The sequence below is a fragment of the Mesorhizobium sp. M0633 genome (genome assembly GCF_040320645.1).
GTDB lineage: Bacteria > Pseudomonadota > Alphaproteobacteria > Rhizobiales > Rhizobiaceae > Mesorhizobium.
Map to the genome: position 1 here is coordinate 53647 of NZ_JAMYQC010000024.1, position 51557 is coordinate 105203.

The 51557-nt window shown below is 64.0% G+C and carries 50 protein-coding genes; 40 read left to right on the forward strand and 10 right to left on the reverse strand.

Features of this window, described 5'->3' with window-relative positions:
• Positions 1–287 precede the first annotated feature (287 nt).
• The 10 genes from mdh to lpdA all read left to right on the forward strand — a co-directional run bounded on the left by mdh (position 288) and on the right by lpdA (position 11512).
• Positions 288–1256: a malate dehydrogenase gene (gene mdh, locus NKI47_RS23130; RefSeq protein WP_023679796.1), complete on the forward strand. Its 969-nt coding sequence runs from the start codon at positions 288–290 to the stop codon at positions 1254–1256.
• 41 nt (positions 1257–1297) lie between these two features.
• Positions 1298–2494, forward strand: a complete 1197-nt coding sequence (gene sucC / locus NKI47_RS23135; RefSeq protein ID WP_023679795.1) for an ADP-forming succinate--CoA ligase subunit beta — start codon at positions 1298–1300, stop codon at positions 2492–2494.
• Entirely contained in the window at positions 2494–2985 is a 492-nt protein-coding gene (locus NKI47_RS23140; RefSeq protein ID WP_352593781.1) for a hypothetical protein, read from the forward strand. Before sucC ends, NKI47_RS23140 begins: the two co-directional genes overlap by 1 nt.
• Before the next feature lie 32 nt (positions 2986–3017).
• Positions 3018–3389, forward strand: a complete 372-nt coding sequence (locus tag NKI47_RS23145) for a cupin domain-containing protein (RefSeq protein ID WP_023679793.1) — start codon at positions 3018–3020, stop codon at positions 3387–3389.
• A gap of 49 nt (positions 3390–3438) precedes the next feature.
• Positions 3439–4350 carry a succinate--CoA ligase subunit alpha gene (gene sucD / locus NKI47_RS23150; RefSeq protein WP_023679792.1) on the forward strand — a complete coding sequence of 304 codons (912 nt, stop codon included), beginning with the start codon at positions 3439–3441 and terminating at the stop codon, positions 4348–4350.
• A 118-nt stretch (positions 4351–4468) separates the two neighbouring features.
• Entirely contained in the window at positions 4469–7456 is a 2988-nt protein-coding gene (locus NKI47_RS23155) for a 2-oxoglutarate dehydrogenase E1 component (protein ID WP_023679791.1), read from the forward strand.
• Positions 7457–7485: 29 nt separating this feature from the next.
• Positions 7486–8784 carry a 2-oxoglutarate dehydrogenase complex dihydrolipoyllysine-residue succinyltransferase gene (gene odhB, locus NKI47_RS23160; protein WP_352593782.1) on the forward strand — a complete coding sequence of 433 codons (1299 nt, stop codon included), beginning with the start codon at positions 7486–7488 and terminating at the stop codon, positions 8782–8784.
• A gap of 41 nt (positions 8785–8825) precedes the next feature.
• On the forward strand, positions 8826–9335 hold the full coding sequence (locus NKI47_RS23165; protein ID WP_031212713.1) for a hypothetical protein: 510 nt from the start codon (positions 8826–8828) through the stop codon (positions 9333–9335).
• Positions 9332–10087: an SDR family oxidoreductase gene (locus NKI47_RS23170; RefSeq protein WP_023679788.1), complete on the forward strand. Its 756-nt coding sequence runs from the start codon at positions 9332–9334 to the stop codon at positions 10085–10087. Before NKI47_RS23165 ends, NKI47_RS23170 begins: the two co-directional genes overlap by 4 nt.
• A gap of 18 nt (positions 10088–10105) precedes the next feature.
• Positions 10106–11512 carry a dihydrolipoyl dehydrogenase gene (gene lpdA / locus NKI47_RS23175; RefSeq protein ID WP_023679787.1) on the forward strand — a complete coding sequence of 469 codons (1407 nt, stop codon included), beginning with the start codon at positions 10106–10108 and terminating at the stop codon, positions 11510–11512.
• A gap of 929 nt (positions 11513–12441) precedes the next feature.
• Here lpdA and NKI47_RS23180 read toward each other — a convergent pair.
• Together NKI47_RS23180 and NKI47_RS23185 are read right to left on the reverse strand one after the other, a co-directional pair.
• A complete protein-coding gene (locus NKI47_RS23180; protein WP_352593783.1) occupies positions 12442–13509 on the reverse strand; it encodes a TraB/GumN family protein in 1068 nt (355 codons plus the stop codon).
• An 85-nt stretch (positions 13510–13594) separates the two neighbouring features.
• Positions 13595–14533: a tyrosine recombinase XerC gene (locus NKI47_RS23185; protein WP_352456326.1), complete on the reverse strand. Its 939-nt coding sequence runs from the start codon at positions 14531–14533 to the stop codon at positions 13595–13597.
• Positions 14534–14648: 115 nt separating this feature from the next.
• Here NKI47_RS23185 and rimM point away from each other — a divergent pair, with 115 nt between their 5' ends.
• Both rimM and trmD read left to right on the forward strand, forming a co-directional pair.
• Positions 14649–15248 carry a ribosome maturation factor RimM gene (rimM, locus tag NKI47_RS23190; RefSeq protein ID WP_352593784.1) on the forward strand — a complete coding sequence of 200 codons (600 nt, stop codon included), beginning with the start codon at positions 14649–14651 and terminating at the stop codon, positions 15246–15248.
• Positions 15245–15943: a tRNA (guanosine(37)-N1)-methyltransferase TrmD gene (trmD, locus tag NKI47_RS23195; RefSeq protein WP_352593785.1), complete on the forward strand. Its 699-nt coding sequence runs from the start codon at positions 15245–15247 to the stop codon at positions 15941–15943. Before rimM ends, trmD begins: the two co-directional genes overlap by 4 nt.
• On the opposite strand, the gene NKI47_RS23200 is transcribed toward trmD, so the two are convergent.
• Positions 15925–16677 (reverse strand): sulfite exporter TauE/SafE family protein, encoded by a 753-nt coding sequence (locus NKI47_RS23200; protein ID WP_352572230.1) that lies wholly within the window; start codon positions 16675–16677, stop codon positions 15925–15927. The genes trmD and NKI47_RS23200 overlap by 19 nt on opposite strands.
• Before the next feature lie 382 nt (positions 16678–17059).
• Here NKI47_RS23200 and rplS point away from each other — a divergent pair, with 382 nt between their 5' ends.
• The 5 genes from rplS (at position 17060) to leuC (ending at position 22082) form a co-directional block, all read left to right on the forward strand.
• The gene (gene rplS, locus NKI47_RS23205) at positions 17060–17599 is read left to right on the forward strand and encodes a 50S ribosomal protein L19 (protein WP_023679779.1); all 540 of its coding nucleotides are present in this window, start codon (positions 17060–17062) and stop codon (positions 17597–17599) included.
• 256 nt (positions 17600–17855) lie between these two features.
• Positions 17856–18653 carry a transporter substrate-binding domain-containing protein gene (locus NKI47_RS23210; protein ID WP_031212709.1) on the forward strand — a complete coding sequence of 266 codons (798 nt, stop codon included), beginning with the start codon at positions 17856–17858 and terminating at the stop codon, positions 18651–18653.
• Between the two features lie 266 nt (positions 18654–18919).
• Positions 18920–19735: an amino acid ABC transporter permease gene (locus tag NKI47_RS23215; protein ID WP_352572232.1), complete on the forward strand. Its 816-nt coding sequence runs from the start codon at positions 18920–18922 to the stop codon at positions 19733–19735.
• A gap of 52 nt (positions 19736–19787) precedes the next feature.
• Positions 19788–20423 carry a class I SAM-dependent DNA methyltransferase gene (locus tag NKI47_RS23220; protein ID WP_352593786.1) on the forward strand — a complete coding sequence of 212 codons (636 nt, stop codon included), beginning with the start codon at positions 19788–19790 and terminating at the stop codon, positions 20421–20423.
• Positions 20424–20672: 249 nt separating this feature from the next.
• Complete coding sequence (gene leuC, locus NKI47_RS23225; RefSeq protein ID WP_023679774.1) at positions 20673–22082, forward strand: 3-isopropylmalate dehydratase large subunit; 1410 nt, start codon at positions 20673–20675, stop codon at positions 22080–22082.
• Positions 22083–22140: 58 nt separating this feature from the next.
• Here leuC and NKI47_RS23230 read toward each other — a convergent pair whose 3' ends face one another.
• Complete coding sequence (locus NKI47_RS23230; RefSeq protein ID WP_023679773.1) at positions 22141–22452, reverse strand: hypothetical protein; 312 nt, start codon at positions 22450–22452, stop codon at positions 22141–22143.
• Positions 22453–22613: 161 nt separating this feature from the next.
• On the opposite strand from NKI47_RS23230, the gene NKI47_RS23235 reads away from it, so the two are divergent.
• Together NKI47_RS23235 and NKI47_RS23240 are read left to right on the forward strand one after the other, a co-directional pair.
• Positions 22614–23810: a GGDEF domain-containing protein gene (locus tag NKI47_RS23235; protein ID WP_023679772.1), complete on the forward strand. Its 1197-nt coding sequence runs from the start codon at positions 22614–22616 to the stop codon at positions 23808–23810.
• A 77-nt stretch (positions 23811–23887) separates the two neighbouring features.
• Positions 23888–25108, forward strand: coding sequence for a GGDEF domain-containing protein (locus NKI47_RS23240; RefSeq protein ID WP_352593787.1), 1221 nt, complete (start codon positions 23888–23890; stop codon positions 25106–25108).
• Here NKI47_RS23240 and NKI47_RS23245 read toward each other — a convergent pair.
• Positions 25092–25451: a hypothetical protein gene (locus NKI47_RS23245; protein ID WP_352450158.1), complete on the reverse strand. Its 360-nt coding sequence runs from the start codon at positions 25449–25451 to the stop codon at positions 25092–25094. The genes NKI47_RS23240 and NKI47_RS23245 overlap by 17 nt on opposite strands.
• A gap of 254 nt (positions 25452–25705) precedes the next feature.
• Between NKI47_RS23245 and NKI47_RS23250 the strand changes: the two genes are divergently transcribed.
• From NKI47_RS23250 to NKI47_RS23280, 7 genes are all read left to right on the forward strand, one after another.
• Positions 25706–26086: a hypothetical protein gene (locus NKI47_RS23250; RefSeq protein WP_352450157.1), complete on the forward strand. Its 381-nt coding sequence runs from the start codon at positions 25706–25708 to the stop codon at positions 26084–26086.
• A 242-nt stretch (positions 26087–26328) separates the two neighbouring features.
• Positions 26329–26748 carry a succinate dehydrogenase, cytochrome b556 subunit gene (sdhC, locus tag NKI47_RS23255; protein ID WP_292663224.1) on the forward strand — a complete coding sequence of 140 codons (420 nt, stop codon included), beginning with the start codon at positions 26329–26331 and terminating at the stop codon, positions 26746–26748.
• Between the two features lies 1 nt (position 26749).
• Entirely contained in the window at positions 26750–27145 is a 396-nt protein-coding gene (gene sdhD / locus NKI47_RS23260) for a succinate dehydrogenase, hydrophobic membrane anchor protein (RefSeq protein WP_292663226.1), read from the forward strand.
• 3 nt (positions 27146–27148) lie between these two features.
• Entirely contained in the window at positions 27149–28987 is a 1839-nt protein-coding gene (gene sdhA, locus NKI47_RS23265; RefSeq protein ID WP_023679766.1) for a succinate dehydrogenase flavoprotein subunit, read from the forward strand.
• 2 nt (positions 28988–28989) lie between these two features.
• Complete coding sequence (locus NKI47_RS23270; protein WP_031212704.1) at positions 28990–29427, forward strand: DUF3052 family protein; 438 nt, start codon at positions 28990–28992, stop codon at positions 29425–29427.
• The gene (locus tag NKI47_RS23275) at positions 29427–30206 is read left to right on the forward strand and encodes a succinate dehydrogenase iron-sulfur subunit (RefSeq protein WP_292663232.1); all 780 of its coding nucleotides are present in this window, start codon (positions 29427–29429) and stop codon (positions 30204–30206) included. The genes NKI47_RS23270 and NKI47_RS23275 overlap by 1 nt, the downstream gene beginning before the upstream one ends.
• 251 nt (positions 30207–30457) lie before the next feature.
• The gene (locus NKI47_RS23280) at positions 30458–31096 is read left to right on the forward strand and encodes a YceH family protein (RefSeq protein WP_352593788.1); all 639 of its coding nucleotides are present in this window, start codon (positions 30458–30460) and stop codon (positions 31094–31096) included.
• 268 nt (positions 31097–31364) lie between these two features.
• Here NKI47_RS23280 and NKI47_RS23285 read toward each other — a convergent pair whose 3' ends face one another.
• Entirely contained in the window at positions 31365–31790 is a 426-nt protein-coding gene (locus NKI47_RS23285) for an OsmC family protein (RefSeq protein WP_031212702.1), read from the reverse strand.
• 102 nt (positions 31791–31892) lie between these two features.
• On the opposite strand from NKI47_RS23285, the gene NKI47_RS23290 reads away from it, so the two are divergent.
• From NKI47_RS23290 to NKI47_RS23300, 3 genes are all read left to right on the forward strand, one after another.
• The gene (locus NKI47_RS23290) at positions 31893–32252 is read left to right on the forward strand and encodes a hypothetical protein (RefSeq protein WP_352593789.1); all 360 of its coding nucleotides are present in this window, start codon (positions 31893–31895) and stop codon (positions 32250–32252) included.
• Positions 32253–32254: 2 nt separating this feature from the next.
• On the forward strand, positions 32255–32611 hold the full coding sequence (locus NKI47_RS23295) for a YciI family protein (protein WP_352593790.1): 357 nt from the start codon (positions 32255–32257) through the stop codon (positions 32609–32611).
• 143 nt (positions 32612–32754) lie between these two features.
• The gene (locus NKI47_RS23300) at positions 32755–33282 is read left to right on the forward strand and encodes a hypothetical protein (protein ID WP_352578116.1); all 528 of its coding nucleotides are present in this window, start codon (positions 32755–32757) and stop codon (positions 33280–33282) included.
• Between the two features lie 31 nt (positions 33283–33313).
• On the opposite strand, the gene NKI47_RS23305 is transcribed toward NKI47_RS23300, so the two are convergent.
• Positions 33314–34558 carry a ubiquinone biosynthesis hydroxylase gene (locus tag NKI47_RS23305; protein ID WP_352593791.1) on the reverse strand — a complete coding sequence of 415 codons (1245 nt, stop codon included), beginning with the start codon at positions 34556–34558 and terminating at the stop codon, positions 33314–33316.
• A gap of 101 nt (positions 34559–34659) precedes the next feature.
• On the opposite strand from NKI47_RS23305, the gene tesB reads away from it, so the two are divergent.
• From tesB to NKI47_RS23335, 6 genes are all read left to right on the forward strand, one after another.
• Entirely contained in the window at positions 34660–35535 is an 876-nt protein-coding gene (gene tesB, locus NKI47_RS23310) for an acyl-CoA thioesterase II (protein WP_031212697.1), read from the forward strand.
• A gap of 219 nt (positions 35536–35754) precedes the next feature.
• Positions 35755–36093 carry a P-II family nitrogen regulator gene (locus NKI47_RS23315; protein WP_023679755.1) on the forward strand — a complete coding sequence of 113 codons (339 nt, stop codon included), beginning with the start codon at positions 35755–35757 and terminating at the stop codon, positions 36091–36093.
• Between the two features lie 49 nt (positions 36094–36142).
• Positions 36143–37465 carry an ammonium transporter gene (locus NKI47_RS23320; protein WP_031212694.1) on the forward strand — a complete coding sequence of 441 codons (1323 nt, stop codon included), beginning with the start codon at positions 36143–36145 and terminating at the stop codon, positions 37463–37465.
• A 340-nt stretch (positions 37466–37805) separates the two neighbouring features.
• Positions 37806–40463 (forward strand): FtsK/SpoIIIE family DNA translocase, encoded by a 2658-nt coding sequence (locus tag NKI47_RS23325; RefSeq protein WP_352593792.1) that lies wholly within the window; start codon positions 37806–37808, stop codon positions 40461–40463.
• Positions 40464–40597: 134 nt separating this feature from the next.
• Positions 40598–41281, forward strand: a complete 684-nt coding sequence (locus NKI47_RS23330; RefSeq protein ID WP_031213172.1) for an outer membrane lipoprotein carrier protein LolA — start codon at positions 40598–40600, stop codon at positions 41279–41281.
• Between the two features lie 166 nt (positions 41282–41447).
• The gene (locus tag NKI47_RS23335) at positions 41448–42254 is read left to right on the forward strand and encodes an exodeoxyribonuclease III (RefSeq protein ID WP_352593793.1); all 807 of its coding nucleotides are present in this window, start codon (positions 41448–41450) and stop codon (positions 42252–42254) included.
• A 20-nt stretch (positions 42255–42274) separates the two neighbouring features.
• Here the strand turns inward: NKI47_RS23335 and NKI47_RS23340 are convergent, their stop codons facing one another.
• The 3 genes from NKI47_RS23340 to NKI47_RS23350 are packed head-to-tail and all read right to left on the reverse strand — an operon-like array spanning position 42275 to position 45454.
• Positions 42275–43126, reverse strand: a complete 852-nt coding sequence (locus tag NKI47_RS23340; RefSeq protein WP_023680489.1) for a TIGR01459 family HAD-type hydrolase — start codon at positions 43124–43126, stop codon at positions 42275–42277.
• Entirely contained in the window at positions 43123–44409 is a 1287-nt protein-coding gene (locus NKI47_RS23345) for an FGGY-family carbohydrate kinase (protein ID WP_031213171.1), read from the reverse strand. Before NKI47_RS23345 ends, NKI47_RS23340 begins: the two co-directional genes overlap by 4 nt.
• Position 44410: 1 nt before the next feature.
• The gene (locus NKI47_RS23350) at positions 44411–45454 is read right to left on the reverse strand and encodes a class II aldolase/adducin family protein (RefSeq protein ID WP_352593794.1); all 1044 of its coding nucleotides are present in this window, start codon (positions 45452–45454) and stop codon (positions 44411–44413) included.
• Between the two features lie 228 nt (positions 45455–45682).
• Between NKI47_RS23350 and NKI47_RS23355 the strand changes: the two genes are divergently transcribed.
• The 5 genes from NKI47_RS23355 (at position 45683) to NKI47_RS23375 (ending at position 51405) form a co-directional block, all read left to right on the forward strand.
• Positions 45683–46465 carry a DeoR/GlpR family DNA-binding transcription regulator gene (locus NKI47_RS23355; RefSeq protein WP_023680486.1) on the forward strand — a complete coding sequence of 261 codons (783 nt, stop codon included), beginning with the start codon at positions 45683–45685 and terminating at the stop codon, positions 46463–46465.
• The gene (locus NKI47_RS23360; protein WP_352593795.1) at positions 46462–47841 is read left to right on the forward strand and encodes an FGGY-family carbohydrate kinase; all 1380 of its coding nucleotides are present in this window, start codon (positions 46462–46464) and stop codon (positions 47839–47841) included. The genes NKI47_RS23355 and NKI47_RS23360 overlap by 4 nt, the downstream gene beginning before the upstream one ends.
• Complete coding sequence (locus tag NKI47_RS23365) at positions 47838–49382, forward strand: sugar ABC transporter ATP-binding protein (protein ID WP_352593796.1); 1545 nt, start codon at positions 47838–47840, stop codon at positions 49380–49382. Before NKI47_RS23360 ends, NKI47_RS23365 begins: the two co-directional genes overlap by 4 nt.
• Positions 49383–49402: 20 nt before the next feature.
• Positions 49403–50380, forward strand: a complete 978-nt coding sequence (locus NKI47_RS23370) for an ABC transporter permease subunit (RefSeq protein ID WP_502896740.1) — start codon at positions 49403–49405, stop codon at positions 50378–50380.
• An 86-nt stretch (positions 50381–50466) separates the two neighbouring features.
• A complete protein-coding gene (locus NKI47_RS23375) occupies positions 50467–51405 on the forward strand; it encodes an ABC transporter substrate-binding protein (RefSeq protein ID WP_352470775.1) in 939 nt (312 codons plus the stop codon).
• The last annotated feature ends 152 nt before the right edge of the window (positions 51406–51557 follow it).

The following is a 51557-nucleotide window of genomic DNA, read 5'->3' on the forward strand; positions in this document are numbered from 1 at the left end:
CCCGCATCACAAGGGCGTCATCGTCAGGAAACAGCCTTCTGATTTCCAGTGCCATTGTGTAGAATTCCTCTAGCCGGCTTCAGAATTTTGACGTTTACGTAATTCCCATTGTTTCTAACCGATTGAAATTACTCACTCCAAAATAATCGTTTGAATTTTTGTGCGGCCGGGGCTATTGCGTGCGGCGAATTTCGCGGTTCCGCAGCATTCCGGCCTCTTCCTCCGACGCCGTCATCAAATCGTCAAGGATTTGGGCGCCGTCATAGTCAAAGGGAAAATATCCTGACATGGCACGCAACAAGATAGCGCTCATCGGCTCGGGCATGATCGGCGGCACCCTCGCCCACATGGTCGGCCTCAAGGATCTCGGCGACGTCGTGCTGTTCGATATCGCCGAAGGCATCCCGCAAGGCAAGGGGCTGGACATCGCGCAGTCGTCGCCAGTCGATGGGTTCGACTCCAGGCTGACCGGCGTCAACGACTATGCCGGCATCGAGGGTGCCGATGTCTGCATCGTCACCGCCGGCGTGCCGCGCAAGCCCGGCATGAGCCGCGACGATCTTCTAGGCATCAATCTGAAGGTGATGGAGCAGGTCGGCGCCGGCCTCAAGAAATACGCGCCGAAAGCCTTCGTCATCTGCATCACCAATCCGCTCGACGCCATGGTCTGGGCGCTGCAGAAGTTTTCCGGCCTGCCCAAGAGCCATGTCGTCGGCATGGCCGGCGTGCTCGACAGTTCGCGCTTCCGTTATTTCCTGGCCGAGGAATTCAAGGTCTCGGTCGAGGACGTCACTGCCTTCGTGCTCGGCGGCCACGGCGATTCCATGGTGCCGATGATCCGCTATTCGACGGTTGCCGGCATCCCGCTGCCCGACCTCATCAAGATGGGCTGGACCTCGAGGGAGCGGCTCGACCAGATCGTGCAGCGCACCCGCGACGGCGGCGCCGAGATCGTCGGCCTGCTCAAGACCGGCTCTGCCTTTTATGCGCCGGCAGCTTCGGCCATTGCCATGGCCGAAGCCTATCTCAAGGACAAGAAGCGGGTGCTGCCCTGTGCTGCCTATCTCTCCGGCCAATATGGCGTCAAGAACACCTATGTCGGCGTTCCCGTGGTGATCGGCGCCGGCGGCGTCGAGCGGATCATCGAGATCGAGCTCGCGAAGAACGAGCAGAAGATGTTCGACAATTCGGTCGCGGCGGTGCAGGGCCTGTGCGACGCCTGCGTCAAGATCGCTCCGCATCTCGCGGCCAAGTAAGCCGGTAACCAAGCCCGCCAAGCAAGCTGGAGACATAGCGCATGAACATCCATGAGTATCAGGGCAAGGCGCTGCTGAAAGGCTTTGGCGCACCCGTGGCCGAGGGCGTGCCGGTGTTCAAGGCGAGCGAGGCGGAAGCTGCCGCCAAGGCGCTGCCCGGCCCACTCTATGTGGTCAAGAGCCAGATCCATGCCGGCGGCCGCGGCAAGGGCAAGTTCAAGGAGCTCGGGCCCGATGCCAAGGGCGGTGTCAGGCTGGCGAAGTCGGTGGCCGAGGTCGTCGCCAACGCCAAGGAGATGCTCGGCCATACGCTGGTCACCAAGCAGACCGGCCCGGCCGGCAAGCAGGTCAACCGGCTCTATATCGAGGACGGCGCCGACATCGAGCGCGAGCTCTATCTGTCGATCCTGGTCGACCGCTCGGTCGGGCGCGTCGCCTTCGTCGTCTCGACCGAGGGCGGCATGGACATCGAGGCGGTCGCCCACGACACGCCGGAAAAGATCATTACCGTCGCCATCGACCCGGAAAAGGGCGTGACGGCCGACGATGTGAAGAAGCTCAACGCCGCACTGAGACTCGACGGCGACGCCGCCAAGGATGGCGCGACGCTGTTTCCGATCCTCTACAAGGCGTTTGTCGAGAAGGACATGAGCCTGCTCGAGGTCAACCCTTTGATCGTCATGAAGAACGGCCGGCTGCGCGTGCTCGACGCAAAAGTGTCGTTCGACAACAATGCGCTGTTCCGTCACCCGGACGTGCTCGAATTGCGCGACACCACCGAAGAGGACGAGAAAGAGATCGAGGCGTCGAAATACGACCTCGCCTATGTCGCGCTCGACGGCAATATCGGCTGCATGGTCAACGGCGCCGGCCTTGCCATGGCAACGATGGACATCATCAAGCTCTATGGCGCCGAGCCCGCCAATTTCCTCGACGTCGGCGGCGGTGCGTCGAAAGAAAAGGTGACGGCGGCGTTCAAGATCATCACCAAGGATCCGGCGGTCAAAGGCATCCTGATCAACATCTTCGGCGGTATCATGAAGTGCGACATCATCGCCGAGGGCGTCATCGCAGCAGTCAAGGAGGTCGGCCTGCAAGTGCCGCTGGTGGTGCGGCTGGAAGGCACCAATGCCGAGCTCGGCAAGAAGATCATCAACGACAGCGGGCTGAACGTGGTGTCGGCCGATGACCTCGATGACGCAGCCAAGAAGATTGTCGCGGCGGTGAAGGGCGACTGATGCATCGGTTGCTGGCCATAGCGCTCTGCGGCATGGCTTTTTGGGCCAGCGCTGCTGCGGCCGCGGATAGTTCGAAGTCGCCCGCCTGGATCGGCAAGAGGGTCAATCTCTTCATGAACTTATGTCCGGCAACGGCGCCCAGCTTCGGCCGGTTCAACGCGGTTGCCCGGCAAAGCGGGTTCAAGGCCGGATCCGACGGGCTGCAAGTCTACAAGGCTACGGAAATCGTTGCCTCAATCAAGAGTTCGAACGGTCGCTGCGACTGCCTGGTCTCCTTCGGCACCAACGATCCGAAGCTGGCCGCCAACATGATCCTGAAAAGGCTTCTGACCAAATATGGCAGCAGTTTCCAAGCCGATGATGACCCCAAGTCCCTTGGTGAATTGAGAACATCTAACGGCAATTTATCGGTGCAGATCGTGACGATCCGGCGCGCCGGGGGCCGATGGATCGGTGCTGTCGTTCACGGAAACCAAAAATGCCCAGCTTGAAAACAGAACTTCAGGGTCAAGGTCGATAGGTGATGCCTCCGCACAAGATAAACCTCGTCGAGGCGGCGGATCAGAAGATCAAGAAGGTCTTCGATCCGCATATCGCCGGCGACGTGAACGACAGCCAGGTCAAGATCGCCAAGTTCGGCGACGTCTTCGACTGGCACGCGCATGACAATGAGGACGAGGCGTTCCTGGTGCTGCGCGGGCGCATCGCCATCGATTTCCGCGACGGCACGGTGGAGCTTTCCAGCGGCGAGTTCATTGTCGTGCCGCGCGCCGTCGAGCACCGGCCGCGCTCGCTAAGCGAGGAGCCGGTGGTGCTGATGTTCGAGCCGGCAACGACGCTCAACACCGGCAATGCCAAAAGCGACCTTACCGTCGCCGAGCTGAAGCGGTTGTGACCATGAGCGCGCGGCCTTCCCCGATCAACGGTTTTTGAAAAGGACCACCATGTCCATTCTCGTCGATAAGAACACCAAGGTGCTGGTGCAGGGCCTGACCGGCAAGACCGGCACGTTCCACACTGAACAGGCGCTGGCCTATCACGGCACGAAAATGGTCGGCGGCATCCACCCCAAGAAGGGCGGCGAAACCTGGACCGGCGCCAAGGGCGAGGCACTGCCGATCTTCGCCACCGTAGCCGAAGGCAAGGCCAGGACCGGCGCCAACGCTTCGGTCGTCTACGTGCCGCCGGCGGGTGCTGCCGAAGCGATCCTGGAAGCGATCGAGGCCGAGATCCCGCTGATCGTCTGCATCACCGAGGGCATACCGGTGATGGACATGATCAAGGTCAAGGCGAGGCTCGACCGTTCGACGTCGCGGCTGATCGGGCCGAACTGCCCCGGCGTGCTGACCCCCGACGAATGCAAGATAGGCATCATGCCCGGCAACATCTTCCGCAAGGGCTCGGTCGGCGTTGTTTCCCGCTCGGGAACGCTTACCTATGAGGCGGTGTTCCAGACCACCAATGTCGGCCTCGGCCAGACCACCGCCGTCGGCATCGGCGGCGATCCGGTCAAAGGCACCGAGTTCATCGACGTGCTGGAGATGTTCCTCGCCGACGACGAGACCAAGTCGATCATCATGATCGGTGAAATCGGCGGTTCGGCCGAGGAAGACGCCGCGCAGTTCCTCAAGGACGAGGCAAAGCGCGGCCGCAGCAAGCCGATGGCCGGCTTCATCGCCGGGCGCACCGCGCCGGCGGGCCGCACCATGGGCCATGCGGGCGCGGTCATCTCCGGCGGCAAGGGCGGCGCGGAAGACAAGATCGCGGCGATGGAATCGGCCGGCATCAAGGTTTCGCCATCGCCGGCCCGGCTGGGTACGACGCTGGTCGAGGCGATCAAGGGAATAGGGGAGTAAGGGAGTACGGGAATAGGGGAGTAAGGAACAAGACGAGGGCATTTGCCCTACTCCCTTACTCCCCTATTCCCTTACTCCCCTCCAACAAAGGAGACGAAGCAAAGGCTTCGACAGTGACATGGCAAGACAAGATCAGGCCAACGACCAGTTTTCGCTTACCTCTTTCCTCTATGGCGGCAATGCAGATTACATCGACGCGCTCTATGCCGCCTATGAGGACGATCCCGCGTCGGTCGATCCCGAATGGCAGGACTTCTTCGCGGCGCTGAAGGACGACGCCGGCGACGTACGCAGGAATGCCAAGGGCGCGTCATGGGCCAAGCCCTCCTGGCCGATGCAGGCTAATGGCGAGCTTGTCTCGGCGCTGGACGGCAATTGGGGCCTCATCGAAAAGCACATCGAAAAGAAGGTCAAGGACAGGGCAGCCGGCAACGGCGCAGCCCTTTCCGACGCCGACGTGCATCAGGCGACGCGCGATTCCGTCCGCGCCATCATGATGATCCGCGCCTTCCGCATGCGCGGCCACCTGCACGCCAATCTCGATCCGCTTGGCATTGCCAAGCCGCTCGAGGATTATAACGAGCTGTCGCCGGAGAATTACGGCTTCACCGAAGCCGACTACGACCGGCCGATCTTCCTCGACAATGTGCTCGGGCTGGAATTCGGCACCATCCGGCAGATGCTCGACATCCTGACCCGGACCTATTGCTCGACGCTCGGTGTCGAATTCATGCATATTTCCGATCCCGAGGAGAAGGCCTGGATCCAGGCGCGCATCGAGGGCACCGACAAGGAGATCTCCTTCACCGCCGCCGGCAAGAAGGCGATCCTGCAGAAGCTGGTCGAGGCGGAAGGCTTCGAGCAATTCATCGACGTCAAGTACAAGGGCACCAAGCGCTTCGGCCTCGATGGCGGCGAGTCGCTGATCCCGGCGCTGGAGCAGATCATCAAGCGCGGCGGCCAGCTCGGCATGAAGGAGATCGTGCTCGGCATGGCGCATCGCGGCCGGCTGAACGTGCTGTCGCAGGTGATGGCCAAGCCGCACCGCGCCATTTTCCACGAGTTCAAGGGCGGCTCGGCCGCGCCCGACGAGGTCGAGGGCTCGGGCGACGTGAAGTACCATCTCGGTGCCTCGTCGGATCGCGAGTTCGACGGCAACAAGGTGCATCTGTCGCTGACCGCCAATCCTTCGCATCTGGAAATCGTCGACCCGGTGGTGATGGGCAAGGCGCGCGCCAAGCAGGACTATCTGTTCGGCCGCAGCCGCGAGGAGATCGTGCCGCTGGAAGAGCGCGCCAAGGTGCTGCCGCTGCTGTTGCATGGCGATGCCGCTTTTGCCGGCCAGGGCGTGATTGCCGAAATCCTCGGCCTGTCGGGCCTGCGCGGTCACCGCGTCGCCGGCACGCTGCATTTCATCATCAACAACCAGATCGGCTTCACCACCAACCCGCGCTTCTCGCGCTCGTCGCCTTATCCGTCGGATGTGGCCAAGATGATCGAGGCGCCGATCTTCCACGTCAACGGCGACGATCCGGAAGCGGTGGTCCATGCCACCAAGGTGGCGATCGAATTCCGCATGAAGTTCCACAAGCCGGTGGTGGTGGACATGTTCTGCTATCGCCGCTTCGGCCATAATGAGGGCGACGAGCCGGCCTTCACCCAGCCGATCATGTATCGCAAGATCCGCAACCAGAAGACGACCATGCAGATCTATGCCGACCGGCTGATCGCGGAAGGCCACATCACCCAGGCCGAGCTCGAAAAGGTGAAGGCCGATTGGCGGGCGCATCTCGAGCAGGAATTCGAGGTCGGCCAGCACTACAAGCCGAACAAGGCGGATTGGCTGGACGGCGCCTGGTCCGGCCTGCGCTCGGCCGACAACCAGGACGAACAGCGGCGCGGCAAGACCGCGGTGCCGGTCAAGACGCTGAAGGAGATCGGCAAGAAGCTAACCGAGGTGCCGAAGGATTTCGAGGCGCACAGGACGATCATCCGCTTCCTCGACAACCGCCGCCAGGCGATCGAGTCGGGCGAAGGCATCGACTGGTCTACGGCCGAGGCGCTGGCCTTCGGCGCCATCCTGCTCGACGGCAATCCGATCCGGCTGTCCGGCCAGGATTCGGAGCGCGGCACGTTCTCGCAACGCCATTCCGTGCTCTACGACCAGCGCGACGAGACACGCTACATACCGCTTAACAATCTGTCGGCGGCGCAGGCCGGCTTCGAGGTCATCAACTCGATGCTGTCGGAAGAGGCCGTGCTCGGCTTCGAATATGGCTACTCGCTGGCCGAGCCGAAGGCGCTGACGCTGTGGGAAGCGCAGTTCGGCGACTTCGCCAACGGCGCCCAGGTGGTCTTCGACCAGTTCATCTCGTCGGGCGAGCGCAAATGGCTCAGAATGTCGGGCCTCGTCTGCCTGCTGCCGCACGGCTATGAAGGCCAGGGGCCGGAGCATTCGTCGGCCCGGCTCGAGCGCTTCCTTCAGCTTTGCGCCGAAGACAATATGCAGGTCGCCAACGTCACGACGCCAGCCAACTATTTCCACATACTGCGCCGGCAGTTGAAGCGGGACTTCCGCAAGCCGCTGATCCTGATGACGCCGAAGTCGCTGCTGCGCCATAAGCGGGCGGTATCGACGCTGCCGGAGATGTCGGGCGAAAGCGCCTTTCACCGGCTGCTGTGGGACGATGCCCAGCTGCTGTCGGGCCAGGCCATCAAGCTCACCAAGGATTCGAAGATCCGCCGTGTCGTGCTCTGTTCGGGCAAGGTCTATTACGACCTCTACGAGGAGCGCGAGAAGCGCGGCATCAACGACATCTATTTGCTGCGCGTCGAGCAGCTCTATCCGTTCCCGGCCAAGGCGCTGATCACCGAACTGTCGCGCTTCCGCAATGCCGAGATGGTGTGGTGCCAGGAGGAGCCCAAGAACATGGGCGCCTGGTCGTTCATCGATCCGTATCTCGAATGGGTGCTGGCGCATATCGACGCCAAGCATCAGCGGGTGCGCTATACCGGCCGGCCGGCGGCCGCCTCGCCGGCGACCGGATTGATGTCGAAGCATCTCGCCCAGCTTGCCGCCTTGCTCGACGACGCGCTTGGTGAATAGAACAGAACCGAAAGAAACGGACAGGCACAATGGCAACCGAAATCCGCGTCCCGACACTTGGTGAATCCGTCACCGAGGCGACCATCGGCAAATGGTTCAAGAAGGTCGGCGACGCGATCGCCGCCGATGAGCCGCTGGTCGAGCTCGAAACCGACAAGGTGACGGTGGAAGTGCCGGCCGCCGCCGCGGGCACGCTCGCCGAGATCGCCGTCAAGGAAGGCGAGACGGTCGGCGTCGGCGCACTGCTCGGCACGATTTCGGCAGGCGCCGGCGCGGCAGCCAATGCCGCCGCTCCGGCAACGAAGCAGGAGGCGGTGTCGCAGGCCTCGGCTCCGACTGCGGCCTCGAGCGTCAGGCAGGCCGCTGCCGAGACGGCCAAGATCGCCGGCGACGCCGGCGCGATCGAGACGCGCACCATGCCGCCGGCGCCGTCGGCGGCAAAGCTGCTGGCCGAGCACAATCTCGCAGTCGACCAGGTGTCGGGCTCGGGCAAGCGCGGCCAGGTGCTGAAAGGCGACGTGCTCGACCTTATCGCCAGGGGCGCGCCGTCGCAGCCGGCCGAAATGCCGAAGGCAGCGCCTGTACCGGCACCCGTTGCCGCGCGCGCGCCGTCCCCGGCCGACGATGCGTCGCGCGAGGAGCGCGTGCGCATGACCAAGCTGCGCCAGACCATCGCGCGCCGCCTCAAGGAAGCGCAATCGACCGCCGCCATGCTGACCACCTTCAACGAGGTCGACATGAGCGCGGTGATGGCGCTGAGGAGCAAATACAAGGACGTGTTCGAGAAGAAGCACGGCGTGAAGCTCGGCTTCATGGGCTTCTTCACCAAGGCGGTCACCCATGCGCTGAAGGAGATCCCGTCGGTCAATGCCGAGATCGACGGCACCGATATCATCTTCAAGAACTACGCTCATATCGGCGTTGCCGTCGGTACAGAGAAAGGCCTTGTCGTGCCGGTTGTGCGCAATGCCGACCAGATGTCGATCGCCGAAATCGAGAAGGACATCGGCAGGCTGGGGCTTGCGGCGCGCGACGGCAAGCTGTCGGTTGCGGATATGCAAGGCGGCACGTTTACGATTTCCAACGGTGGCGTTTACGGGTCGCTGATGTCGACGCCGATCCTCAATGCGCCGCAGTCCGGCATTCTGGGTATGCACAAGATCCAGGAGCGGCCGGTGGTGGTCGGCGGCCAGATCGTCATCCGGCCGATGATGTATCTGGCGCTGTCCTACGACCACCGCATCGTCGACGGCAAGGAAGCGGTGACGTTTCTGGTGCGGGTCAAGGAAAGCCTGGAGGATCCTGAGCGGCTGGTGCTCGACCTCTAGGGGCGGCCGACGTGAGCCGGAGCATGGATCTGCGCCGCCGGATGAGTTCGTCTCGTTTCCGGTCCGGTTTGTTTGTCACAATCTGCGCACTCGGCGTGCAGACGGTCTCCGCGGCCCTCGCCGCCTGCCCGCTCGAGCTCGCCGTCTATGGCGATCCTGAAAACGCCGCCGAGATCGATTTCAGGCCGACCGGCGAGTCGGCCGCCGTCACCAACAGCTTCAAGATGGTGCTCGACAAGGGCGTCGTGCTCGACGGCATCGTCATGTGGACCGAGGGCGCGGCGCGGCCGCATGGCTCGCTGATGTACAAATGCCCGGCCGGCGACGTCACCGGCGACGAGCTCGCCGCCTGCACCGTGTGGGAGGGCGTCATCTACACTGCCGACGACCAGGGCAATATCGCGTTGCTGCCGGGCGAAGGAAAGGATGCGCCGAAGAAGCTGATCTTGCCTGACTTGGGAGCGTCGTTGCAGATGTCGGCCGCCTATGGCGCCAACGGCTTTTCCCAGGTGCCCTGGGACGTCTTTGCCCTGAAGGGATGTCAGGAATGAGCGCGAGCGGAAAGATCCTGCTGGTGACCGGCGGCAGCCGCGGCATTGGCGCCGCTACATGCAGGCTTGCCGCCAAGGCCGGCTATCGCATTGCGGTCAATTACGCGTCGAATGCAAAAGCCGCCGAAACGGTGGTCGCCGACATCGAGGCTGCTGGCGGAGAAGCCTTCACAGTCAAGGCCGATGTCGGCAGCGAGACGGACGTATTGGCCATGTTCGAGGCTGTCGATGGCCGTTTCGGTCGACTCGACGCGCTCGTCAACAATGCCGGCGTGGTCGACCAGAGCGCGCGCGTCGACGAGCTTAGCGCTGCAAGGCTGGAGCGCATGATGCGCATCAATGTGATCGCGCCGATGCTTTGCGCCCGCGAGGCGGTGAAGCGGATGTCGACCAGGCATGGCGGCAAGGGCGGCGCCATCGCCAATGTTTCTTCGATCGCGGCAAGGCTTGGCGGGCCGGGTCAATATGTCGACTATGCCGCCTCGAAGGGCGCGGTCGATTCCTTCACCATCGGGCTTGCCCGCGAAGTGGCCGGCGAAGGCATTCGTGTCAACGCGGTCAGCCCGGGCATCATCGACACCGAAATTCATGCCTCCGGCGGGCAGCCGGATCGCGTCGAGAGAATGCGCAAGGTGGTGCCCATGCAGCGCGTCGGCACCGCCGAGGAAGTCGCAGCCGCAATTCTCTGGCTGCTGTCGGACGAGGCGTCCTACACAACAGGCGCCAATCTGGAAATCGGCGGCGGCCGCTAAAGCAAAAGGGACAGTATCATGGCCTATGACGTCGTTATCATCGGATCGGGACCAGGCGGCTACGTCTGCGCCATCAAGGCGGCGCAGCTCGGTCTGAAGACGGCGGTAGTCGAAAAGAACCCGACCTTCGGCGGTACCTGCCTCAACATCGGCTGCATCCCGTCAAAGGCGCTGCTGCATGCGTCCGAGATGTTTGCCGAGGCCGGCCATTCCTTCGACGCGCTCGGCGTCGAGATCGGCGCGCCCAAGCTCAATCTTGGGAAGATGATGGCACACAAGGATGCGACGGTGACGGCCAATGTCAATGGCGTCGCCTTCCTGTTCAAGAAGAACAAGATCGACAGTTTTCGTGGCACCGGCAAGGTGGTTGCGGCCGGCAAGGTGTCGGTGACCTCCGATGACGGCAAGGTCGAGGAGATCGAGACCAAGAACATCGTCATCGCCACCGGCTCCGACGTTGCCGGCATTCCCGGCGTCAAGGTCGATTTCGACGAGAAGGTGATCATATCGTCGACCGGCGCGCTGTCGCTGGACAAGGTGCCGGGCCATCTGGTGGTGGTCGGCGGCGGTGTCATCGGTCTGGAACTCGGCTCGGTATGGGCGCGGCTCGGCGCCAAAGTCACCGTGGTTGAGTTCCTTGACACCATCCTGGGCGGCATGGATGGCGAGGTCTCCAAGCAATTCCAGCGCCTGCTGTCGAAGCAGGGTTTTGAATTCAGGCTGGGCGCCAAGGTGACCGGCGTCGCCAAGGCCAAGAAGGGGGCGACGGTCACCTTCGAGCCGGTCAAAGGCGGTGCGGCCGAGACGATCGAGGCGGACGCGGTGCTGATTTCGACGGGACGACGGGCCTATTCGGACGCTCTCGGGCTGAAGGAGACCGGCGTCGACGTCGATGAGCGCGGCCGGGTCAAGACCGACGGCCATCTCAGGACCAACGTGCCTGGCATCTATGCCATCGGCGATGTCATCGCCGGGCCGATGCTTGCACACAAGGCTGAGGACGAGGGCGTGGCGGTGGCCGAAACCATCGCCGGGCAGGCCGGTCATGTGAACTATGACGTGATTCCGAGCGTCGTCTACACCACGCCGGAAATCGCCTCGATCGGCAAGACCGAAGAAGAATTGAAAAAGGCCGGCGTCGACTACAAGGCCGGAAAATTCCCGTTCAGCGCCAATGGCCGCGCGCGCGCCATGCTGCACACCGACGGCTTTGTGAAAATCCTGGCCGACAAGGCCAGCGACCGTGTGCTCGGCGTCCACATCGTCGGCTTCGGCGCCGGCGAGATGATCCACGAGGCGGCGGTGCTGATGGAGTTCGGCGGCTCGTCGGAAGACCTTGCCCGCACCTGCCACGCCCATCCGACAATGTCGGAAGCGGTGAAGGAGGCGGCACTGGCGACGTTCTTCAAGCCGATCCATATCTGAGCGGTTGAATCGCAGGCGACGGTGGCGATTGGCGAAAGCGGGCTGGTAGCCAATCTCCCCCAAGTGGGGGAGATGTCCGGCAGGACAGAGAGGGGCGCGAAGGATCACCACAGACGGCTTCCATTCTGAACCGCAGATGGATTCCAGGGTCTCCGCGATGTCGCTTCGCTCCTGCTCCGCGCTGGATGACGAAGATGAAGTTAGCCCATGGCTAATCGCAGCTCAGAGCATCGACTGCTGCTCCCAAAAACGAAACGGCCCGCCTTTCAGCGGGCCGTTCATATATTAAATCAGCAGTCTGATCACTGAGCCGGCGCCGGCGCTGGTGCTGGTGCTGGTGCCGGGGCTGGCGCAGGGGCCGGAGCGGGTGCTGGCTCTGCCGGAGCGGGAGCCGGAGCGGGCGTTGCCGGAGCTGGCGCAGGAGCCGGTTCGGCTGGCTTCATCGGCTCGGCAGGTGCTGGGGCCGGAGCCGGTGTGCTGGCTGCGGGCGGTTCGGCAGGCGCAGGTGCCTCGCTACGTCTTCCAAAAACATAATAGGCGACAATTGCCAGGATAACGACGACCAGTGCAATCAGCCAGCCGCTGCCGCCGCCGCGTGGCCGTGCGGTACCCGGTGAGGTGAATGGGTCGTTCGGATTGGGTGTGTTCGCCATAAAAGTGTCCTCCGTGGATGAAAAACATCAAGTAATAGCCATCAACGTACAATCGTTGAATCGGTTTCACATTAGGCGTTGAAAACGCCGAAAACAGGGCAATTCTGATCTGGAATCGCTCGCAGGCATGCATTTCCACCGCAAAATGGGTTCGATCGAGCCAAACCGAACCTTTTTCGGTTTCTTGGCACGAAGCGCGGCTGGTCCGCCGTCGCGCCACGAGTAAGGGCTGGTCCCGCCTCGGCAATGATTCGGTGTGCAACTCCGCCGTGTCGTTCAGTTGACGGCGGTCACCGTATAGCCGGTCTTGCGGAAACCCTCGACCAAGCCTTGCGCTCCGGGAAGGTGCATGGCGCCGACCGCCATGAAGACATTGCCGTGGGCGAGGATCGGCGCTGCACGATCGACCATCACCTTGTTGCGGCTGGTGATCATGGTCTGCTCGAATTCGGCGTAACCCGATTGGTCGTCGACCTGTTCGGGGATGACGGCCCGAAACAGCGGTACATACATGCCAGTGTCGCCACGCCGGTAAAGCACGATCATGGTTTCGTTGACGTCGTTCACCTTGTCGCCAAGCTTCAGCGTATCGACCAGCCCCTTCAGGTGAAAGGCGATCGGCAGCGAAGCCATGGCGCGCAGCTGGTCGGCGATTGTCTCCAGCCCCTCGACCGATTTGCCCGAAGCCTCGGCGTCCTTGGCAAGCTTGACGTCGAGCACCGGCGCACCGCCAGCCTGGCGGGCGACTTCGCATACAGGTAGCGCCACCATCGCCGACAGCAACCAAGGTTTCATCTTGGCGACGGTCGCTGGCGGGATGCCACGCGCATCGAGCGCCTTGTTGACCACCGCCGCATCCTCCGGCGACAGCAGCGACGAAAGCGTCGTCTTGTCGGTGAACATCATCAGATCCGGCTCTTTCAGCAGTGCTGCCATCATCTTCTGCTTGTCGAGCACTTCGGTGGTCTCGATGATGACGGTGCCAGCCGCATCGAATGCCTTCTGCGCGGCGGGTGGCAGCGTGGTGACGCGCGGGTCGGTAACGTGCATGGTGCCGAACAGGAAGGACGGTTTTTCGCCCGATTTTTCGAGCTTCCACAGCAGGCCCTTGCCGTTCGGCGTCGCTGCCGCGTCTGCCTCGATCTTGCGGTAGGCAGCCGGGTCGTCCTTTTGCAGCGCGCTCAGCATATCGCTACCGCCGCAGGCCGAAGTCTCGGCGCGTGCCTTGCCCGCGGCGAGCAGCGCGACGATGAGGAAAGAGAGGAAAAACAGGGCGTTGAGCGCGACGAGCAGCTTCAGCGACATATGGGTCGCGCGGTCGGCGATGGCGATGAGGCGTTTCATGCTGCGCTTCTAGGCGCAAAAAGCGGCAAAACGGTTAACCGGCGCATCAAAATTGTTGCGAGATGGCCACCGACACATGCATCGATCACGCACGAGGATGAGCTGCTTCGTAAATCTCGAGCAGCCTGGCGGTGTCGACGCCGGTGTATATCTGGGTTGTCGACAGGCTGGCGTGGCCGAGCAACTCCTGGATGGTGCGCAGGTCGCCGCCGCGCCCTAGCAGATGCGTGGCGAAGGAATGGCGCAGCGCATGCGGCGTCGCCGTGTCGGGCAGGTTGAGCGCCGAGCGCAGCTTGGCCATGTCGCGCTGGACGATTGCCGGGTTGAGCGGGCCGCCGCGGGCACCGCGAAACAGCAGGCCCTTGGGATCGAGATGCCAGGGACACAAGCGGCGGTATTCGGCAATCGCCCGCAGTGCCACCGGCAGCACCGGCACCAGCCGGGTCTTGCCACCCTTGCCGGTGACGCGCAGCACGGTATCACCAGGTGAGGAAAGATCGGCGCCCGACAGGCCGAGCGCCTCGGAGATCCGCAAGCCGGACCCATAGAGCAGGGTCAGCACGGCGGCGTTGCGCGCGGCAATCCACGGCTCCTCCGCCAGTTGGCCTTCCACCGAGACGACGTGTTTTGCATCGCTTGCGGTCAGCGGCTTGGGCAGCGATTTCGGCTGCCGCGGCGCGCGCAAGGCTGTCGCACCTGCCGCATTGGCGAGGCCGCGCCGTTCCAGGAAACGCAGCAGCGAGCGGATGCCGGCCAGCCCGCGCCCGAGCGTGCGGGCGCCGGCGCCCTCGGCACGGCGGGCAGCGAGAAAGCCGCGCAGATCGGCGGGGCGCAGATCGGCGATGTCGGAAATGCCGGGCGAGCCGCCGCAATGGCCGGTCAGGAAATGCAGGAACTGGCGCGTGTCGCGCTCATAGGCCTCGACGGTTTCGGGCGATAGCCGGCGTTCGCGCGCCAGCATCTTCAGCCAGGCCTCGCGCGCCGCCTGCAGGTCGGGTTTTGCCGGTATGAGGAATTCCTGCATTGCACTCTTCCAGTTCCCCGCCATCTTCCGGCACGCGGGTTAGGAAGCGGTGAAGAGCGGCGTCATTGAAATGACGACGGGCTGGGGTTAGAGCAAGGCAAAGGATTTTCCGCAGATGATCAAGCCGCAAAACCCCGTCCAGATGGCCGTGATCGGTGCCGCGCATGGCATCAAGGGCGAATTGCGCGTCAAGAGCTTTACCGGCGACCCGCTGGCGCTGGCCGATTACGGTCCGCTCTACGCCAGGGATGGCCGCGCCTTCCAGATCGTCGACATCAGGCCCGCCAACACCGTGGTGGTGGTGCGGTTCAAAGGCGTCAACGACCGCAATGCCGCCGAGGCGCTGGCCGGCACCGAATTGTTCGTCGACCGTTCGGTGTTGCCCGATGAGGGCGAAGAGGATGAATTCTACCATGCCGACCTCGTCGGACTGGAGGTCAAGGATGACATCGGTGCCATCATCGGCAAGGTCGTCGCCGTGCATAATTTCGGCGGCGGCGACATTCTCGACGTGACGCTGGCGGGGCGCAAAGGCGTGCTCATCCCGTTCACGCAGGCCGCTGTTCCGGAAGTGTCGATCGCCGGCGGCTTTGTCCGCGTTGATCCAGCCGCCGCAGGGTTGGTCGAGGACGAGGACGGCGAGCCTCCCGCTGACGACGGTTTCGACCCCAAGGGCAGGCCGCGCGGGCCTAGGGACGCCGGAGGCAACCGGTGAGTTTTTCGGCTTCGGTGCTGACGCTCTATCCCGAGATGTTTCCCGGCGCGCTTGGCCTGTCGCTGGCCGGCCGCGCGCTCGAGACCGGCATTTGGTCGCTCGAAACGATCCAGATCCGCGACTTTGCCAGCGATCGTCACCGTACCGTCGATGACACGCCGGCCGGCGGCGGCGCCGGCATGGTGATGCGGGCAGACGTGCTGGCCAGCGCCATCGACCATGCCTCGCCGGCAGCCGATCCACGTCCGCGCCTGCTGATGAGCCCGCGCGGCAAGCCGCTGACGCAGGCACGGGTGCGCGAGCTCGCCGGCGGGCCGGGTGCGGTGATCGTCTGCGGCCGCTTCGAAGGCGTCGACCAGCGGGTCATTGAATCGCGCGGCCTCGAGGAAGTTTCGATCGGCGACTTCATCCTGTCCGGCGGCGAGCCGGCGGCACTCGTGCTGCTCGACGCCGTGGTGCGCCTGCTGCCCGGCGTCATGGGCAATGCGGTATCGGGCGAGGAAGAGAGCTTTGAAAACGGCCTGCTCGAACATCCGCATTATACGCGGCCGCAGGAGTTCGAGGGCCGGCCGATTCCCGAAGTGCTGATTTCGGGCAATCACAGGAAGATCGCGGCTTGGCGGCGGGCCGAAGCGGAGAGGCTGACGAAGGAGCGACGGCCGGATCTTTCAGCCGCTCAGCCCTTGTCGAAATAGTAGAAAGCCAGGAACAGGCCGACGGCGATGACGAAGCCGCGCACCGCGTTCTGCGGCACGCGCCTAGCGATCCAGACGCCGGCATAGCCGCCCAGCGCGCCACCCGGGATCATGATGATCGCCTGCAGCCAGGCAATGACGCCGCCCGAGACGAAGACGAGGATGGCAACCGCAGCGATGACCACGGCCAGCATGTTCTTCAGTGCGTTCAGCCGGTGATAGTCGCCGGACTGGGTGAGACCGAGCGTCGCCAGCATCATGACGCCCATGCCGGCGCCGAAGAAGCCGCCATAGGCGGCGGTGGCGAACTGCGCCAGCGACCCGACCAGAGAACCCACCGCGGCCTCATGCTCCGGCTTGGGCGCCGGCTTCAGCCATGGCCCGGCAGCAAACAATGCGGTTGCCGCCAGCAGCAGCCACGGCACCAAGGCGCGGAAGGACGGGTTGTCGAGCCCTAGAAGGATGAGCGCGCCAGACAGCGCACCGAGAGCCGAAATGAGGCTGAGCAGCAGTGCGCCGCGCCAGAAATGCTTGATGTCGTGCCAATAGGCGAGCGTCGAGGTGATGTAGCCGGGGAACTGCGTCACCGACGATGTCGCATTGGCGACGATCGGCGGCAGGCCGGCCAGGGTCATGGCGCCAAAGGTTATGAACGTGCCGCCGCCGGCAACGGCATTGACCGCGCCTGATAGAAAGCCGGCGAGAAAGAGCAGGACCGCGTCCAAGATTGGCATGAGGGGTGTCGTCGCTGGAGGAAAATGCTTATCTTCCGGCTTAGGAAGCTTGACGCGCGGGCGCAACCCCCTGGACCACAAGCGATCACGGGATTGCCACAGCGGGCGCCAGCCCAAGAAGCAGCGCAAAAAAGAAACGGCCCAAAAAAGAAACGGCGAAGACGTGACAAAGCGCCGAAATAGCTGTATGTGCGCGCCGAACCGGAAGAAAAATCTGCCAAGAGCGATCTTCTGGCCCGTCAACAATGACGGTGTAGTCGCCCCTGCCCGATGTTCTCGAACAGACGTTCTCGAACGAAGGGCATAGCCGAGCGGTCGATGCGACTGCAAGGCGAGTGTCGGGCGCTCTGACTGTCGGAAGAACAAGAAGTGGATTTTTGAGATGGACATCCTCCGTCAGCTCGAGGCCGAGCAGGCCGCCAAGATCGAAGCCAAGCGCAAGCTCCCCGAATTCCAGCCCGGCGATACCGTGCGCGTCCAGGTCCGTGTGACCGAAGGCACCCGCACCCGCGTCCAGGCCTATGAGGGCGTCGTCATCGCCCGCGCCGGCGCCGGCTTCCAGGAAAACTTCACCGTCCGCAAGATCTCCTACGGCGAAGGCGTGGAGCGGGTGTTCCCGGTCTATTCGCCGATGGTCGAGGGCGTCGAGATCGTGCGCCGCGGCAAGGTGCGTCGCGCCAAGCTGTACTATTTGCGAGACCGTCGCGGCAAATCGGCCCGCATTTCGGAAAACACCGGCGTGCGCGCCCGCAAGCTCAACGACGAAGAGCGCGATGCGCTGAACGCCGAGAAGGCGCGCATCGAGGCCGAGAAAGTGGCCGCCGCCCAGGCGCTGGCCGCCGAGAAGGCCGCGCAGGACGCCGCCGAGAAGAAGGCCGCCGACGAGGCCGCCAAGGCCGCGGAAGCAACTGCCGCCGAATAAGGCGTCTTCAAAACTCATGGTTTTGGAAAGGCGGCTTCGGCCGCCTTTTTATTTCACGAGGTGGATTCGATTTTGCCGGTCCGCAATCGATACGGATCGTTCTGTAATTGCCGCCGTTGAAAGCATTGGAATTCATTTTCGTGCCGAGCGGCGCATCAGAGCGGCTTGCAAGGCGCCTGCGGAAAGCTAAAGTCGGCGCCGGATTTCCTGCATGCCTCGGTCGATCGAGGCGGTTCAGTTCCTGGGGAGCATAGTCATGATCAATTCGAAACTGCTGCTGGCCGGCCTGCTGGCTTGCCTTCTCGTGCCGGTCGCGGCTCTGGCGCAGGCGCTGCCCGACCTCGGCGGCAAGAAGGTGGTGGTGGTGACCGAAAACGCCTATCCGCCGCTGCAGTTCATCGATGCCAAGACCGGCAAGCAGATCGGTTGGGAATATGACGCGATGAACGAGATCGCCAAACGGCTGAATTTCAAGGTCGAGTACCAGAATACCTCTTGGGACGCGATGATCCAGGCGGTTTCCGACAATCAGTACAACATCGGCATGACCGGCATCACCATCAAGGACGACCGCAAGCAGAAGGTCGATTTCTCCGATCCGTATATGCGCTCGGAACAGTTCATGCTGGTGCGCGGCGACGAGAAGCGCTTCACCGATGCAAAGACGTTCGCCGCCTTCAAGGACGGGCTGATCGGCGCGCAGGCCGGCACCACGCCCTTCTACACCGCCGTCTACAGCGTGCTCGACGGCAACGAGCAGAACCCGCGCATCAAGCTGTTCGAGACGTTCGGCGCGACGGTGCAGGCACTGAAGGCCGGCGACGTCGACGTCGTGCTCACCGACGGCACTGCCGGCAAGGGCTATGTCGATGCGTCCAATGGCGGCCTTAAGCTGATCGGCGGCCCACTCGGCACCGAGGATTTCGGCTTCATCTTCCCCAAGGGCTCCGACCTGGTGAAGCCGGTCAACGCGGCAATCGCCGCGCTCAAGGCCGACGGTACGCTCGACGCGCTCAACAAGAAGTGGTTCCTTGATTACAAGATGGGGCAGTAGGCCCGCTTGTTGCGCGCATTTCATGACGATTGTGCGCGGGAACTCGCGCTGACTCTGCGCTCGTACACCCCCCTCTGTCCTGCCGGACATCTCCCCCTCAAGGGGGGAGATCGGATTTCGCATCGGCTTTCGCCAATTTTCAGTGTTGCAGAACGGGCCGCGAGGTCAAAGCTGCCGATCTCCCCCCTGGAGGGGGAGATCGCCGGCAGGCCAGAGGGGGGTGTGACAGAACGCTGCCTTCGTGACTCTGTTATCGGTACCGCTTGATGCCGTCGGCGCCTCCCGCCTCAGCCAAATCCGACTTCCCGTGGTGGCTTGCCGTGGCCGTGGCGATCGCCTTGGCCGCCGCCATCTTCATCGCTGCCAGCGACCTCTATGCCCAGGTCTTCGCAACCGTCGCCAAGGGCATCGGCGTCACCATCTTCGTCACGGTGGTCGCCTTCGCGCTGGCTTGCGCGATCGGCCTCGGCGTCGCGCTGATGGGCCTGTCGGGCTCACGCTGGCTCAGCCAGATCGGCCGCTTCTACGTCGAGATCATCCGCGGCGTGCCGATGCTGGTGCTGTTGTTCTGGATCGCCTTTGCCGGGGCGCCGGCCTTCGTCGCGGCATGGAACGCGCTGACGGCGCCGCTGCAAAGCGCCGGCCTCTTCGGTGAGCTGCTGGTACGCGACGTGTCGTTGCTTTGGCGCGCCGTCATGGCGCTGACCATCGGCTATTCCGCCTTCATCTCGGAGGTGTTCCGCGCCGGTATCCAGGCGGTCGAGAAGGGGCAGATCGAGGCGGCCAAGGCGCTCGGGCTGACGCGCACCCAGCGCTTCCGGCTGGTCATCTTTCCGCAGGCGATCCGCACCATCCTGCCGCCGCTCGGCAATGATTTCGTCGCCATGGTCAAGGATTCCTCGCTGGTCTCGGTGCTCGGCGTCGCCGACATCACCCAGATGGGCAAGATCTACGCCGCCGGCTCGTTCCGCTTCTTCGAAACCTATTCGATCGTCGCCTATATCTATCTCATCCTGACCGTCGGCCTGTCGTTGGCCTTGCGGGCGCTGGAGAAGCGGCTCCGCCACCAGCATGGGGAATAGAAGGCAGGCGAAAACGGCGCTACCATCGAGCGGACGCGACCGGGGAGGACCCATGATCATCGACAAGGCCAATGCGGCGCTGGAAGCGGTCTATACGGCCGACACGCCTGAGACGCTCGCCAAGGCCTATGCGCAATGGGCCGCGACCTATGACGGCGAAACCGCGGCGCTCGGCTATCTCCTGCCGTTCCTGATCACCGCCTGGGTGGCGCGCCATGTGCCGGCGGGCGAAGGGCCGCTGCTCGACGCCGGTTGCGGCACCGGCCTGTCGGGGCCGTCCCTGAAGGCACTCGGCTACCACGATATTGCCGGGCTCGACCTGTCGCAGGACATGCTGAAAATCGCCGGCAGCCGGCAGGCCTACAGCGAGCTGAAACAGGCGATGCTCGGCGGGCCATTGCCTTGGGCGGACGGGTATTTCCGCGCCTTTTTCTCGACCGGCGTGTTCACCATCAGCCACGCACCGGCGTCGGGCCTGCATGAACTGGTACGCATCACCAGGACGGGCGGCCACGCCATCTTCACGGTTCGCGACCAGGTGTTTGAAAGCGGCGGGTTTCAAGCCGTGTTTGGCGAACTGGAGCAGGCGAAAAAATGGCAGCCGGTCGAGGAGAGCCCGTGGTTCCGCTGCTACGCAATCGCCGAGCCCGAGGCGCTGGTGAAGACCTTCGTGTTCGAGGTGCTGTGAAGCGCCTGCGAAGGCAGACGCGATTGCTGAAAAGCCAAAACATTGATATGAGCAGCGCCATGGAAGAGCTTTTTGGCGATCCGGCCTATAAAGGTTTCGTGCTGCAGGACAGGAAACGCCTGCCGTCGCGATTTTCCGCGCGCGTCTGCGGGGCGCTGACCAGCCGACTTAGCTAGGGCAGACTCGCCAGGCTGTTTCGCCGGTCCGACCGGCGTCGTTTTCCCTTTTTAAATCGACGGATTTACGCAAATGAGCGCACCGCGCACCCTCTACGACAAGATTTTCGACGACCATGTTGTCGACCGCCAGGACGACGGCACCTGCCTGCTCTATATCGACCGCCATCTGGTCCACGAAGTCACCAGCCCGCAGGCTTTCGAAGGCCTGCGCATAACCGGCCGCAAGGTTCGGCATCCGGAAAAGACGCTGGCCGTGGTCGACCACAATGTGTCGACTTCGCCGGAGCGAAAGTTCGGCATCAAGAACGAGGAAAGCCGCATCCAGGTCGAAGCGCTGGCCAAAAACGCCAAGGATTTCGGCGTCGAATATTATTCCGAGAAGGATATCCGCCAGGGCATCGTCCACATCATCGGGCCGGAGCAAGGCTTTACGCTGCCCGGCATGACCATCGTCTGCGGCGACAGCCACACCTCGACGCATGGCGCGTTCGGGGCGCTGGCGCATGGCATCGGCACCTCTGAAGTCGAGCATGTGCTGGCGACGCAGACGCTGATCCAGCGCAAGGCCAAGAACATGCTGGTGCGCGTCGACGGCGCACTGCCGGAAGGCGTCACCGCCAAGGACATCATCCTCGCCATTATCGGCGAGATCGGCACGGCCGGCGGCACCGGCTATGTCATCGAATATGCCGGCGAGGCAATCCGTGCGCTGTCGATGGAAGGCCGCATGACGATCTGCAACATGTCGATCGAAGCCGGCGCCCGCGCCGGCCTGATCGCGCCCGACGAGACCACCTTCGCCTATGTCAAGGACAAGCCGCGCGCCCCCAAGGGCGAAGCCTGGGACGCCGCGCTCGCCTACTGGAAGACGCTGCAGTCCGACGAAGGCGCGCATTTCGACAAGGTGGTCGTGCTCGACGCGGCAAAGCTGCCGCCGATCGTCTCCTGGGGCTCCTCGCCCGAGGACGTGGTCTCGGTGCAAGGCATCGTGCCGAACCCGGACGACATCACTGATGAGAACAAGCGCACCTCCAAGCAGCGCGCACTCGACTATATGGGCCTGAAGCCGGGCACCAAGATCACCGATATCGAACTCGATCGCGTCTTCATCGGCTCCTGCACCAATGGCCGCATCGAGGATCTGCGCGCCGCAGCCAAGGTGATCGAGGGCAAGAAGGTCAATCCGCGGGTCAGTGCGATGATCGTGCCGGGCTCCGGCCTGGTCAAGGAACAGGCAGAGGCCGAAGGCCTCGACAAGATCTTTGTCGCCGCCGGCTTTGACTGGCGTGAGCCGGGCTGCTCGATGTGCCTTGCCATGAACGACGACCGGCTGAAGCCGCATGAGCGCTGCGCCTCGACCTCGAATCGCAATTTCGAGGGGCGCCAAGGCTTCAAGGGCCGGACGCATCTGGTGTCGCCGGCAATGGCCGCGGCGGCGGCGATCGCCGGCCATTTCGTCGACATCCGCGAGTGGAAATAGGGCAGGCGCGCGCAGTCGGATATGAGGAGCCCGAGCCGCAATGCGGTTCGGGCATTCTTCAGTCGGGCCGCCTGACGAATTCGTGGAATCCCTCACGGCGGCCGGGTTGGTCCTTTGCGACGACCAGCGCCAGTTGGCGCTCGTCGAAGAGTTTGAACCATTCGTCCCATTCGACCAGTTCGTAGCCGCCGGCATTGACCGGGCGTTCGGCCTCATCCTGGTCCTGGTAGGCATGCTGGCCGAAGACCAGCCTCAGCATGGGCTGCGTTCCGGCTTCGGGCGACACGTCGACGATCGCCGGAAAGCCGGCGCGTGCCGCGGCCCATGAGCGAATTGCATCGTGATCGGTCAGCATGATCGTGTCGGCCATCGGAGCGTCTCCTGGTTGCCGTCGTGAAACGCCGCTCGCCGTTCGCGGTTCCGCCCAGCGGCTTTGTCGACGCACCTGTCGTATATTCGCTTTCGCTTAACCGCTTGTTTGGGCTTCCGCTCTAAGGTCCTCCAAGGGGAAGCGAGGGGAAATTACAGCGCTTGGACACCGGCCTGCTCATAGCGCTGCTCAATCCAGGCATCGCCCTCACACTCGGCGCGGCATTTCTCGTGCTGTGGTTCTATCAGCGCCACCGTCCCTATCTGGGCGTGCTGGCGGCGGGCTACTCGGCCTCGGCCGCAGGCTTCCTGCTCCAGTATTTCACGCTGCCGGTCGGCATGGCACCGACCAAGCTCATCTCGATCCTGTGCTTCACCTTCGCCACCTGCTGTCTCGCCGGCGCGGTCATTGCGCGCTATGGGCGGCGCGTGCCTTACCCGGCGGTCGGCATTCTGGCCTGCGGCGGCCTGGCCGCGTTTTCGTGGTTTCTTTTTGCCCGGCCGGATCTCACCTGGCGCATCCTTGCCATCAATTTCAGCTTCGGCGGCATCAGCCTGGTTGTCGCCGCCGAGTTGCGCGTGGTGCGCAACAACGGCCCGACAGAAATGATCCTGTTCGTGCTGTCGCTGCTTTCCGGCCTGAACTTCCTGGCGCGGACGCTTGCCGTCGTCATCGCGCATGGGCCGTTCACCAGCTATGAAGGGCTTTACTCCTCGTCCTACTGGACGACGGCTCTGCTATCGCATGCATTGCTGTCGCTGCTTATTGCGCTTTGCCTGTTCGGCGCCGCCGCGCTCGATGTGATGAAGGCCCTGAAGACCGAAACCCTGACAGACCCGCTGTCGGGCCTGCTCAACCGCCGCGGCTTCGAGGAGCGCGCCATGCTTGTCCTGCAGCACTGTGCCACGGCGCAATTGCCGGTTGCGCTGGTGCTTGCCGATCTCGATCATTTCAAGGCGCTCAACGATCAGCATGGCCACGCGGCCGGCGATCGTGTCATCGCCGACTTCGCTGCCAAGCTTCTGTCGGCTGCAGGTACGCGCGGCGTTGCCGGCCGTATCGGCGGCGAAGAGTTCGCCGTGCTGTTGCCGCTCAGCGACCTTGGCGCGGCAAGACTGTTTGCCGAAGCCATTCGCACGGTCTATTCGGCGGGCAGAATCGACGGACTTCCGCCCGACACGAGAGTGACCGCGAGCTTCGGGGTGGCCGCCCGCACCAGCGACGAAGGGCTGGACCCGCTGATGCGCCGCGCCGACGAAGCGCTCTACAAAGCCAAAAGGAGTGGCCGCGACAGCGTATGCCTGTCCTATCCGCGGCCTGAAACGGTCGTCCTTCCCAATCGGACCAGTGCTGGCTGAGCGTCAGCGGCGGCTTCGAATTAACGTCTTTTTCGCGCGTTGGTGATTTGCTGTTCGGGGGGAAGTGCCAAAACGCCATGGGCAGCGCTAATTTCATCCTGCTGATCAACCTGTTCGTTGCCGGGCTGCTGGCGGCGGCCTTCATGACGATCGCGGTCTATGACGCCGGCCGGGTGTCGGCACGCTGGCTGGCGTTCGGCTATGTGCTCGGCACGGCTTATTTTGCGATCGAGTTCAGCATTCCTGCCTTCGACAATGCGCGCCCCGTGGTTGTCGCCGCCTTTGCCGCCTTCCTTGGCGCTACCGTCGCCTTCAATGGCGGGCTTGCCCATAAATACCGCGTTTCGCCGCCTTGGCCGCCGATGCTGTTCTTCCTGGTCTTCGCCACCCTCGCGGTCCACTTCGTGCAGGACCTGCCACGCCAATCCTTTGTGCGAATGGCGGCCTACCAGCTTCCCTATGCGGCTATGCAGTTCACCGGGCTGGCGATCGTCTTGTCGTCCAGGCAAAGACGCGAGCGGCTCGACTATATGCTGATGGCTGTCCTGGCGGCCAGCACCTTGCAGTTCGCCAGCAAACCCTTCATCGCCCATGCGCTTGGTGGCTGGGGCGCCAATCCGCAATCTTATGCGCAGACCAGCTATGCGTTGGTGTCGCAGTCGGTCGGCACCGTGTTCGGCCTGGCGCTTGCGCTGGTGACATTGGCTATCCTGGTCCGCGACGTGCTCGCCGAGGCGACGTCGAAATCGGAAACCGACACGCTTTCGCGGCTGCTCAACCGTGGCGGCTTCGAGCGCCATGCCGAGATCGCGCTGCGTGACGCCATGCGGCGCGCCGTTCCAGCGGCACTGGTCATTGCCGATCTCGACCATTTCAAGCGCATCAACGATACTTACGGCCACGCGTCGGGCGATCGGGTCATCGAGACCTTTGCCGGTTTTCTCCGCGATGCCGCGGCCGACCATCATGTCGCCGGCCGCATCGGCGGCGAGGAATTCGCTATTTTCCTGCCGGGGACCAATCTAGCCGCCGCCCGGCTCTTTGCCGAGGGCACGCGTAGCGCCTTCGGTGCCACGCCGATCGACTGCCTGCCCGCGGATCACCGCTGCAGCGCCAGCTTCGGCGTTGCCGAGCTTGGTCCGGGCGAAAGCTTTTCCGACCTGCTGCGGCGCGCCGACAAAGCGCTCTATCAGGCGAAGGGCAGCGGTCGCGATTGCGTGCGTGTCTCGGTGGGGCCGGCTGTTGCCCTGCCGGCGCCGTCAACCAAGGGCGGCGTGGCCGTCAGCGGCAGGGGCTGAGCTCCGGCATTTCGCCGTCGGAGAGGCCGTACATATAGCTGCGGCCCTTGACGAAAACCGGCGGCCTATAGCAGTCGCCGCCGCGGACATCGTCCGATTCGTTTTCGTAGATCACGTCGGGCTGGCCGGCGCTGGTGTAGTCGGACAATTCCTTGGCCAGCTTGCCCTCGCCAACGAGGATACGCTTGTAGCCGGCGGCGCTGTCGATGACGAGATTGCCGAAGGAATCGGCATAGACGCGGTCATGATGGCGCGTCCCGGCGAATGCCGGTGCGACGACGCCGACGGCGAGCGCCGCCAATAGGAACCAGGGAAGGCGCGATCCTGCTGAATTCGAATGCATGGCGTGCTGCTCCATTGCTGAGAGGCAAGCCTCCTCGAATCAGAAATTAACCTTTTATTAACCTTTGTTAAGAGGGCAACCGCAGCAGGGGCGAGGTCTCGGAAAATATGGTTAATACTCGATCGCCCACCGGCCATCATTCGGCCGTGCCTTGTTCCCACCATCCCCAGTATCGGGCGCGACTCGAAAAGCATGAAATCCGGTGGCTTGCCGGAGCATCGCCGCGGGCTCGATACGCGGGGGGAAAGCAGCAAATGAGATTACGCCGCACGTTTCGGATGGCGCTGGCCATTCCGCCGCTGCTGGCTGCCGCCGCCTGCGCGCCGCAGACCAGCGCGCCCAAGCTCGGCAACACGGCCGCCGCTTCGGTGTCGCTGGCTCCCGCCGCTAGCGAACCGACGGCACCGCAGCCGCGCACAGCAACTTACAACTGCGCCGACGGTAGCGTGATGACCATCGAGAATCTCGGCACGTCGGTGCGCGTCCTCGGCCAGAACGGCGCCAGCGCCGAGCTGCCGGCGTCACCGGCCAATCAGACCAGCCGTTACGGCGAGGCGCATGACGCAATCGTGATCGATGGGCGTGAGGCGCTGGTGATGAAGGGCGGTGCATCACCGCTGGCCTGCAAGCGCTGATCCGCCCCTTGCGCCAGCCATATTTTGCAGTGCGGCGACATTGTGCCGGCGCAAGGCGACAGCCCTAATCGATTGAAGCTGAAAGCCTCGCTTTCATCAGACTAAATTACGTTTTCGAAACGGTTTTCCGGCTTTGACGCGGTGCAAAAAGAGCATTAGAAACCGGCTGTCCGAAGTCGCAACCGGAAGCGGTAATGCCGCATTCCCACCTGCGGCTCCAGAGACGCCGAACTGGGGGAGCCATGAGCAAATCACCAGCCACCCGCGAATTTGCCAGACGTGAACGGCCGCTTTCGCCGCATCTGACCGTCTATCGGCCGCCGATCACCATGACGATGTCGATCGTCCACCGCATCACCGGCGGGGCGCTCTATTTCGGCACGCTGCTGGTCGCGCTGTGGCTGATGGCGGCGGCGAGCTCGGAGGCGACCTTCAATGCCGTCAACTGGGCCTTCGGCTCGTGGCTGGGACGGCTGGTGCTGTTCGGCTACAGCTGGGCGCTGATGCACCACATGCTGGGCGGTGTGCGCCATCTTATCTGGGACACTGGGGCAGGGCTGGAAAAGCATACGGCATCGAGGATCGCCTGGGCGACGCTGGCCGGCTCGGTCACGCTGACGCTGCTGATCTGGATCGCCGGCTACATGGCGCGGGGAGCCTGACATGAACGGCAAGAACACCGACATGCGCACGCCGCTGGCCAAGGTCCGCGGCCTCGGTTCCGCCCGCGAGGGCACCGGCCATTTTTGGCGCCAGCGGCTGACGGCGATCTCCAACATCCCGCTGGTCCTGTTCTTCGTCGGCTTCCTGATCGCACTCAACGGCGCCAGCTATCTCGAGGTGCGCGCCGCGCTTGCCAATCCGTTCGTTGCACTGGTGCTGGCGCTGGTGCTGTTGTCGGTGCTCTACCACATGCGGCTCGGCATGCAGGCGATCATCGAAGACTATGTGCATGGCGAAGGCACCAGGCTGGCGCTGCTCGCCCTCAACACATTCTTTCCCGTAGTCGTCGGCGTCGCTTCGGTCTTCGCCCTGCTTAAACTGGCATTTGGAGGCTGATTTTTGGCCAAGGACGCGAAGAACGCCAACACGGCTTCCGCCTATAGCTATGTCGATCACAAATTCGACGTCGTGGTCGTCGGCGCCGGCGGCGCGGGCCTGCGCGCCGCGCTCGGCATGGCCGAGCAGGGCCTGCGCACCGCCTGCATCACCAAAGTGTTCCCGACGCGCTCGCATACGGTTGCGGCGCAGGGCGGCATCGCCGCCTCGCTCGCCAATATGGGGCCCGACAACTGGCAGTGGCATCTCTTCGACACCGTCAAAGGCTCAGATTGGCTGGGCGACACCGACGCTCAAGAATACATGGTGCGCGAAGCGCCGGCGGCGGTCTACGAGCTCGAGCACTACGGCGTTCCCTTCAGCCGCACCGAGGACGGGAAAATCTACCAGCGGCCGTTCGGCGGCATGATGATGAATTTCGGCGAGGGGCCGCCGGTGCAGCGCACCTGTGCGGCCGCCGACCGCACCGGCCACGCCATGCTGCACACGCTCTACGGCCAGTCGCTGAAGCACAATGCGCAGTTCTTCATCGAGTATTTCGCGCTCGACCTGATCATGGAGCCGGACGGCACCTGCACCGGCGTCGTCGCCTGGAACCTCGACGACGGCACCATCCACCGCTTTTCGGCCAAGATGGTGGTGCTGGCGACCGGCGGCTACGGCCGCGCCTATTTCTCGGCCACCTCGGCGCATACCTGCACCGGCGATGGCGGCGGCATGGCCGCACGCGCAGGCCTGCCGCTGCAGGATATGGAGTTCGTGCAGTTCCACCCGACCGGCATATACGGGGCCGGCTGCCTGATCACCGAGGGCGCGCGCGGCGAGGGCGGCTATCTCGTCAATTCCGAGGGCGAGCGCTTCATGGAGCGCTACGCGCCGTCAGCCAAGGATCTGGCTTCGCGCGACGTGGTCTCGCGCTGCATGACGCTGGAAATCCGCGAGGGCCGCGGTGTCGGCCCGAAGAAGGATCACATTTTCCTGCATCTCGACCATCTCGACCCGGCCGTTCTGCACGAGAGGCTTCCGGGTATTTCGGAATCGGCAAAGATCTTTGCCGGCGTCGACCTGACCAAGGAGCCGATCCCGGTGCTGCCGACGGTCCACTACAATATGGGCGGCGTGCCGACCAATTACTGGGGCGAGGTGCTGAACCCGACGGCGTCGAATCCGGACCAGGTGTCGCCCGGGCTGATGGCGGTCGGCGAAGCCGGCTGCGCCTCGGTGCACGGTGCTAACCGGCTGGGCTCCAACTCGCTGATCGACCTGGTGGTGTTCGGCCGTGCGGCGGCAATCCGGGCCGGCCAGGTGATCGACCGCACATCGGCGATCCCTTCGCCCAACGAGGCCGCCGTCGAAAAGATCATGGACCGCTTCGACCGGTTGCGTCACGCCAACGGCTCGACGCCGACAGCGGTTTTGCGCGAAAAGATGCAGAAGGCGATGCAGGAGGACGCGGCGGTGTTCCGCACCCAGGAATCGCTGGAAAGCGGCTGCAGGCGCATTTCGCAGATCTGGGGTGAACTCGGCGACGTCAAGGTGTTCGACCGCTCGATGATCTGGAACTCCGACCTGGTCGAGACGCTGGAGCTGGAAAACCTGATGGCCAACGCCATCACCACCGTCTACGGCGCCGAGGCGCGCAAGGAAAGCCGCGGCGCGCACGCGCGGGAGGACTTTTCGGCCCGCGACGACGCCAACTGGCGCAAGCATACGCTGGCTCGGCTCAACGAGGCCGGCGAGGTGGCGCTCACCTACCGGCCGGTGCACACCGAAACACTGCTTAAGGAAGCAGACGGCGGCATCAACCCGGCCAAGATCGCGCCGAAGGCCAGGGTGTATTGATGATGGCGCTGGCGGTTGCGGGATATTCCGGCACGCCCCTTCCGGCCAAGCTCGGCCTGAAGGACGGGATGATTGCCGCCTTCGTCGCCTTGCCGCCCGAACTCGACGATCTGGCAGACGCCGTCGAGTTTGCCCACGTCGACCGGCTGGCTGATTGGTCGGCGATCTCTGGCGTTCATGAGAAATATGATGCCGTTCACGCCTTCACCAGGCAGCGTGTCGAGATCGAGGACCGTCTCGGCGACGTCGAAGCGGCGATCAAGCGGGACGGCATGGTCTGGGTGTCATGGCCGAAGAAGGCATCGAAAGTGCCGACCGACGTCACCGAGGACGTTATCCGCACAGAGGCGCTGAAGCTCGACCTCGTCGACGTCAAGGTCGCCGCCGTGAACGAGATCTGGTCCGGGCTGAAGCTCGTCATCCGAAAGGACCTGAGGTAATGGTCGAACTCACGCTTCCGAAAAACTCGAAGATCATGGCCGGAAAAACCTGGCCGAAGCCGGAGGGCGCGACCAATCTGCGCGAATACCGCATCTACCGCTGGTCGCCGGACGATGACGAGAACCCGCGCATGGATACGTATTTCGTCGACATGGACGATTGCGGGCCGATGGTGCTCGACGCGCTGCTCTGGATCAAGAACAAGATCGACCCGACGCTGACGCTGCGCCGCTCCTGCCGCGAAGGCATTTGCGGCTCGTGCGCCATGAACATCGACGGGTCGAACACGCTGGCCTGCACCAAGGGCTGCGACGACATTTCCGGCGCGATCAAGGTCTATCCGCTGCCGCACATGGCTGTGGTCAAGGACCTGGTGCCCGACCTCACCAATTTCTACGCCCAGCACGCCTCGATCGAGCCGTGGCTGAAGACGGTGTCGCCCGAGCCGGCCAAGGAATGGCTGCAGAGCCATGAGGACCGCGAAAAGCTCGACGGGCTCTACGAGTGCATATTGTGCGCCTGCTGCTCGACCTCCTGCCCGAGCTACTGGTGGAACGGCGAGCGCTATCTCGGCCCGGCGACGCTGCTGCAGGCCTATCGCTGGCTGATCGATTCCAGGGACGAGGCGACGGGCGAGCGGCTCGACAATCTCGAAGACCCGTTCCGGCTCTATCGCTGCCACACCATCATGAACTGCGCCCAGACTTGCCCCAAAGGGCTCAACCCGGCCAAGGCGATCGCCGAGATCAAGAAGATGATGGTGGAGCGACGGGTGTAGGCGGCGGGCGAGTTGCAGCCGAGATCGTCTCGTCCGCAGCGATCCTTCGCGCCCCCCTCTGTCCTGCCGGACATCTCCCCCTCAAGGGGGGAGATTAGCAGCTTGGAGGACAGCGCCCTTTCTGCAGCCTTGAAAAGTGGCGAAGCGGTGATGACAGCCAATCTCCCCACTAGAGGGGGAGATGTCCGGCAGGACAGAGGGGGACGCTGTCCAGGGCGCTGTCCCGCCGAGTTCGAAAGGATAGCAAACTTATGACCGATATCGACCTTCCCATCCTCTCTCCCATCGAAGCCCGCGTGCTCGGCTGCCTTATCGAGAAGAAGGAGCTGACGCCGGACGTCTATCCGCTGACGCTCAATGCGGCACATGCGGCGGCCAACCAGAAGACGGCGCGCGAGCCGGTGATGTCGGTCGAACTTGGCGAGGTCAGAAGAGCGCTTGGCCAGCTCGAGCAGAAGGGCCTAGTCAGGCAGGTGTTCGCGTCGCGCGTCGAGCGCTACGAGCATGTGGTGGCGCAGCGCTTTTCCCTGACCTCGGCGCAGATCGCGCTGCTCGGCCTGTTGCTGCTGCGCGGCCCGCAGACGGCCTATGAATTGCTGGCGCGAAGCGAGCGCATGGCGCGGCTGCCATCGATCGACGAGCTTCGCGGCAATCTCGATCTGCTGATCGGCCGCCGGCCACCGCTGGTGCAGCAGATCGATCGCGGCCCAGGCCAGCGCGAGGATCGCTATGTCCATCTGCTCAGCGGGCCGCCGCAGATCGTAGCGGCCGCAACGCCCTTGCAATCGTCCTCGCCGGTTTCGGACCTGGAAATGCGCGTGCAGGCTCTCGAGGAAGAAATTGCCGAGCTGCGCGCCCGTATCGACGCGCTGACCGGCGAAGGACGATAAGGATTTTCGAGACGTCGACGCGACAGCGCCCCCCTCTGTCCTGCCGGACATCTCCCCCACGAGGGGGGAGATTGGACGTCATCCCGGCTTTCGCTAATCTCTAACGCTGAAAAGAGGGCGAGACCGGCGAAGCTGCCAATCTCCCCCTCGTGGGCCCTCGTGGGGGAGATGCCCGGCAGGGCAGAGGGGCGCGCGAAGGATCGCCGACGTTTATATCCTTCGCTGGTCTGCCGATGGCTCCCGATGGGGCTTTCTAGATGTGGCTCTCTCAGCCGAGCCTGGCGTCGAGCGATACCTTGATGGCGCCGAGCGCTTTCGAGACCGGGCATTCGGCCTTGGCCTTCTCGGCCAATTCCTTGAACTTGGCGGCATCGATGCCCGGTACCTTGCCGACCAGGGTGATCGCGCTGCCGGTGATGCCGGTGCCGGGAACCAGCGTTACCACGGCCTTGGCGTCGAGCTCGGCAGCCGGGGTGCCGTTCTCGGCGAGGAAATGCGAAAGCTGCATGGCGTAGCAGCCGGCATGGGCGGCAGCGATCAGCTCTTCCGGGTTGGTGCCGGATTTGCCGCTCTCGTCCTCGAAACGCATCTTGGCGGAATAGGGCGTGCCCTTCAGCGTCCCGCTCTGTGTATCGAGCGTGCCTTTGCCTTCCTTGAAACTGCCTTTCCAAACGGCGTTGGCGGTGCGGTCCATCAATTCCTCCTTGATTGTCGTGATTGAGCCCGTGATCGGCATCCAGTCGACTATAGCGCGCGCCGGAGCGAAGGCCACCCACGCTTTCGTATCGGCGGCAGCGTGACACATCATGTCGAGCGAAAAAAAATTCGAAAAAATACGCGTGCAAAAATGTCGACTTCCATCTGTCCCGGCCGTCCTGCGGGCGGCCATGGACTTGGTGGCCGGATGGAGGACCACATGAACAATCTGTTTTCTGCTCACCCGACAAGCACCAGCCACAGGGCCGGTGAACAGCAAGCCGACTGGTCGCGCCTGCAGCCTTCCGGCTTCGGCCGACTGCTTGCGGCGATTGCCATTATCGGGATTGCGGTATCTCTTCTCGACTATGCTGCGGCCGGTCTCGATTCTGCGGCAGGCAAGGGCTCCGCGGAGATTTCCGTAGCCTCGTCTTCGGCTTCAAGCCAGGAATGGAGATAAAAATGAAGTATGTTTGCCTGGTCTATGGTGAAGAAAAAGATCTCTACGCAATGACGCCCGAGAGGCTGGCCAAGCTCGACGCCGATTCGATGGCCCATGACCGGTCATTGGACCAACGCGGGATGCTAGTCATCGCGCAGGCGCTGCAATCGGTGAAAACGTCGAAAACCGTTCGCAGGCGCAAGGGCAAGCGGCTGGTCACCGACGGCCCCTTCGCCGAAACCAAGGAGCAGTTGCTCGGTTTCGTCATGATCGAGGCCGAGAGCCTCGACGAGGCGCTGGAGATCGCGGGCGAGATTCCGCTCGCCGAAATAGGCACGATCGAGGTGCGGGCGATCTACAAGGTGCCCGGGTCATAGAGATGTCTCGATAAGTTCCTCCGCGGAGCGGCGGGGACCAACGACTGGCATGGGCTTTCGTTTTCTTCGTCGGACGCAACTTTTGCGTGTTGAAGCGAAGCAATACTTCTCCTATCGTCGCCGACATCGGGGGATTTCGGGGCATGCATATATTGATTGCAGCAATCGGCCTGCTCGGAGCAGCGGGCTTCTGGTGGTACCGGCTGAAGATCATGAACGACGCGGCGCGTGAGGTTGCCGACGTCGTTGGCCGCGTGCAGGGCAATGTGCGCCGCAAGAAGCTACGCAAGCAGGCGGCACTCTCGCCGCTGACGGCGATCGACGATCCGGTCGTGGCGGCCGCGACGCTGATCACCGCCATCGTTTCCGAGAATGGTCCTATCCTGCCGCAACGCGAAGCCGCCATTCAATCGGTCATTTCGGAGATTGCCGACAAAAAGCAGACCGATGAGGCGGTGATCTACGCCAAATGGGCGGCTTCGCAAATTGATGACGCCACGGTCGTCATCGACAAGCTGGCGCCGTTCCTGCGCGAACGCCTCGACGCGGCTGAAAGGAACGATCTGCTGCAGATGGTCGGCCGTGTGGCGGAGGCGGGTGGGCAAAGCCTGCAGATTTCCGACCAGCGAATGCTCAGGCTGCGCCAGAAGCTGGGCTTCGAGGTCAACTGACCGAACGGCCAGTGACGCGCACTTGCCAAGCCTAAATCGCCTCGCCCTTCAACAGTTTCGGCGTGTCGCCGGACAGACCCGACGCCTGGCGGATGAAGAACCCCTTCAGCCGCGGCATGCGTTCGACAAGGCCGAGGCCGATGTCGCGCAAAGTGCGCAGCGGGCCGAAATCGTTGGAAAACATCCGGTTCAGCACATCGGTGGTGATGCCCATCTGCACCGTGTCGAAACGCCGCCATTGCTGGTAGCGCTCGAGCACGTCGAGCGCGCCGATGTCCTGGCCGAGCCGGTCGGCCTCGACCACCACTTCGGCCAGCGCCGCCACGTCCTTGAAGCCGAGATTGAGACCCTGGCCGGCGATCGGGTGGATGCCGTGGGCGGCGTCGCCGGCCAAGGCGATGCGCGGCGCGACGAAGGCGCGCGCAATGATCAGCCCGAGCGGCCAGGCACGCGGCTTGTCGGCGATATGGATTTCTCCGAGTTTCAGGCCAAAGCGCTGCTCGAGCTCATATTCCAGGACCAGCGCGTCGCCACTGACCAGTTTCTCGGCATCCTGCGACCGTTCGACCCAGACGATCGACGAGCGGTTGGTGCCGTCCTTGCCCGGCTTGAGCGGCAGCGTGGCAAACGGGCCCGCGGGAAGGAAATGCTCTTCGGCGCGGCCGTTGTGCGGCCGCTCGTGCGCCACCGTGCAGACGATGCCGGACTGGCCATACTCCCATTTCACCGTCTTGATGCCGGCCATGTCGCGCAGCTTCGAATTGACGCCGTCGGCGGCAACCAGCAGCCGCGCCTTCAGCGTCGCGCCGTCGGCAAGATGCACCGTTATGCCGGCGCCGTTGATGTCGAAGGCGCTGACGGCGACGCCTTCGATGATGCCGATGCCGAGTTGTTCGGCGCGCCGGCGCAAGGCGCCGTTCAAATCCTTGTTGGCGACCATATGCGCAAAGGGTTCGCCGGGCGCGACCTCGCCGTCGAAGGTGAGGAACACCGGGCGGACCGGATCGGATGTGCGCGAATCGGTGACAATCATTTCGGTGATTGCCTGCGCCTCCGGCGCGATCTCGTTCCAGACGCCGAGCTGGTCGAGCATGCGGCACGCGGCGGCGGCAATCGCCGAGGCGCGGCCGTCCTTCTGCCAGACGCCGGCGGGTGCTGCATCGACGACGGCGACGGCGAGGCTCGGCCGCGCCTGCTTCAGCGACACGGCGGCGGCCAAGCCGATATAACCGGCGCCGGCGACCAGAACGTCGAGCGAATTCTTGCTGTCGACCATGGGCAATTCCTTTCGCAGCCTGACTGTCGCCGGGCATTCCGCCCTTGACTGCCCGCTGTTCCTGTCGGAAACCGCCATGGTAATTTTGCGGCGAGGTCAAGATGACGGCAGCCATGGACGAGCTTCTCGGCATTCTCGACCTCGAGCAGCTGGAACACAACCTGTATCGTGGTCGCAGCCCCAAGCTCGATTGGCAGCGCATCTTCGGCGGCCAGACCATCGCCCAGGCGCTGGTCGCCGCGCAGCGAACGGTCGAGCCCGAGCGCCACGTGCATTCGCTGCATGGCTATTTCATGCGGCCGGGCGACACCAAGGTGCCTATCATTTACGAGGTCGACCGCATCCGTGACGGCGGCTCCTTCACCACGCGCCGCGTCGTGGCGATCCAGCACGGCCAGGCGATCTTTTCGCTGGAAGCCTCGTTCCAGCAGGATGAGGTCGGCCTGGAACATCAGGTGCCGATGCCGCAGGACGTGCCGGCGCCCGACACGTTGCTGTCGCAGCGCGAATTGCTGGGCAAGTTCGGCGAAGCCGTGCCCGACGGCATCAAGCGCTATTGGGAGCGCGACCGGCCGATCGAGATGAAGCCGGTGATGCTGAAGCATTATACCAGCCGGGAAAAGCTCGAGCCGAAGCAGAACATCTGGATCCGTACCACCGGCCCGGTGCCGGCCGACCGCGCCACGCAGGCGGCCGTGCTCGCTTACCTCTCGGATATGACGCTGCTCGACACCTCGACCTTTGCCCATGGCCGCGCCATTTTCGATCGTGATATCCAGGCAGCCAGCCTCGACCACGCCATGTGGTTCCACCGCAGCCATCCGCTCGACGACTGGATGCTGTACACGCAAGACAGCCCGTCGACGCAAGGATCGCGTGGCTTTACCCGCGGCTCGCTGTTTGCCCGCGACGGCACCTTGATCGCCTCGGTTGCCCAAGAAGGACTCATCCGGCTGAAGCGGCCGCCTGCGGAGTAGGCATTTTTCGAAATTTGCCTATTTTTTAAGCATATGCACTGCCGCGCCTGTGAACAGGCAGCTGCCAGACCTTCTCGATTTCGTTGTTTAACAACAGCTTAACACCCTGCTTCGGCAATTGGCACGGAGCTTGAATCCTAGCGGGCACTCTCCGGCTCTCATGGGGATCGGCGAAGTCGTGCAAACGCGGGGACCCGCAACAGCAAAGGGTGAAACCTTATGAAGATCGTGATGGCAATCATAAAGCCGTTCAAGCTCGACGAGGTGCGCGAGGCGCTCACCGCAGTCGGCATCCAGGGCCTGACCGTCACCGAAGTAAAAGGCTACGGACGTCAGAAGGGGCACACGGAAATCTATCGCGGGGCGGAATACGCGGTCAGCTTCCTGCCGAAGATCAAGATCGAAGTCGCGGTCGCTGTCGACATGGTCGACAAGGCCGTCGAAGCCATCACCGCGGCGGCCAAGACCGGCCAGATCGGCGACGGCAAGATCTTCGTTTTCGGCATCGACCAGGCGGTGCGCATTCGCACCGGCGAAACAGACACCGACGCGCTTTGAGCTGCGGATACGTATTCCAATGGAGAGTTCAATGAATATTCCTTCCACCTTGAAGATAACGGGACGCGCGGCCGTTTTAGGTTCGCTCGCTCTCGCTGCACTGGGCACGGTTGCTGCGTTCGCGCAGGAAGCGGCACCGGCGGCACCGGCTGCCCCTGCGCCCGCGCTCGACACCGGCAACACAGCCTGGATGCTGACCTCGACGGCGCTGGTGCTGATGATGACCATACCGGGCCTGGCGCTGTTTTATGGCGGCATGGTGCGCAAAAAGAACGTGCTCGCCACCATCATGCAGAGCTTTGCCATCACCTGCCTGGTGACGGTGCTGTGGTTCATGTTCGGCTACTCGCTGGCCTTCTCGGATGGCGGCGGCATGAATGCCTATCTCGGCGGCTTCTCGAAGTTCTTCCACAACGGCATCACCACCTCCTCGCTGTGGCTGCCGGGCGTGGCGAACATTCCTGAGTTCGTCTTCTCGATGTTCCAGATGACCTTCGCCATCATCACGCCGGCGCTGATTGCCGGCGCCTTCGCCGAACGCATGAAGTTCTCGGCGCTGCTCATCTTCATGGGCGCGTGGCTGCTGGTGGTCTACGCCCCGATCGCGCACTGGGTGTGGGGCGGCGGCTTCCTCGGCACAGCCGGCGTTCTCGATTTCGCCGGCGGCACGGTCGTTCACATCAATGCCGGTGTTGCCGGCCTGGTCTGCGCGCTGGTTCTCGGCAAACGTGAAGGCTACGGCACCACCAACATGGCGCCGCACAACCTCGTCTACTCCGTCATCGGCGCTTCGCTGCTGTGGGTCGGCTGGTTCGGCTTCAACGCCGGCTCGGAACTGGCCGCCGACGGCCTTGCCGGTGCCGCAATGCTGAACACCCAGGTTGCCGCTGCTGCTGCGGCGCTCGCCTGGATGTTCGCCGAATGGATCGTCGCCAAGAAGCCGAGCGTTCTCGGCATCATCTCGGGCGCCGTCGCTGGCCTGGTCGCGGTGACGCCGGCTTCCGGCTTCGTCAATCCGACCGGCGCCTTCATCGTCGGCATCGTCGCCGGCGTGCTTTGCTACGTCTCGGCCGTCAAGCTCAAGCACGCGTTCGGCTATGACGACTCGCTCGATGCATTCGGCGTGCACGGCATCGGCGGCATCATCGGTGCATTGCTGACCGGCGTGCTCGCCGATCCGGCGATCAACAGCCTCGGCTCGGGTGCCTCTGTCGGCAAGCAGCTCTACGGTATCGTCTTCACCATCCTGTGGACGGCGATCGCGAGCTTCGTGATCCTCTATATCGTCAAGGCGCTGGTCGGCCTGCGTCCTTCCACCCCGGAAGAGGTCGAAGGCCTCGACATCAGCCAGCACGGCGAAGTGGTGCCGTAAGGGTATTTGGCCGGCACCGGCGTTTGCCGGTGCCAGAAAGATCCCGTCGTGATGCTCCCGAAAGGGCTCACGCCTTGAGGCCCGGAAGATTTCCGGGCCTCTTTTTTGCGCGCTGATGGCCGTGATGGCTCGATCACGGTCGCTTGATCAAGGTGCTCGATCCGCCGGCGGCGTGAAACATCGGCCGCAGCGGCTTCGAACTGTGGTGGCGGTCGCCCGTTCCGGTGACGCAGAATGCCCATGGTTAATGCGCCCTTAACCTTCCCGCCGCTAGTCTGACAGCCGAATCTGCCGTGTTGCGCGTCCGCGCCCGGCCGGGCAACGACAGACGAGGAAGAGCATGCGTTCAGGGGCTTCAGCACCGCTTGCGCTGGCCGATACGGAGCACGGCATCCGGTCGTTCGCGAGGCGCCAGGTCGGGCGGCTGGTCGGTGCCGGGCTGTTTGCTCTGGTTGGTTTCGGCGTCGCCGCCCTTGCCACCTGGAACGTCGCCGATCCGAGCTTTTCGCACGCCACCGACAATATCGTCACCAATGCAATGGGTTATGCCGGCGCCGTCTTTTCCGACATTGCCATGCAGTTCTTCGGACTTGCCGCCGTTGCGGCGCTGGTGCCGGCGGTGATCTGGGGATTTCTGCTGTTTACCGCGCGCGGCGTCGACCGGCTGCCGAAACGGGCGCTGGCCTGGTTCGGGTTTTCGCTGCTTGGCGCGGCAATTGCCGGCTGCGTGGTGCCGCCCAAGACCTGGCCGCTGCCGACCGGCCTCGGCGGCGTCTTCGGCGACATGGTGCTCAATATCCCGGGCCTGGTGATCGGCGGCTATCCGACCGGCCTCGTTGCCAGCGTGCTCGCCGTGCTCCTGGCAGCGCCGGCGCTGTGGGTATTCTTGTATGGCTCGGCGCTGATTTCGCGCAAGAACGGCTTTGCCGTCCTCGAACAGCCTGCAGTGCCCGATCCGCAGGACGACCTGCTTTTCGACAATGAAGAGGACGAGGGCGACGAAGGTATATTGGCGCTTGGCGCCATCACCCACTGGTGGCTGTCGCTGCGGGCCTATCTGCGCCGGCGCGCGGCGCGGCGGCGCGAGCGCGACGATTTCGAGCCGGAGATGGAACCGCGCCCCAGCGCCTGGCGGCGGGCGGCCGAACGGGTCGAATCGGCCGAGTTCGCCGAGGCGCGGATGAGCCCGGGCGGGCGCGCCCGCGTCGAGCCGGAATTCTTCGCCGCCATGGTCAACGACCGCAGTGCCTCGCTCGACCCTGACGATGCCGACGTCTTCGGTAACGACGACAATGACGACGAAATGGATTTCGCGCCCGAGCCGGCCGGCCAGCGCCGCGCCGCGCCAACGGCCAAGGTGCAGAACTTCCGTTCCGACGCGGCGACACGCGTCGAGGCGCCGGCGCCGCGGCCGGCCCCCGGCGCCCGCGTCCAGCGCGAGGCGCAGACTTCGCTGATCGGCTCGGAAAAATTCGAGATGCCGTCGCTGCACTTCCTGTCGGAACCAAAGAACGTGGTGCGCGACGCCAGCCTGTCCAAGGACGCGCTGGAGCAGAACGCCCGCCTGCTCGAGGGCGTGCTGGAGGATTTCGGCGTCAAGGGCGAAATCATCCATGTGCGTCCGGGTCCGGTCGTCACGCTCTACGAGCTGGAACCGGCGCCCGGCATCAAATCGTCGCGGGTCATCGGCCTGTCCGACGACATCGCCCGCTCGATGAGCGCCATCGCCTGCCGTGTCGCCGTGGTGCCCGGCCGCAACGCGATCGGCATCGAATTGCCGAACGCCAGGCGCGAGACGGTCTATTTGCGCGAGATCATGGCCAGCCGCGATTTCGAAACCACCAAGGCCAAGCTGGCGCTGGCGCTGGGCAAGACCATCAATGGCGAGGCGGTGATCGTCGACATCGCCAAAATGCCGCACGTGCTGGTCGCCGGCACCACCGGCTCGGGCAAGTCCGTCGCCATCAACACCATGATCCTGTCGCTGCTCTACCGGCTGACGCCGCAGGACTGCCGGCTGATCATGATCGATCCAAAGATGCTGGAGCTCTCGGTCTATGACGGCATTCCGCATCTTCTGACGCCGGTCGTCACCGATCCGAAGAAGGCGGTGGTGGCGCTAAAATGGACCGTGCGGGAGATGGAGGACCGCTACCGCAAGATGTCCAAGGTCGGCGTCCGCAACATCGACGGCTTCAACGCGCGCGTGCAGCAGGCCGAGAAAAAGGGCGAAAGGATCTCGCGCACCGTGCAGACCGGCTTCGACCGCCAAACCGGCGAGGCGATCTACGAGACGGAGAACCTCGACCTCGAGCCGATGCCCTACATCGTCGTCATCATCGACGAGATGGCCGATTTGATGATGGTCGCCGGCAAGGACATCGAAGGCGCGGTGCAGCGCCTGGCGCAGATGGCGCGCGCCGCCGGCATCCATGTCATCATGGCGACGCAGCGGCCGTCGGTCGACGTCATCACCGGCACCATCAAGGCGAATTTCCCGACCCGCATCTCCTTCCAGGTGACATCGAAGATCGACAGCCGCACCATCCTGGGCGAGCAGGGCGCCGAACAGCTGCTCGGCATGGGCGACATGCTCTACATGGCCGGCGGCGGCCGCATCCAGCGCGTGCACGGTCCCTTCGTCTCCGACGACGAGGTGGAGAAAATTGTCGCGCATCTGAAGCTGCAGGGCGTGCCGGAATATCTCGACGCCATCACCGAGGACGACGACAAGGATGACGACGAGCCGACGGGCAAAGGCAGTGGCGGCGGCGACGGCGGCAATTTCGAGGATTCCGACGATCCCTACGACCAGGCGGTCGCGGTGGTGCTGCGCGACGGCAAGGCCTCGACCAGCTACATCCAGCGCCGGCTCGGCATCGGCTACAACCGCGCCGCCTCGATCATCGAGAAGATGGAGAAGGAAGGCATTGTCGGCCCGGCCAACCATGCCGGAAAACGCGAAATCCTGGTGCCGACGGAGGACGACAAGTTCTAGAGCGCGTCCGCGCCGGCAACTTTGAACCTTTTGGCGCGTTGCAGCGGACGGGCGCCGTGCGGCCCGCCAAACTTAAGCCCAACTGGGGGGCCAGACCAATATAACGAGCAAGCAATCAGATGATGGTGACCGGCATGAAAAACGCAACTCTCGCCCCAAGCAGGGATTTCGCCCCAACCCGCCGGCAGGTGCTCGGCCTCGGCCTGGTCCTGGCCGGTGCGGCGGCCGCCAACCTCGTGCCCGGCTTCCAGTTGCTGGCGTCGGCGCAAGCAGCGGTTCCGGCGACGGCGCAGAAGATCGCCGATCATTTCTCCTCGGTCAAATCGATGAGCGGCGAGTTCGTGCAGTTCGGACCCAAGGGCGAGCAGACCGGCGGCAAGTTCTTTCTGGAACGGCCGGGCAAGATCCGCTTCAATTACGACGGCGCCTCGAATTTCAGGGTGATTTCCGACGGCAAGTCGGTGGTCATCCTCAACAAGAAGCTGCGGACCTCCGACCTCTATCCGCTGTCGAAGACGCCGCTGAAGCTGCTGCTCGACGACAAGATCGATCTGTCGGGCGGGCGCGTCAGAAGCGTCAAGGAAGAGGACGATCTCACCACCATCCAGCTTGCCGACAAATCGGTGTTCGGCAATTCGAAGATTACCATGATGTTCGATCCGAAATCTTATGAATTGCGGCAGTGGACCATCACCGATGCGCAAGGCAAGGACACGACGGTGATGATCTTCAACACCAAGGAGGGCGTCAGCTTCGCCCCCGACACCTTCGCCATCGACTATACGGCGAACCGCGAGCTGAACACCAAGACGCGGTAACTTCTAGCGTTGCGGGAGGCCTTCCGCGCTGGTGCAGCACCGAAGTCGACCATGACAAGGCTCGGCCAAGCGCCGCCTTGTTTTTGCGGTGCGCGGCTGGCAGTAGTTTCCGCGATTGACTTCCGTCGGAGCCATCCGGCGGACCTTGCGTTGTCCGGAACCCCACATGCCGTTTTCCGTCGCTACCTGGAACATCAACTCCGTCCGGCTGCGCATGCCGATCGTCGAGCGCCTGCGGGTCGCGCAGGCGCCGGACGTGCTCTGCCTGCAGGAAACCAAGGTTCCGGACGAATTGTTTCCGGAGAAGGCGTTCCGCAAGCTCGGCTACGAGCACATCGCCTTCCATGGCCAGAAGGGCTATCACGGCGTTGCCACCATAGCGCGCCGGCCGATCGAGGTGGTCGAAAAGCGCCGCTTCTGCGAGATCGACGACAGCCGGCATCTGTCGGTCACCGTCAACGCCGGCGGCAAAACGATCCTGCTGCACAATTTCTACGTACCGGCCGGCGGCGACGAGCCCGACCCGGCCGTCAACCGCAAGTTCAAGCACAAGCTCGATTTCGTTGCCGAGATGAACGCCGTCCGCGCCGAGCATGACGAGCACTCCGGCTCGATCCTGGTCGGCGACCTCAACATCGCGCCGCTCGAGCACGATGTCTGGTCGCACAAGCAGCTCCTCAAGGTCGTCAGCCATACGCCGGTCGAGACGGAAAACTTCGAGGCAATGCGGCTCGCCGGCGACTGGATCGACCTGATGCGGCTCAATGTGCCTTACGAGGAGAAACTCTACACCTGGTGGAGCTATCGCGCCCAGGATTGGCAGGCCTCAAATCGCGGCCGCCGCCTCGACCATGTCTGGTCGTCGCCAAACCTGGTGCCGCATTTTGCCGGCTATGAAATCCTGCGGCCGGCGCGCGGCTGGGAACGGCCCTCGGACCATGTGCCGGTGATCGGGCGTTTCAACCTGGATTAGCTTTGTCTCGCCTTAACAACTCAGCGAAACCTGAAGCTATCCGCGATGTAGTCGGGACGGGCGTTCAGCGTGGCGAAAACGTCCTCCAGGTCAGGCGCCCCCGCCAATATGCCCGACAGGACCAGCGTCGTCGCGACGCCGACGCCGTTGCCGCCGGCGATGTCGTGCTCGACGCTGTCGCCGACGCAGACCACGCTGTCGCGCTCCGGGTGGCCCGCCAGTGCCAGCGCTGCCTCGAATATCTGCGGATTGGGCTTGCCAATGCGCGCCACGCTGCCGCCGAGGCTCTCGTAGAGATCGGCGAGCCGGCCGGCGCCGAAGCGAGGGCCGACGGCAGTCAGCATGATCTTGTCGGGATTGGTGCAGAAGCATGGCACCCGCCGCGCCGCCGCCGGACCAAGAAGCCGGCGATAATGGTCGAGGTCGTAGCGATCGCCCTCGCTGGCGGAAATCAGCACCAGTTCGGCATCGTCGCCGTCCTTGGCCAGGACGAAGGGCAGGCCGTCGACAGCCGAACGGTCATTGTCGCGGCGGATCAGCAGGCATTTTGTCTGCGGGCGCAGGGCTCCGGATGCTGCCATTTGGTGGAAGGAGCGCCACGCCACCTCGCCGGAGGAGACAAAGTGATCCCAGCTTCCCGGTTCGAAACCGAGCTTCAGCAGGCGGCGCTCATTGGGTTGCGCCCGCTTGCCGGAATTCGAGATCAGTACGATGGTCTTGCCGGCGCGCTTGAGTGCCGACAACGCTTCGACAGCACCTGGATAGGCGCTGGTGCCGTCGTGCAGCACACCAAATTGGTCGAGCAGGAACACCTGATAGCGGTCGGTCAGCGCGGCGATGCCGTCGAGGTGTTGAATTGCCTTGGCCGTCATAAAAGCCCCGCTGCGCTTGCGCCCATCAGCGCCAGCCGCGCCGTGCCGGCAGCGGCCTCCTCCGAAAGAGCCGGCACGAGAGCGACGCCAAGCTTGCGCTGCCGGATCGCTGTCCAGGCCGGATTGGCCGCACCGCCGCCGACGCTCCTGACCGATGTCAGCCGGGGGGCGCCGAGTTCGGCAAGCCGGCGATAGCCGAGCGCTTCGATCGCCGCAATACCCTCGAACATCGCTTTCAGATAGTCGGCGTCGTCGGCGGGCCGCGGCTCGAGGCGCGGCGGCAGCGCCGGATCGGCTATGGGGAAGCGTTCGCCCGGCGCCGGCAGCGGGTAATAATCGAGGCCGGTCTTCGTCGCCGGGTCGATTTTTTTGCTGAGTTCGACAATGCGGGCGACGGGGAAATGCTGGGCCAGCACCTTGCCGCCGGAGTTCGAGGCGCCGCCCGCCAGATAGGTGTCACCCAGCCGATGGCTGTAGATGCCGAATTGCGGCGCCGAGATCGGCCGGTCGGAGAGGATCTTGATGGTCAGCGACGAGCCGAGCGCGGTAACGCCGTCGCCCGCGGCACTCGCACCGGTCGCCAGGAATGAGGCGCAGCCATCCGTCGTGCCGGCAACGATAACCACGTCGCGCGGCAGGCCGAACATTTTCGCAGCGCTGGCGGTGAGCGTGTCCGTGACATCGCCCGGCCGCACGATGCGGGGCAGGAATTCCATGCGCACGCCGGTCGCCGCGATCCAGTCCGGCCAGCGCCGGGCCTCGACGTCGTAGCCGGTCTTCAGGGCGTTGTTCTCGTCGCTGACATCGAAGCGGCCGGAAAACTGTCCGGCGATCCAGTCTGCCTGGTGCAGCACAGTGGCGACGCCGGGCAGGTGCTGGAAAGACAGCGCCTTGGCGAGACCGGAGGTCGCCCCAAGTGCAGCGCTCGTTGCCGGTGCCGCGCCGGCTATTGCTGTCAGAATAGTGTCGTCAGCGACCTTGTCGTTGTACATCAGCGGTTCGGCCAGCGGCCGCCCGGCGCCGTCGACCGGCAGCAGCGTGCCCGACGTACCGTCGACGGCGATCGAGCGCACTGCCGCGCGATCGATACATTTGAGCAGTTCCGCCAACGCCGCGCCGACCGCCTCCCACCATATGGCGGGGTCGCGGCCGTTCGGCCCAAATCGCTCGAGGGCAATAGCGGAATGCGCGGCAATGGAAAAATCCGGACGCATGGCGACGGCGCGCGCGCCGGATGTGCCGATGTCGATGCCGATGGCAAGCGGGCCAGACGAACGCGGCATGTCAGCTGCCTCCGGCATTGAGTTTCTGACGATATTTTTCGGCGTCCCAGTTGATCAGCTCGTCATTCTCCGCCGCTGTCAGATAATTCAGCTTCGCCGCGACATCGATCCGCGCTGTCACGTCGGAAAGGCAGCGCTGCATGGCGTCGGCACCGGCGCCGGCGTCGCCGCGCATCAACACGCCGAGTCCAGGAAACAGGATCGCCGCGGGTGCGGCGCCGCAGCGCTCGATGACGCGCTTCACACCCTCGTCCGGTCTCGCCACGACCGAGCCTTCGCCGAGAAAGATGACGTGGTCGGGGTAGAGGCTGCCACCCGAAGCCATGCGGCAGCTTTCGGCGTCGATCGCCACCGCATGCGCCTCAACGTCCGCCGGCAATCTGTAGTCGCTGTCGCCGGCGCGCGCCGTCAATGCCGCGATGTCCGGTTCCGCCACCTGGCGCGGCGGCCGCGCCAACAGTCGTGTCACGCGCCGCAGCAGCATGTCGGCCGCGGCGACGGTCTCGGCTGCAACGACCAGGCCGTGATTGCCGAGGATCAGGATATCCACGCCTGGCCGAAGGCGCTCGGCTATACCCTGCGCGAGTGGCAGTCCCGGCCGGCGATAGGGAATATACGCCCATTGATGGCCGTCGAGCCGCCTGGCGGCCTCGGCCTCGCAGTCGGCCTGCACGGCCAGCGGAATGGTCTCGACGCAGTGAACATGCAGAACGATGCGCTGCGGCATCAGCGCATGCACGGTGGTCTCGATCGACGGGCGCAAGCCGCGCGCGTTGAGGGCGTCGACAGTGAAGGCCTGCGGCTGTTCGGCGGCCGGGTCGCGCCGTTCGATGGCGTCGAGCAATGGCGGGATGCCGACCGGCACCATGATGTCCGCGATGAGCGCGTCCTTCAGCCAGGTGCCGGAGGCCTTGATCCAGAGCGTGTCGCCGGCTTTCAGCGAGGTGTTGCCGCCGGCGGCCTGGGTCAGATGCGGGTCGCTGCCGATGGCGGCCGAAAGCGACCGCAGCGCTGCCAGTTCCTGCGCATCCGCACTGATCGTCATCGAAATTCCTCCACAAACCGGCCGCGTGGCCACGGCTTTGGACGTCCCAGTGCCGGGACGAAGACCGACGCTGGTATCGCAGATGCGAGTAAGTTACGTCAACAGTGATGTTATCGCGTCAGATCAGGCTTGCAATCCGAGGCGTGTTGAGTAAGTTGCACCAATTGCCGTGCAAAATGGCAATGACGTGCAAAATGCTTGGGAGGCAAGTGCATTGGGAGGTAAGGGTTGAGCGACTCCGGCCGCCAGCGCCAGATTGTCGAGCTTTTGCGGGACCGGCCTTTCGCATCGGTGCGCGAGCTGCAGGAACGGCTTGGCGTGTCGGCGGCGACAGTGCGGCGCGACATCGACAAGATCGACGAAGCCGGCGAAGCGCGCAAGGTCTATGGCGGCATCTCGGCGCTCGATGGCGCTTCGCAAGCCGGCGTCGCCTATGCCAGGCCCTATGACGAGAACCGCGACCTCGCCGTCGAGGCCAAGCGGCAGATCGCCGCTCTCGCCGCCACCATGGTGCGCGACGGCGACGCGGTCATCGTGCATGGCGGTTCGACCTGCTTCCATCTCGGCGTCAAGCTCGCCGACCGCAACATCCGGCTCTACACCAACTCGATGCCGCTCGCGGCCTATCTCAGCGACCACGGCCATTGCAGCCTCACCGTCGCCGGCGGCGAACTGCACCGCGAGCCGGGCATCATCCATTCGCTGACGCAGACGGTGCCGTTCTACGCCTCGAAGTTCTTTCTCGGCGCGCAAGGCATCGGCCAGGAAGGCCTTCTGGAATCGCACCCGCTGCTGGTCCGCTCGATCGTCGAGCTCAGCCTCTGCGCCGACCAGATCGTCGTGCTGGCCGACAGCCGAAAACTGTCGATCCACGCGCGCAATGTGGCACTGCCGCTGTCGCGGATCGGCACGCTGGTCACCGATGACGGCCTGTCCGAGACAGATGCCCGCATGCTCGAAGATGCCGGCGTCATGGTGCGGATCGCGGCTTCCTCGGGAGGCGCCCAGTGAACATCGCCGTCCTCGATTTCGGCAAGACCAATTCGAAGCTGTTCGTCTTCGGCCAGGACGGACAGATCCTCGAGGAGCGCCGCACCCAGCCGAGCTGGATCCGCAAAGGCGGCTTCAGCGTGCTCGACGAGCCAGCGCTGCACGACTGGGCGGCTCGCGCCATCGATGATGCAGTCGACACGCATGGCGTGGAAGGGCTGATGGTATCCGGCCATGGCTGCACCTTCGCGTTGGTCGACGAAGCCGCGCTGACGCATCCGATCCTCGATTACGAGCAGGAACCGCCAGCTGAAATCGCCGCGCAGATCGACCGCCGCATTCCGGATTTTGCCGAGACCTTTTCGCCGCGCCTGCCGCTTGGCTTCAACTACGGCCGCCACATGTTGTGGCTGAAGGAGGTGGAGCCCGGTGCCTTCGCCACAGCGAAATCGATCCTCGGCTACCCCCAATATTGGAGCTGGCGGTTTGGCGGCCGGCCGGTATCGGAAGTGTCGTATCTTGGCTGCCACTCGCATTTATGGGCGCCGCGCAAACGCGATTTCAGCTCGCTGGTCGATGCCGAGGGCTGGCGCGGCCAGATGCCCGCCTTCGAGCGTGCCGGCGCGGTGATCGGCGAGCAGCGCTTCGGCCAGGCCGCGAAGCCAGTCGCCATCCATAATGGCGTCCACGACAGCAATGCCGCGCTCCATGCCTACCGCCGGCAGCAGCTCGGGCCGGTGACCGTGGTCTCGACCGGCACCTGGGTGGTCGTGCTCAATCCGGACTGCCCGCTCGACGCACTCGACGGCGAGCGCGACATGCTGGTCAATGTCGATGTCGATGGCGGCCCGGTGCCAACCGTCCGCTTCATGGGCGGACGCGAATTCGCCACGATCAGCGCCGGCTGGCAGGGCGCAATCGCGCCGTCATCGATACAACGGGTGATCGACGCCGGCATTATGGCGCTGCCGAGCTTCGCGCCCGGCGGCCCGATGCCGCGCCGCCGCGGCGAACTGGTCGGGCGTACGCCCAATGCCGAGGAACGCGCGGCCATGGCGCTGCTCTATGTCGCGCTGATGGTCGATCTGTGCCTCGAGCTGATCCATTCGGACAACGCAGTGATCGTCGACGGCGGCCTGAACAATGGCGGGCTGCTTGCCGCGTTGCTGGCGCAGTTGCGGCCCGGGCAGGCTTTCCTGCAGGGCGCAACGCTGGAGGGCAGCGCCACCGGTGCTGCCGCACTTGCCTTCGAAAGCGTCGGACGCGAGTTTGCCACCGAGGCGCCGGAGGCGGTGCATGCGGCAAGTTTCAGCGGCCTTGCCGGCTATCGCAACGACTGGCGCGGCCTTGCCGCCGACCGGGCTGTGGCCAGCGCAACTGCAGGAGCTGCGCGATGAGCGGCGCCGCCCGGATCGAGACGGTGCGCCAGCCGGTGCTGGAGATGCGCCACATCTCCAAGACGTTCGGTGCGATCCGCGCCTTGCACGATGTGTCGCTGACCGTTCACGCCGGCGAGCTGCACGCGCTGATGGGCGAAAACGGTGCCGGCAAGTCGACGCTGATGAAGGTGCTGTCCGGCGCCTACCGGCCGGACCCCGGCGGCGAAATCCTGATCGACGGCGTGCCGGCCGCGACTGGCGACCCGATCAAGGCGCGCGCCGCCGGCATTGCGGTCATCTATCAGGAGCTGTCGCTGGCGCCTAATCTGTCGGTAGCGCAGAACATTTTTCTCGGCAACGAGCCGCGACGGTTCGGCGTTGTCGACCGCGAGCAGTGCAATCGGCGCGCCAGCGAGATCATCGCGCGGCTTGGCGTGACCTTCTCGGCGCGCACTCCGGTCGCAAGCCTGTCGCTCGGCGAGCGACAGCTGGTGGAAATCGCCCGCGCGCTGTCGACCAATGCGCGCATCATCGTCATGGACGAGCCGACCACGTCGCTGACCTCGCGTGAGACCGACCGGCTGTTCGAGGTGATCGCGACGCTGAAGTCGCAAGGCATCGCCATCATCTACATCAGCCACCGCATGGAAGAGGTCTACCAGCTCGCCGACCGCGTCAGCGTGCTACGCGACAGCGGCTATGTCGGCACGCTCGACCGCGCCGACCTGAACGCCTCGCGCCTGGTATCGATGATGGTCGGGCGCGATCTGTCGACGTTCTACAAGAAGGATCACCGTCCGCCGGACAGCAAGCGCGCCATCGCGCTGTCGGTGCGCGACATGTCGGACGGCAATCTCATAAAGAATTGTTCCTTCGACCTCCACCAGGGCGAGGTGCTGGCACTGGCCGGCCTGGTCGGCTCGGGCCGCACCGAACTGGCACGGCTGATCTTCGGCGCCGACAGGCACACATCAGGCACGCTGGAGCTCGGCGGCAAACCGATATCCATCGGTTCGCCGAGCGAGGCGCTCGATGCCGGCATCGCCTACCTGACCGAGGACCGCAAGCAACTTGGCCTGTTTCTCGACATGTCGATCTCCGACAATATCAGCATGGGCGTGCTGGCAAAGGACGCGAAGGCCGGCGGTTTGCGCGACTTCACGGCTGCCGAAAAGCGCGCCGCCAAGGCGGTGTCAGACCTCTCCATCCGCACCAGCTCGGTGCAGGCCAATGCCGGCTCGCTGTCGGGCGGCAACCAGCAGAAGGTGCTGCTCGCCCGCCTGCTGGAAACCGAGCCGCAGGTCGTCATCCTCGATGAGCCGACCCGCGGCGTCGATGTCGGGGCGAAGTCGGAAATCTATCGGCTGATCGACAACCTGGCCAAGAAAGGCATCGCCATCCTGATGATCTCCAGCGAACTGCCGGAGGTGATCGGCATCGCCGACCGCGTGCTGGTGATGCGCGACGGCACCATTGCCGGCGAGGTGACGGCGTCGGAGGGCGAGCCGCTGCGGCAGGAAGCGATCATGGAACTTGCAACGGGAGCGGCTCAGCGATGACCGACAAGGTGGCCGACACGATGAAAGCGGACGACCGGGCGGTCGGCAGGAGCACGAGGTGGCGTACCGCCATCGCCGCACTCGGCATGCTGCCGATCCTGATCCTGCTGGCGGTCGGCTTCCAGTTCATCAATCCGCGCTTTTTCACCCAGACCAACCTGCTGATCGTCATGCAGCAATCGTCGATCAATATCGTGCTGGCCGCCGGCATGACCTTCGTCATCCTGACCGGCGGCATCGACCTGTCCGTCGGCTCGATCCTTGCCGCCTCGGCGATGGTGGCGGTGATGGTGTCGCTGGTGCCCGATTGGGGACTGCTGGGCGTGCCCGCGGCCATTCTCGTCGGGCTCGGTTTCGGCGTCATCAACGGGCTGCTGATCGCCTATATCAAGCTGCCGCCCTTCATCGTCACGCTGGGATCGCTGACCGCCGTGCGCGGCGTCGCCCGCCTGCTCGGCCAGGACACGACGGTGTTCAACGCGGACCTGCCGTTCGACTTCATCGGCAACGGTTCGCTGTTCGGCGTTCCGTGGCTGGTAATCATCGCGCTGGCGGTCGTCGTCCTGTCCTGGCTGGTGCTCAAGCGCACCGTGCTCGGCACCTGGATCTACGCCGTCGGCGGCAACGCCGAGGCCGCCAGGCTGACCGGCATCAAGGTGCCGCTGGTGCTGCTCTTCGTCTACGGCGTTTCCGGCCTTCTGGCCGGCCTTGGCGGCGCCATGTCGGCGGCCCGGCTCTATGCCGCCAACGGGCTTCAGCTCGGCCAGTCCTACGAACTCGACGCCATTGCCGCAGTCATCCTCGGCGGCACCAGTTTCGTCGGCGGTGTCGGCTCGATCTGGGGCACGCTGATCGGCGGCCTGATCATCGCCGTGCTGTCCAACGGGCTCATCCTCGCCGGTGTTTCGGACATCTGGCAGTACATCATCAAGGGATTGGTCATCATCGTGGCGGTCGCCCTCGACCGTTACCGGCTCCAGGCAGGAGCAAGAACGTGATGGCCCTTAGTCGCCGGCATCCAACGAGCCGGTTTCATGTGTAACGCACCGTGAGAGGCGCGGGGCATCAGGAGGAAAATAAAACAATGAAGACCATCGCTAAACTGCTCTGCGGCGTCGCCCTTGCGGCCGCCGTCATCGCGCCGGCATCGGCAAAGGATCTGAACAAGGTCGGCATCTCGGTCGGACTGCTCGGCAACCCGTTCTTCGTCGCCACCATCAAGGGCATCGAGGACGCGGCCAAGAAGATCAACCCGAATGTGCAGGTGACATCGGTATCGGCCGACTACGATCTCAACAAGCAGGTATCGCAGGTCGATTCCTTCATCGCTGCCGGTGTCGACGTCATCATGCTCAACGCAGTCGATGCCAAGGCGATCGCGCCGGCGGTGAAGAAGGCGCAGGCGGCCGGCATCGTCGTTGCCGCTTTCGACGTTTCGGCGCCGGGCGCCGACGTCACCGTGATGACCAACAACGTCAAGGCCGGCGAAGAGGCGTGCCAGTATCTGGTCGATAATACCGGCGGCAAGGGCGACTATGTCATCCTCAATGGCCCGGCCTCGTCGTCGATCCTGGAGCGGGTCAAGGGCTGCAAGGACGTGCTGGCAAAGCACCCCGACATCAAGATCCTTTCCGACGACCAGAACGCCGAAGGCTCGCGTGACGGCGGCCTGAAAGTGTTCCAGTCGCTGCTGACGCGTTTCGACAAGATCGACGCGGTCTTCGCCATCAACGATCCGACGGCGATCGGCGCCCAGCTTGCGGCCAAGCAGCTCAACCGCTCGGAGTTCATCTTCACCGCGGTCGACGGTGCACCCGATATCGAGAAGGAACTCGCCTCCGGCACGTCGATGATCAAGGCCTCGGCCTCGCAGGATCCCTATGTGATGGCCGGCCAGTCGCTGACGATGGCGGCTGACCTGCTTGCCGGCAAGAAGCCGGCCGAGCCGACGGTGCTGCTCGACCCGAAGCTGATCACGGCCGACAATTTGAAGGATTACAAGGGCTGGACCGCGGCTCGCTAAGCCTCCCAAGCCTGGTGGGGGGGGGGGGGGCGGCCGCCCGGAGGTGGGTTGGGGGCAGGGGTGAAGGAAAACACGGGTGGGGGGGGTGGTGGGTATATAACCGCACCTGAGATAGTTGCTTCTGCGTGAAACCCAAAAAATATTGTGGGGCG

Coding starts and splice junctions, on each gene's coding strand:
- mdh (WP_023679796.1), top strand. CDS start 288: ATGGCACGCAACAAGATAGCGCTCATCGGCTCGGGCATGATCGGCGGC.
- sucC (WP_023679795.1), top strand. CDS start 1,298: ATGAACATCCATGAGTATCAGGGCAAGGCGCTGCTGAAAGGCTTTGGC.
- NKI47_RS23140 (WP_352593781.1), top strand. CDS start 2,494: ATGCATCGGTTGCTGGCCATAGCGCTCTGCGGCATGGCTTTTTGGGCC.
- NKI47_RS23145 (WP_023679793.1), top strand. CDS start 3,018: ATGCCTCCGCACAAGATAAACCTCGTCGAGGCGGCGGATCAGAAGATC.
- sucD (WP_023679792.1), top strand. CDS start 3,439: ATGTCCATTCTCGTCGATAAGAACACCAAGGTGCTGGTGCAGGGCCTG.
- NKI47_RS23155 (WP_023679791.1), top strand. CDS start 4,469: ATGGCAAGACAAGATCAGGCCAACGACCAGTTTTCGCTTACCTCTTTC.
- odhB (WP_352593782.1), top strand. CDS start 7,486: ATGGCAACCGAAATCCGCGTCCCGACACTTGGTGAATCCGTCACCGAG.
- NKI47_RS23165 (WP_031212713.1), top strand. CDS start 8,826: ATGAGTTCGTCTCGTTTCCGGTCCGGTTTGTTTGTCACAATCTGCGCA.
- NKI47_RS23170 (WP_023679788.1), top strand. CDS start 9,332: ATGAGCGCGAGCGGAAAGATCCTGCTGGTGACCGGCGGCAGCCGCGGC.
- lpdA (WP_023679787.1), top strand. CDS start 10,106: ATGGCCTATGACGTCGTTATCATCGGATCGGGACCAGGCGGCTACGTC.
- NKI47_RS23180 (WP_352593783.1), bottom strand. CDS start 13,509: ATGAAACGCCTCATCGCCATCGCCGACCGCGCGACCCATATGTCGCTG.
- NKI47_RS23185 (WP_352456326.1), bottom strand. CDS start 14,533: ATGCAGGAATTCCTCATACCGGCAAAACCCGACCTGCAGGCGGCGCGC.
- rimM (WP_352593784.1), top strand. CDS start 14,649: ATGATCAAGCCGCAAAACCCCGTCCAGATGGCCGTGATCGGTGCCGCG.
- NKI47_RS23200 (WP_352572230.1), bottom strand. CDS start 16,677: ATGCCAATCTTGGACGCGGTCCTGCTCTTTCTCGCCGGCTTTCTATCA.
- rplS (WP_023679779.1), top strand. CDS start 17,060: ATGGACATCCTCCGTCAGCTCGAGGCCGAGCAGGCCGCCAAGATCGAA.
- NKI47_RS23210 (WP_031212709.1), top strand. CDS start 17,856: ATGATCAATTCGAAACTGCTGCTGGCCGGCCTGCTGGCTTGCCTTCTC.
- NKI47_RS23215 (WP_352572232.1), top strand. CDS start 18,920: ATGCCGTCGGCGCCTCCCGCCTCAGCCAAATCCGACTTCCCGTGGTGG.
- NKI47_RS23220 (WP_352593786.1), top strand. CDS start 19,788: ATGATCATCGACAAGGCCAATGCGGCGCTGGAAGCGGTCTATACGGCC.
- leuC (WP_023679774.1), top strand. CDS start 20,673: ATGAGCGCACCGCGCACCCTCTACGACAAGATTTTCGACGACCATGTT.
- NKI47_RS23230 (WP_023679773.1), bottom strand. CDS start 22,452: ATGGCCGACACGATCATGCTGACCGATCACGATGCAATTCGCTCATGG.
- NKI47_RS23240 (WP_352593787.1), top strand. CDS start 23,888: ATGGGCAGCGCTAATTTCATCCTGCTGATCAACCTGTTCGTTGCCGGG.
- NKI47_RS23245 (WP_352450158.1), bottom strand. CDS start 25,451: ATGCATTCGAATTCAGCAGGATCGCGCCTTCCCTGGTTCCTATTGGCG.
- NKI47_RS23250 (WP_352450157.1), top strand. CDS start 25,706: ATGAGATTACGCCGCACGTTTCGGATGGCGCTGGCCATTCCGCCGCTG.
- sdhC (WP_292663224.1), top strand. CDS start 26,329: ATGAGCAAATCACCAGCCACCCGCGAATTTGCCAGACGTGAACGGCCG.
- sdhD (WP_292663226.1), top strand. CDS start 26,750: ATGAACGGCAAGAACACCGACATGCGCACGCCGCTGGCCAAGGTCCGC.
- NKI47_RS23270 (WP_031212704.1), top strand. CDS start 28,990: ATGGCGCTGGCGGTTGCGGGATATTCCGGCACGCCCCTTCCGGCCAAG.
- NKI47_RS23275 (WP_292663232.1), top strand. CDS start 29,427: ATGGTCGAACTCACGCTTCCGAAAAACTCGAAGATCATGGCCGGAAAA.
- NKI47_RS23280 (WP_352593788.1), top strand. CDS start 30,458: ATGACCGATATCGACCTTCCCATCCTCTCTCCCATCGAAGCCCGCGTG.
- NKI47_RS23285 (WP_031212702.1), bottom strand. CDS start 31,790: ATGGACCGCACCGCCAACGCCGTTTGGAAAGGCAGTTTCAAGGAAGGC.
- NKI47_RS23295 (WP_352593790.1), top strand. CDS start 32,255: ATGAAGTATGTTTGCCTGGTCTATGGTGAAGAAAAAGATCTCTACGCA.
- NKI47_RS23300 (WP_352578116.1), top strand. CDS start 32,755: ATGCATATATTGATTGCAGCAATCGGCCTGCTCGGAGCAGCGGGCTTC.
- NKI47_RS23305 (WP_352593791.1), bottom strand. CDS start 34,558: ATGGTCGACAGCAAGAATTCGCTCGACGTTCTGGTCGCCGGCGCCGGT.
- tesB (WP_031212697.1), top strand. CDS start 34,660: ATGACGGCAGCCATGGACGAGCTTCTCGGCATTCTCGACCTCGAGCAG.
- NKI47_RS23315 (WP_023679755.1), top strand. CDS start 35,755: ATGAAGATCGTGATGGCAATCATAAAGCCGTTCAAGCTCGACGAGGTG.
- NKI47_RS23325 (WP_352593792.1), top strand. CDS start 37,806: ATGCGTTCAGGGGCTTCAGCACCGCTTGCGCTGGCCGATACGGAGCAC.
- NKI47_RS23330 (WP_031213172.1), top strand. CDS start 40,598: ATGAAAAACGCAACTCTCGCCCCAAGCAGGGATTTCGCCCCAACCCGC.
- NKI47_RS23335 (WP_352593793.1), top strand. CDS start 41,448: ATGCCGTTTTCCGTCGCTACCTGGAACATCAACTCCGTCCGGCTGCGC.
- NKI47_RS23340 (WP_023680489.1), bottom strand. CDS start 43,126: ATGACGGCCAAGGCAATTCAACACCTCGACGGCATCGCCGCGCTGACC.
- NKI47_RS23345 (WP_031213171.1), bottom strand. CDS start 44,409: ATGCCGCGTTCGTCTGGCCCGCTTGCCATCGGCATCGACATCGGCACA.
- NKI47_RS23350 (WP_352593794.1), bottom strand. CDS start 45,454: ATGACGATCAGTGCGGATGCGCAGGAACTGGCAGCGCTGCGGTCGCTT.
- NKI47_RS23365 (WP_352593796.1), top strand. CDS start 47,838: ATGAGCGGCGCCGCCCGGATCGAGACGGTGCGCCAGCCGGTGCTGGAG.
- NKI47_RS23370 (WP_502896740.1), top strand. CDS start 49,403: ATGAAAGCGGACGACCGGGCGGTCGGCAGGAGCACGAGGTGGCGTACC.
- NKI47_RS23375 (WP_352470775.1), top strand. CDS start 50,467: ATGAAGACCATCGCTAAACTGCTCTGCGGCGTCGCCCTTGCGGCCGCC.